We start from the raw sequence: 55,927 nt of genomic DNA, 5'->3' as shown, positions 1-55,927 counted from the left end.
TCTGCCAGTGCGCTGTAGCTCAAATAATTTTTGGGTTCAGCATCGGTTTGATTATCTTTTAAATATCGAATTTGAGAGACACGGGCAAGGTCAAAGTAGTTATCAAATACTTTGCGATAACTGGTATTAAACGAAATATTCTTACTAATCCGTCCTTCTAAACCGACCAAGGCAGAATAACCGTTTTCATCTTTATATTGGCTTGCTGCAATGTCGGCATTAATTACCCCGAAACCAAACAGGTTCTTGGCAAAACCAGTGCCCAGATTTGATAGCCCATCTGTAGAAGCTTCTGCACCACCGCTTAAAGTCAGTGAGTTACTATAACCATATCGAATCGCACCTGAAGCAAAGGTGGCATCGTCGTAATCATTCGAATACAGCCCATAGTTATAACGAGGAACCCCAACATCTACTGAGAATTCATTGATGCCTTTTGCCAAAATTTTAGATGAAAAATAGTAAGCCTGTTTGGTAATGCTCTGCTGACCCGTCGCATCGGTGGTCACAAGTGTGACTTCATTTCCCGAAATAAACGGGAGCTGCTTAATATCAAACGGGCCTGAAGGCACAAGCCCTGAATAAATCTTTTGCTGGTTAACGTATAAATCCAGTGTCGATGGCAGTGCAGCCGAGCCAGAAAATTGTGGTAATGCCGAAGTGACAATATCACCTCGTTGGGTGTAAGCACTCGACCACTGAAAACCGGCAAGACGGACACTACTCCCCCAATCAGAACTATTGGAAATAAAGTCCCCTAAGGTATATATCCTGATCTTTTCAGGGTCTACATACTGCCACTTACTTTCCAATCGTACCCATTTTTCATGGCTATAACTAGTTTCATTACTGCCGTTATATAGCACCCCTGATGAAAAGTTACCGATTGCACTGTTAAAAATCCCCTCTGCCGAACCAGAGAAAACATTCTCGTCATTGGTCACGGTGTGATACAGGCTATAGTTCAAAATGGCCGCATTTAAGGGCTTCATTTTTAGTAAATGAGGACTGGTAATCTGCTGGCCATTTAAGTCAACTGAATAATCCGTCAACATGCTGGACGGAACTTGCAAGTTTAGAGATTGTTCATTCTCTAGATATTTAAACTGGATTCCTTTTAGTTCATTAATACACACCCATTGGCTATCTGGAGTGTGTTCATCCATTTTTACCCTTAAAACTTTTAAGTCACGAGCACGAATATACAGCTTTCCATCTTGATCTTGGCGTACCGAGATTAAATCTGTTGAAATATTCGAGTTAATAGAAATCTTTAAAAAAAGCTGTGTGTAGGCCTTATCAGAACTAAACACCTGATGAGAAGAGTTTGTAACTTCCGGAATACTTGGTAAAGCAATATTGGTGTTATCTTGCAATGATTCAGCAAAAGCATGAATCGGCAAGTACATAACACATAAGGCACTTACGAGATATTTCATATGTGCCTCTTTAAAGAGATGCTTGCTTACCGTTAATATTCAATGAAATATTATATTTATGATCCGCTTGAAATTTAAAATCAGGGCTAATATTAAAATTTCTTGCTTTGCCAGCAAGAATATAACCATTCACCGTATTTACTTTAATGGCATAGCTTTTATTTTCTGTTACATCAACAAGTGTTAAATTATTTAAAAGTGCATGTCGATTGCCAACATTACTAATCATAAGAGAAGAAGTATTTTGCTCTTGTTGAATTGACCAAGTAAGTTTAGTAATTGCATCTTTATTTACGACAAATAGAGGCAATGACGAACGTAGTAGTACGTTAATCCCTTGATCCGCTTTACGGTTATCAATCGGTTTTGGTAGTTCATCAATAATAATACGGTATGTTTGCTCACCAGAAACTGGTGCTGGATTAATTCTAACTACACGTAAATTATAAGAATCATTAGGTTGTAATTTTAAAAACGGTGGACTAACCGCGATCTCATCTGTAGGTATTAATTGATCTTGCCCAGCATTTTGGCGCCATTCAAATACACGTACCTGCAAATCAGTGCTTTCATTTGACTGGTTATATAAACTAATTGAGGACGCAGATTGATCATTTAATATTTCAATACTTACAGGCGAAAGACGAATTGATGCAGCGTTCAGCATACTAGGCAAAAATAACAATAAACTTGTAATAACAAAGATATTTTTTCTCATGATTTGCCCAGAACTACTTTTCTCAAATTAGGCTAGCTCTCTCAATCAAGAGCTAGCAATGACACAATAAAACTTATTAAAAATTAATAAGTCACTGTTACAGTTACAGTGTCCACATAGCTACCTGAGCTTGGCAAAGTTGAGCCAGCAGGGATACGACCATAGACGTTAACTGCTTGTGGCGCACCAGTACCAGTACCGCTATATGCAGTTGTTGCAATACCAATTGCTGTTGCACGGTTAGTGTCAGAGAAAAGGTTGTAAGGAATAAATTCGTTGCTTGTTGCGCCACCAATCATACGACGTTGAGTCGTTTGAGCATTTTTGCCGGCATCAAAAGCCAAAGTCCATGGCACAGTGTTGTTACATAAAACTTTGATGGCCGTACCACCTGTCGTTGTAGTATCTGCATCGACGTTGCTAGCAAGAGAACTTAAAGTACCAAAATCTAAAACTGCATTAGCTGTTGTACCTGTAGCTGAAGTATTCAATACACAGCTATTTGTAATTGTTGCTTTAACAGTCAGGGTGCCTGTTGCTGTTGCAGCATTTGCGGCAGTGATAGACATTAAACCTATAGCAATTGCTGATAAACAAATGAGAGACTTTTTCATGGTTAAAAACCTTTTTTACATTACGCCAATAAAATTAATAGATGTAAAAACTAGCCTTCCCCAACACAATCACTAGCTTTTCTGATTGTTTTTTCAAAGCATTATTTTTTTACTCTACTGACCGCGCATAATACAAAAAAACAACAAAAACACTAACATAAGTTTCATTTTAAATATCAATTAATAGTTCAACTTCTGATGAATTTCTCAATTAGAAAAATTTTTATGGTTTATTACACTTTTTATATGAATTTTCGATACTTTTATTCAGTTTTTATTAGTTTTACTAAAAAAATTATAGCTTTTCATTAGTTAAAATTTACCATCACTTTTAGTAATTTATAATTTTTTAACCTTTGGTCAAAAAAACAAGAACAAAAAGTAAGCTACTGATTGTTCTATATATTTTAAATGAATAAGAAAACAATATTTTATGAATAAGAAATCTAAGTAACTTATAACAGTTCTAGGATTTTTTAAGAATTTTCAGTAATTAAAACAACTTTTCACCTACCAGAAGAAGGTAGCATTAGCTTAACTATTTCTAAAAATTAAATGAAAAAACAGGCCGAGAAATCCACCCACCATAGCAAAACCTAATTGTATATAGGCTTTGCCATACCAAGCCAATTCCCTAAATTGATAGTCTGCACTGCTAGAGTTGAACACAAACATATTCCTAATATCCCAACTATGAAATCCTTTAGGTCTTTCAGCAAAAAAGTCTAGAATAGGCGTAAACCCTAAAACAAATAAAACACCCAGTAAGGGATAAATGATATATCCTGGAAAGATAGGATTATTCTTTCGTTCCATAGAGTCAGATATAATAGCCGCGGCAACTAATAAACTTTGTATTAGAGTTACCTTTTTGAAAGTATCCAGATCAAAACCTAGATAGAACATTAAAGTTAAGAAAAAGACTCCCGTTAGAAGAATAGAGCATATTAATAGTTTCCAATTCATTTCAGTCCTTAAATATTTTTTAGATCTTATATAGTTATAGTAATGTCTATTGAAAATATTATTTCATCTTATCTATATTAGCAAACAACAATTAAATAGCACAGTATTAAGTATTCCAAAACATAAAATAACATTCAAATAATTTTCTTATTTTTAAATAAATCTAAATTTACATTTAGTTTATATATAGTTTTTTAGAAATTGATTTAACAAAATATATTTTTCAGCATAACTAAACATTTAAAAAATCCATTAACTTTATAATTAAAAATTTAGCAACGTATCTTAACTCTAATAGCTTCAGATTAAATATTATTTATAGTCAAAATACTTTCTATTTAAAAATATATTTCTAAACCAAGCGAACCTTTGAATGTACTCTTTTTTGTCCCCTAAAACTAACAATTCCATACTTGTAGTTTTACTTCCTTCTTGGCAAGGTATGTGCCAGTAAAACATTAGGAATTTGTTCCAATATGGCGAGTCCAGCACAAATCATTCGACATAAATTTCTCAATACATTCTTTTCACGCCATTCTCTTTGGTTCTTATGTATTTTTACTGCACTCAGCATTACATGGTTTCGCACCGTATATACACCTCATAGTATCTATTATTTTATTTCAGATACTCTACTTAACGGTTTATGGGTACTCACAGGTGCACTAAGCTTATTAGGCCTTTATGATGTTTTGCAGAATAAACATTCAATTTTAAGAAACTACCCAATTATGGGGCATTTCCGTTTTTTGTTTGAAGATATACGCCCAGAAATTCGTCAATACTTTATTGAAGCGGATCAAGATGCTCTACCTTTTTCTCGTATGCAAAGAAGTCTAGTTTATCAACGCGCTAAAAATGAAAATGCAGATAAACCTTTTGGTTCAATCATTGACGTTTATCAAGAAAACTATCGCTTTATTGTCCACTCAATAAGCCCTTGCCCACCAGCAGATCCAAAGAGTTTCCGTATTCAGGTTGGTAATGCACAATGCCTTCAACCTTATAGTGCATCAATCATGAACATTTCTGCCATGAGCTTTGGTAGTTTAAGTGCAAATGCAATCCGCGCATTAAATAAAGGTGCACAGTTAGGTGGGTTTTATCATGATACTGGCGAAGGTAGTTTAAGCCCTTATCATCTGGAAAATGGCGGTGATATTGTTTGGCAAATTGCCAGTGGTTATTTTGGTTGCCGTACCCTAGACGGAAAATTTGACGAGCAAAAGTTTGCCAAACAATCCCAATTACCACAGATCAAGATGATTGAACTGAAGCTTTCCCAAGGTGCTAAACCAGGCCACGGCGGTATTTTACCTAAACATAAAATTACCGCAGAAATTGCCGAAATCCGCGGCGTTTCTCGCGATCATGATTGTATTTCTCCTGCAAAGCATTCTAGTTTTTCTACCCCAATTGAAATGATGCATTTCTTACAGAAGTTGCGCACATTATCTGGCGGGAAACCAGTTGGTTTTAAACTGTGTATTGGTCAGCCTTGGCAATTTATGAGTATTGTTAAAGCAATGCTTGAAACAAAAATTGTTCCTGACTTTATTGTAGTCGATGGTTCTGAAGGCGGTACAGGTGCAGCACCAATTGAGTTTAGCGATAATATTGGCACACCATTACGTGAAGGCTTGCGCTTTGTCCATAACACGCTTGTCGGTGCAGGGCTAAGAGATCAAGTTAAGATTGGTGCGAGTGGTAAAATCATTAGTGCATTCGATATTGCCAGTACTTTTGCACTAGGTGCAGATTGGGTTAACTCGGCACGTGGTTTCATGTTTGCTGTTGGATGTATTCAGGCACAAAGCTGTCACACTAACCAATGCCCTGTAGGTGTTGCAACCCAAGATAAAGACCGCCAAAAAGCAATTGATGTACCGACCAAATCAGAACGGGTATTTAATTTTCATAAAAATACATTGCATGCATTATCAGAAATGATTGCTGCGGCTGGTTTACGTCATCCTTCAGATATTAAAGCCCACCATTTGGCTCAGCGAGTAAACGACCGTGAAATTAAGAACTATGCTCAATTGCATTTTTTCTTAAAAGAAGGTGAACTTTTACAATCTGAACTTAATAACGACGATGATAATTTTTATTATCGAATGTGGAATATGGCTGATGCCAATCATTTCTAATTTATATTAAGCCTATAATTTGAGCATTACACTCATAGTGTGATGCTCTTCCATATTTAAAAATAATATGTGATTTTTGATTAAATTCCACTCTCTTTTTAATTTGTATTTAATCGATTTTTCACCTAATATAAAAGTATAAATAACGTACACAATTTAATTTTATTTAATAAAAATTTTTTAATGCTTATAACAAGAAGGTATCTCATCATGTTGAAAAAAACATTCATCTCTTCTTTTGTCGCACTAGCAGTAGGTTTAAGTAGCTATGCTGTTGCTTGTACACGTGCCGTATATTTAGGTAATAACCAACATATTATTACTGCTCGTTCGATGGACTGGAAAGTTGATACGGGTACAAATTTGTGGATTATGCCAAGTGGCATTGCTCGTGATGGTAGTGCAGGCTCCAATTCAATAAAATGGACATCTAAATATGGAAGTGTGATTGCTACAGGTTATGAAGTTTCCACAACAGACGGCATGAATGAAGCTGGATTGGTTGCCAATATTTTATGGTTAGTAGAATCTCAATATCCGGATATAAAAAAATCTAATAAACCATTATTAAGTATTGCTGCTTGGGCACAATATGTACTCGATAATTTTGCAACTGTAGATGAGGCTGTTAAAGTCTTAGAAAAAGAACCTTACACCATTGTTACCGACAATGTTCCAGGTGAATCAAGGCTTACCACCCTGCATTTATCTATTTCTGACAAAACAGGTGATAGCGCAATTATTGAATATATTGACGGAAAGCAGATTATTCACCATAGTCGCAGCTATCAAGTCATGACTAACTCACCTACTTTCGATAAGCAACTCGCACTTGCCGAATATTGGAAACAAATTGGTGGAACGATCATGCTCCCTGGTACAAACCGAGCATCTGATCGCTTTGCACGTGCATCATTTTATATTAATGCAATTCCTAAAAATGATGATAGTAAACAGGCTCAAGCCTCTGTATTTAGTGTGATTCGAAATGCGTCTGTTCCCTATGGACTAAATACTCAAGAAGAACCTAATATCTCTTCAACTCGTTGGCGAACTGTAGCTGATCATAAACAGCTGCTCTATTTTTTCGAGTCTGCCCTATCACCAAATGTGTTTTGGGTTGACTTAAAAAAGATTAATTTTAAAGATGGTAAAACGCGTAGACTTGATTTAGGGCCCGATCAAAGCCATATCTATGCAGGTGATGCTACTTCTTCATTTAAAATTGCAAAACCATTTGTATTTTTAAGCCCAACTACACGTTAATTTATGTCAAAATTATTGGCCTTAACATAAATAATATTAAACATACTATCTTGGAATTTATATGATGAAGAAATCTCTACTCTTATTGGGTTCTTGTCTACTTACAACGGCTTGCAGCACCACACAATTTGGTACAGATAAAGCAACAGCTCCTACAGTAGTAAAGACAGCTGGTCAGCTCAACTGTTTACCAACTGAATTATGTCCTAGTTTGCTCGTGAAATGGAACGAGAATCAAAAAGATCAGCTCCGCGTAGATGTTCATTTAAGTAGTAGTTATAACTTTTATGATATTAACGAGTTAATATTTGATATTGATGGGAAGCGATTTACTTATCAGCCCGCTCAAACGACTGAAAAAACGAATGTAAGTCGATTAGTGCCTAAACATTCAACAACTTTCTTTATTATTCCAAGCCAATTCTTAAAAGAGTTTAAAAATGCTCAAAATGTAAACGTTTTGATAAAAACGGATAAAGGAACGATTGAACGCAATATGTATAGTCCACAAAAACAATCTTCAGTTTATAAGAACTTTATGCAGCTTTATCAAAATTCAAAATAAAGCAGATAGATTAAGTCATGCATCTATCCAGAATTATTGGATAGATGCATTATTTTTTAATAATAAAAATGTTTTGGTTTCGCATGTAAAAAGGCTGGAATCAATCCTGTTAAAGCTGCGCGTATATCTGCACGTTCATTAATTAATTGATGTGAACCTTCTTCAAGCATTAATAGTGTTTGAAGCCTAAATTTACGACGAATAAATTCAATGTTGTAACGCCAGTCAACCGTTTGATCGAGAGCACCTTGTGCAAGCCAAACAGGAATACGGCAAGCGGGCCGCTCTTCCATTTCTTGCATCCATTTTGACATTGCCAAAATCCAGTCCATCCCCATCATCCGAGGCTGCAACGGATCTTTTAAGCGAATAAACCGCAAAAATTCAGGATTATGATTATTACGTCTAAAGTGTCTTGGTACTTGACGCTTAATACGGCGAATAATGCCTAACCCGACCGGATTATGCCACCATGCGGTTTTTGCAGGGCGAATCAAAGGAGAAAGTAATAAGACTCTATCTACAATCGGATCTTGGCGTTTTTCAGCATATTCTAATAAATGATGCATCCAAATTGCCCCGCCCGTGCTTTGTCCAATTCCCACCCAAGGTTTAGGCAACTGATCTGCATGTTTCACATATTGATAAACAGCCATCAAAACTTGTTGATAATGATCAAAATTTTGAATACTTGCTGGTGAACCATTGCTCAAACCATGCCCTGGTAAGTCGTAGGTAATAACACTAAAACCTTGTTCAAGAATTTCACGAATGATAGGCTGATAAATACCGCTATGCTCAAGATAGCCATGTAGCAAACAGACGCTACCTTGTATTTTTTCTATTTTAGGTTTGAAAACCTGCACATGTAAGCGAAATAAAGGCATTTGAACATAACCCTGCCAATGGTCACATTCAAGTAAATGCAAACCATACAATTTGCGGTAGGCAAGCAAATCTCGCGATGGTTCCTCTAATGTATTTAAATTGAGTGGACTTAAAACCTGTGGCGTAAGATCACGGTTGGGAACCGGCAAATCTAATTGTTTTAATACGGCAGGATTGAGAAATGGGATATCTGACATTAAGGTACCTCTCGACAATCACTTGAGCCAAACAACATGTCGCGAATTGTCGCAAGTAATTCATAATTCGCACGGCGGCTATGATCGTAATTTTGTACACTTGGTTGCCAGCGTGTAAGTGGTGTTGGCATCGGAGCTACAACAGGAATCGTTTCTATACCATTTAAGGCAAATAGTCGACGTGTACGCGGCATATGATATTCATCAGTAACCAACATAACCGTCGGAGCGCCTCCTTTCTTCTGAAGCAACAGAGAGCTAAATCGTGTATTTTCACAAGTATTCATACTACGTTTTTCTAATAGTTTTGCTTCCACACCGCGCTCTTTTAACCAAGTTTGCATATAAGGCGCTTCAACACCGCTAAGCACAATAGGAAGATGACTTTGATTTTCAATTTCTAAAGTTTTTTCCAAGCGTAAGCGCGTGTAGCCATTAACCACAATATCTTTACCATTTTTATCTAAGGTTAATCCGCCACCCAATACAACAATTGCATAAGGTTCTGATAACTTTTTAGGTTGCACTGGTAATGGATTTTTACGCACATATTCGATTTTCTGTTCAGGTTCACTAACAGCTTTTTGATGCTCGGGTACTACAGGTTTTCTTGCTAAAAACTCTGTATATTGCTCTGTAAGTGCTTTATTTTCCGAACTATTAATAAAGAGAGCTTCATCAATAGGAGCACTTGCTTCATCGGCAGCATCAATTTCTGAGTTTTTAACCACTAAAGGAACCGTTACGGAAGCGGCTGCCTCTGAATCTTGCTCCTTTTCTTCTAAGAGAATAATTTGCTGTAAAGCCTTATAGTTTTCTTGAAGATAGGTCAGATCTGTTGTCTTTTTTTCACGTAAAGCTTTTTCAGTCAGCTTTAAATATGCTTGACGAGCAATCCATAGATTTGAGCCTGGTTCTAAATTGTCATGCTCACTTAATGCAGCCTGTCTCTGGCTTTCAGCAGCGACTTGATTAACATCAACCGGTACAAAATAATTAAGCCCAGCTACAATTAATTTTGAATAAAACGGCGAATATAAAAAAACCACGAAACAGCCCAATAGTAAAAATAGCGCGGTGACTACTTGTACTAAACGTACCATTAAGTGTACTTGTGGCATAAAACTATTCCGTATGATTTTCAATTAAACCTAAACTGTTATAAAGCACAGGCTCTGGTTCTAACATAATATGGAAACGCTGATCAACATCATGTTGTACAGCCTGATAAGTTTTCTTTACATCAGTAAGAGATGCATTGGCATAATTCACCAAAACCAATGCCTGTTTGTGAAACATACCCACCATATCAAGTTGTTTACCTTTCCAACCCACTTGATCAATTAACCATCCTGCTGCAATTTTAACGTTTCCACTCGCTTGAGGATAATGTGGAATTGTTGAGAATTGTGTGACTAAGCGCTCAAATTCTTGAGAATTAACTATTGGATTTTTAAAGAAACTTCCCACATTTGGATATTCTTTTGGATCAGGGAGTTTACTTTGACGAATATGAATGACTTGATTTTGTAAGTTCTCGGCAGTCTGATTATCTCCAACTGCTTGCTTCAAATCACCATAGTTAAGCTTTAAATGGGGATGTTTAAGCAATTTAAAAGTCACATGCGTAATGATGTAACGGTTCGGATCATCTTTAAAAATGCTATGACGATAGGCGAAATGGCAGTCTGCTTCTAAAATTGTCTGAGTTTCTTTTAATTTACGGTCATATACTTGTACCGACTCAATAAACTCACCTACCTCTACTCCATAAGCACCAATATTTTGTACTGGTGAAGCACCGACTAAGCCTGGAATAAGTGCGAGATTTTGCAAGCCAAACCAATTTTGTTGAGTACTGTATAAAACGAAATCATGCCAGACTTGGCCTGCACCGACATTAACTCGAACAAAATCATCATCGTTCGATAAAACTTCGATACCTTGAATATCTAGATGAATAACCAACGCATTGATCTGTTGCGGCAGTAGCATATTGCTACCGCCCGATAGTACAAGTACATTTAAATTATGCTGCTCAGCAAAACCCAAAGCGTCCTCAATATCCTGAATAGTTTGGACTTTGGTGTAGTGAGATACTGTTGCATCTAAACTCAAAGTATTGAATGGCTTAAGCTGTACATGATTTTGAATTTGCATCGTATTGAAAAACCTATTCTTAAACATTCAATTGTTTTTTTAAAATATTTATCCACGCCAAACTACTGGACTCGCATTGATTGAGTACACGTTCAAAGCCATCAGCACCGCCATAATAAGGGTCAGGCAAGGCTTGTTGTGGATATTCAGAATCATGCTCGCTCATTAAAGCTACTTTTGCCCGAATTTGATGAGTGCCAAACTGAGAAACCGCACTTTGTAGCATGTCATGAATATCATCAAAGTTTTGATGATCCATTGCCAAAATCAAGTCAAATTCTAAAAAGTCTTGAGTTGAAAGCTGTCTTGCACGTAAAGAAGATAAATCATAACCTCTTTTTTTAGCGTGCAGCTGACTTCGCTGATCTGGTACTTTGTTTGGATGATAATTACTCGTTCCAGCAGAATCGACAAATATATTGAGTTGATGTGCTTCACAATAATGTCTAAAAACCACTTCAGCCGTGGGAGAACGGCAAATATTTCCTAAACAGACACATAACACCTTATATTGTGTTTCCATTAGAAATTACTTCCAAATATTTGAATTACATAGAAATAAATATGGTGCATGCAAAATCCTAACAAAACTATAAATTATTGTCAGAATTGAATTGACCATTGTGACGTGTTGCATTTTGTCAAAACTCACATGGCTTGAAAAGGAAAATAATGTTTATCAATAGATTAAAAGTTGATAAATCAGTCGACAAACGATCTGATCTTCTAATTTTCAAGAAAATAATAAAGCCCTCATCAGAGGGCTTTCCCACAGAGGAATAACTTTTTTATATTATTTTTTTTTGTTCATTTCACTTTTTATTCAGATGTAAAAAAGCCCAATATTATGGGCTTTTAAGTAAAACTTGGATAAAAATCATTTATTTTTAAAAAGCTTATCTGTCATAGTTCTATCAATTTTACTACGATGTCCATTTTCAAAGTATCGATCAACATGGCATAGTTTTGTTTTGGTATCACAGAACACACCATTTGAAAGTGTGAATGCAGAAGTATCAAAATCACCTTGAGAGAATGCTTTGTTCGCTTTGTTAGTTCCTAAGTATTTGGCTGTAAGTTTTTTAGATACACCTTTCTTGTCAGCGCAGATATATTTATCACAAATTACACCATTTTTAGGTGAATAGATGCTAGAGCTGGTTTTCGCCATTGCTGCTGAGCTAAACATTAAACAAGAACATCCAATAAGACTAAGTACAGTTTTAGAAATTTTCACTTTTGAACCGAATAAAATTATAAATTGTTAGGGCATTATATGAATTAGTAGTCTTCAGGAAAATCTACCAAACAGTATAAATAACAAAAAGCCCACCTTTCCATAAACGTTTAAATACCTTGCGTGATCTCCGCCTACCTTCCCCCTCCTACTATATGAAAGTAGTGCTTATCTCATACAACACTCAACATAATCACTTCAGAACTACTTTATTTTAAAGTGTCTTATGCTAAGTTACTTAAAGATGAATCCTAAAGAACCCTTCTACAATAATGTTCAAAAATAAGGAAATAACGTATATGAGCCATTTTCAATTTCAAACCGTTCCAAATATCATCTCAGGCTTAGGCTCTATACAAGAATTACAGAATGTTTTGTCATCAAAAGCTTACCGTAAGTTATTACTCGTCACCGATGCAGGCATGATCAAAAATCAATTACATCTTCCCATCATTCAAATTTTAGATACGCTTAATATTGAATATGTCATCTATGCCGATGTGCAAGCTGATCCGCCTGAACAAGTGGTATTAGATGCAGCTAATTATGCAAAACAGCAAAATGTAGATGCCATTATTGGTTTTGGCGGTGGTAGTTCTTTAGATGTTGCAAAAGTAATTGCTCTGCTCGCGCACCCCGACCAAACTCAAAATTTGCAAGATATGTATGGCGTAAACCAAGTAACCACTGCTCGCCTTCCGCTTATCTTAATTCCAACGACAGCTGGTACAGGCTCGGAAGTCACTCCAATTTCAATTGTGACCACGGGCGAGACAACAAAAATGGGGATTGTCTCTCCGGTACTGTATGCAGATACCGCTATTTTAGATGCCACGTTTACTGAAAATTTACCAGCTCACATTACTGCTGCAACAGGCATTGATGCGATGGTGCATGCCATTGAGGCATATACCTCTAAACACAAGAAGAATATATACACCGATATTTTAGCTAAGAATGCTTTGAAGTTGTTAAACCATAACTTACCGAAAGTTCTAAAAGATGGTAATGATTTAGAAGCACGTCAAAACATGCTGTTCGCCTCGATGCTTGCAGGTCAAGCATTTGCAAATTCACCCGTTGCTGCTGTACATGCTTTAGCTTACCCACTTGGCGGACATTTTCATTTATCGCATGGTCACACCAATGCCTTAGTGTTGGTTGAAGTATTAAAATTTAATGCACCAAATGCAAAAAAATACTATGCGGAACTGATGCAATGGCTAGATCCATATAGCAATGGCAGCACAGATGGTTTGTGTGATCTGTTTATTGACCATATGCAGAATCATTTAGATCGTAGTGGTTTGGTCTTAAAGCTGAGAGATTTGAATATTGAAGAGTCTAGTCTACCTAAGCTTGCTCAAGATGCCATGCTACAAACTCGCTTGCTACAAAATAACCCTCGTGACATGACAGAAGCTGCCGCTTTGGCAATTTATCAGGCGATTCATTAATGACTAAACCAGTTTTAAAAACCCACGATCAATTTAAGTTCTTTTTAGACATTCAAACGCGCTGGGCAGATAACGATATCTATGGTCATGTGAATAATGTGACTTATTATAGCTATTTTGATACGGCAGCAAATGCCTTACTCATTCAAAAAACAGGTTTTGATATTCATCAATCACAATCAATTGGCTTAGTGGTCGATTCAGCTTGTAGTTTTTTTCAGGAATTATCTTTTCCCGAAATTATTCAGGTAGGTGTTGCGATTGGTAAAATCGGTACCACTTCACTGCACTATGAACTGGCCATCTTTAAACAAGGCCAAGAACAAGCTTCAGCTCAAGGACATTTTGTGCATGTGTTTGTTGACCGTGAAACCCGAAAAACGGTTCCAATTTCTGAGTCTACTCGTAATGTTTTAGAGAAATTTTTATTATAAAAAATGAGGCAAAAGAAAATGAGCTGCTCTTTTTGCCTCTTCATTATTTAGACCATTGCTGGATCACTAAATGAGTCCTCACCTGTTTCAACCCGACCAGCAAAGCGTCGGTAATAAGACACATCACTTTGGCATGTGATCTCAAAATCGTACCAATGCCCTACATCAGCCAAAGCCCAGTGTTGTTTAACGACTTGCCCCGCTTTTACGGTAAGTTGTAACGGTGCGTCTTGTCGATATGCACACGGTTTTACCGTTAATATTGCATCCTTAGCCCCGTCATTCATAAGCTCTACATAGACATCACCATTAGCGATGTCATAACACACTCGAATTTCAGGTTTAATTCCACTATCGACAATACGTTGAGTATCTCCTTTAAAATGACGATGATAACCATTTGGGCCTAACACCCATAAATCATAGCGACCTAAGTTATCTTTTAAAGCATCCCATTCATCATCTAAGGTTTTATTCGGCTCGACAATATAACGCTTTGGAATACGGTCTAGATTGAGCTTGTCATATACATGAAAAACCGCCGCTTGCTGACCTGTATTAGAGAAAATCAATTGTACCTTTCCATCCGCTTTACAACGCGCACTGGTATGCAACTCATAAGGCAATGCTCGTGACAGACGTATACCACTTTGCTGAATCGGCAACTTGCTATCTGTTGGTACTGGAACAGCAGGTAAAGCCTCTTGATTTTCTCTTAATTCATCTGCCTGTAAACGTGTTTGCTTTCCATTGAGCTGCGGTAAAACATCGGCATTTGGAGTTTTAAAATTAAATGCGCTGGTTAAATCACCACACACTGCACGGCGGTATGGACTAATATTCGGCTCTTTTACACCAAATCGTTTTTCTAAAAACATAAGCACGGACGTATGGTCAAAAACTTGAGAGTTGACCCAACCACCACGGCTCCATGGAGAAATCACGTATAATGGAACACGAGGCCCTGGCCCATAAACACGCCCATCAGGTGTAGGCTGAGAATGGCTCCCCTCTGGTGCTGCGTGGTCAAAATACTCATCCTGCATGTCGGCACTGCTTAATGTTGATTTCCCTGCGTATTGACCATTTTTAAGTCGAGATGGCGCAGATGGTGATGGTACGTGGTCAAAATAGCCATCATTTTCATCAAAATTGATAATCAGTGCTGTTTTACTCCAAACCTCTGGCACAGCAGTTAATGCATCAATAATTTCTTGAATAAACCACGCCCCTTGAACTGGGCTTGAAGGGTCTGGATGTTCACAATAAATTGATGGTGCGTTAATCCAAGAGACTTGCGGCAATTTACCTTCACGAATGTCTCGTTTAAAAGCATCGAGATATTCTTCAGGTTTATTGCCAGGTAAAGTATTTGCGATGCCCTTATATAATGGATTTTTGGCATTATCAGTCGCAGCGTCATAAGCTTTATACGGTAATTTTTGACCAGTATCGGCATAGGGTTTGTTCGGTTCACCACCACTTGCAACCGGATAACCAGATGCGATATTTGCCTTTCTAAATGAACGGAATGCACCAAGCATATTATCGCCCCATTCATCTGGCATATTTTGATAACAAATCCAGTTTACTCCTGCTTCTTCCAAACGCTCGGCATAGGTCATCCACGTATAACCACGATCTGCCGTGGCTGGATTACCATCAATCCAGTCCCATTCATTATTTACAAATGAATGCTTGGTTGGTGTTGCCCCATTCGTGCCTGTTAAGTGAAAAGACCGGTTTGCATCTGTTCCAGTGTGCATAGAACAATGGTAGGCATCACAAATCGTAAATGCATTTGCAAGCGCAAACTGATATGGAATTTCTTTTTCTTTAAAATAACCCATGGATATATCAGTTTTATGGGCTGGCCAATTCGCCATACGTCCATTGTCCCATGCTAACTGACTGTCATTCCACGTATGTGGCGTGCCATCTGCTCGCTGTGCATTATTGGCTGTGCCATCTAAGTGAAAAGGCGTTAAAACTTGCCCATTACTTCTGAGTTGCTCCCATACACGGCGGCCACTCGGGAGAGGAATCGTAAAACGATCAGCAAAACCTCGAACACCTTTTAATGTTCCAAAATAATGGTCAAAAGATCGGTTTTCCTGCATTAAAATAATAACGTGTTCGACATCTTGAATTGTGCCTGTTTTATTGTTTGCAGGAATTGCCAAAGCTTTTTGAATACTAGATGGGAAAGCCGCCAATGCCGCAGCACCAAAGCCCATATTTAAAGAGTAATTTAAAAATTTACGACGTGTAATCATGATCAGGTTCTTTTTATTATTTAAGTTTAAGGAGCGCAGCGCATTACAGGCTTTTTACCTGTGTCTGGTGCATTTGAATTATCATTTGATGAGTCGTTACAGCCGCTCAGAAAAAGTGCACTGATCAATAAAAAATATGAATATTTAAAAGAAGTTATTCCTGCGTATTGCCTTTTCATGTCTATGTACAATCCATTTAAAATCTAAAATGGCTAACATAGAAAAGTACAATGACAGTGACGTGACCTGAATGTTTCAATCCCGTGAAAAAGCATGGAATTGTATAATTTCCAAGCTCATCACAGGACTAAAAAGTTAAGGCTTTAATTGAATATTTTGTAATTCGCCATCAAAGGTCTCTAGGAGGCTTTTAATGACTGGCTGTTGTTGTAATAACTCAGCTGCTCGTTGAAAGGCTTTTTCTTTACGCGCACTTTGAATGATATATGGTGTAGCCGTATTTACAGCGCCATATTCAACTGTAAATTGAGTATCAGGCCATTGCTCATTTAATGCATCAATAAGACCTTGTTGTAATTGAGTCAACATATTTTCATATTCTTGAGGAATATGGAAAACTGTATTGCCACCAATTTGACCTGTCATCACGCCATGCTGAGCAAGCTCTTGAACGGCTGGAGAGAGTTGACTAGTTCTAAACCAATATTCCCATTTTGCTAGTGTCCACTCGCCTTCTAAGGTTTGCGTAGTTAGCTTCAAAATGTCTTGAGGCATAAGCTGCCCGTTATCAGTTGCACTAACTTCTTTTACAACTTCAATCTTCTCAATCACCTCTGGGGTTTCCACCAGTAACGGTTGCTCGACAACAGCTTCTAAGGCTAAATCATTAGTAACGGGCGTATCTTGGGCAAGTGAAAAATCAGTGCTAGGTGCTTCAAATAAACCTATAGGCTCAGCAGTAAAAGCTGGTTCAGGTTCAATATTTTTGGCTTGGGTTTCAGCCTGAACTTGTACTGACTTTTGTTCTGGTACCGGAATAAAATCTTCCTCCAAAACATTACTTGTTTCTTGAACAGATGCTGACTCAAATCCGATTAACTCATGATGATTTGGGTCAAATACCATTAAATCCTGATTAGACTGAGGTTCAGGTTCAGGTTCAGGTTCAGGTTCAGGTTCAGGTTCAGGTTCAGGTTCAGGTTCAGGTTCAGGTTCAGGTTCAACCATAGCGGGTTGACTAATAACTTCAACTGGCTGCACAGCACTTACAGGAGCAATATCTTGAGCTGTTTGCTGAACTTGGGGATTCATCACAACTTGCTGATTTTGTTGAACAGGCTCTGACACTACAATTTCATTTGGCGCTAAAGGACGGAATGCCAATAAGTGTAAAATGCACATTTCAAAACCTTGTTCTTGCGTCACGGCAAGTTGTAGGTCAGATCGCCCTTTACATGCAATTTGATAATACAGTTGTAAATCTTGAGCAGAAATTAGCTTGGACAGTTGCATAATTTTGCGATTGATTTCATCGCTATATTTCAAACTCAAATCAGGCAGATATTGCAAAATTGCCAATTCATGCAATGTCGAAATCAACTGATCAAGTACAAGTGAAACATCAAGCGCTTGATGTCTAAATTGCAATAAAAGCTGACTCACTTTTTCACGTTGGTTCTGGTGAATCGCTAAAATCAAATCATAAATAATGGTGCGGTCAATTAGACCGAGCATTTCTTTAACATCTTGATGCTGTACAGCACCCTGACCATACGCAATTGCTTGGTCAGTTAAAGATAATGCATCACGCAATGAACCTTGAGCAGATTCGGCAATTTGCCAAATTGCATCTTGGTCAGAAACAATCTGTTCTTTTTCAAGAATTGCGCCAAGATGCTTTGTAATTTCATCAACAGCTAAAGGGCGCAATGTAAATTGCAAACAACGTGAAATAACCGTAATTGGTAGCTTTTGCGGATCAGTCGTTGCAAATAAAAATTTAACGTGTTCCGGTGGTTCTTCTAATGTTTTTAATAACGCATTAAAGGAATGCGTAGATAACATATGTACTTCGTCAATCAGGTAAACTTTAAAACGACCTTGCGTTGGCGCATATGGAACGTTGTCTAAAAGTTCACGCGTATCCTCTACTTTTGTTCTTGAAGCAGCATCAATTTCAATCAGATCAATAAAACGGCCTTCGTTTACCGCTTTACAAGTTGCACAGACTTCACATGGTGTAGAGGTTACACCTGTTTCACAGTTTAAACACTTGGCTAAAATACGTGCAATTGTGGTCTTCCCCACACCACGCGTTCCTGTAAATAAATAAGCATGGTGTAGACGACCGCGTTCCAATGCACTGCTTAATGCACGAGAAACATGGTTTTGCCCCACTAACTCATTGAAATTACGTGGACGGTATTTTCTAGCAAGTACTTGATACATGTATGCTCCTTGTTACAGGCATAAGCATACTTTGTTTTTAAAAGAGAGTGAACGCATAAAGCTCATATCCGTACAGATAAACTGCGAACTATACTCTTTTCTCATCTGAACCATTTATTTGACTAAGGGTGATCATGATGTAACTCGTGATCAGTGACTCCATCATCCATCGTTTGTACCAGCCCAACCCCATCTTTAATTTCAGCCGAATAATTTCCTTTCTCGGTAAAAATTTGCATGATCGTATAGTGGTCTTTTTGACTTTGAGTAATGGTAAAGAAATTCTGATTTGGATCTCCCTGATCAAATTTCCCTGTCCACCGAACAATATCTTGATCAACAGGTTCAATCTCTACAATTTTTCCTGTGCGGTTAATTCCATATTCCAACATTTGAAACTCAACAGTATCACCTACTTTTTTGAGTTCAATCACGTTTGGATCATACTTAATCACCATACCTTGTCTATTTTTAATCAGTGGAAAATTAACATTAGAAGGCAACTGATCTTTTTCTATCTCATTAAAAACAATTTGTTGCTTAGATAACCTTTCTTTCTCTGATGGGTTCAGATTCATTGTATTTTGACGAGCAAGACCATTCTGACCTTCAACTCGCTTTAAGCTAACTTCACTTTTCTGGCTATCTGTAGATGACGTTAAAGCAGAAGAACTTTGCTGTGAAAATGCAAGCCAGATGAGAACTGCTAGCGCTAAACAAGCGATAGCAGTTCCTATTAACAATTTATTTTTTTTCATTAGTTATGGCTAAGAATAGAGATTAGTTATATAGAGAAATTTTCTGTGCATTTAGGTTAATAACACTCACCGCATCAATTTTTCCTTCTACGCCCAAACGGACACCATATTTAGGGTTATATAAGTATGGGCTAGAGTAAAAATTAATATTATTACCTCCCATCGCAGTACTTCCTAAAGGATGGGCAAACCCTGAACCAATATTGGTTGAACCATTATGGTATAGACCAAGATTATGTCCCACCTCATGGCGCATCGCAGCAAAAGAACAACCCGCAATATCATTTGCACCAATCATGTTATATGAAGATGCATTAATCCATGCCCAGCCACAACCACCATCGCCTGGTTCATTGCCTTGATAATAGACGCCATCAGCCAATACGCGTTTACGCTCATTTTGTACGGTCGTGTCATCGCGTCCAAAAGAAATCGCTTCTTTTAAAGTTGCAGCAGGTATTTTATAAGTTAAATAGCCCACATCTCTTAAGTAAAAACGAGCATTTGAATTTTCAGCAGTTAAATTCGTTAAATTTACGCCTTCAATCATTCTAAGTTTTGCAGCGCTCTCTCCTAAAATTGAATTTACTTCTGGACTAGAAACCAACAACATATCAATTGTATAGCTATCTACTGACCAGCCTTGAGCAGTGTAAATAAAACGGCGATTTTCACCATTTTTAATGGTCGCAGACAAACCATTGGCAGCATTAATATAGGTATCAGCCGATGCATTTGACGCAATAACCACCTTATCCCCGACTTGAGCTTTAACTGGTAGTTGCAAGGTTGGCTGCCAATTTGAGGTAGAAAGTTTTACCTTTAAAGCGGGTTGAGTCATATTCGGTAAAATTGCAGGAATTGTTGCCGATGAATCAATCACCTTCGTTGGTGAAGAGATCAGCTGCCAATATCCTTTATCACTGACATACATAAACTCATATTGATCGCCTGTTTTTAGCGTTAAAGTCGCTTGGCTATTAATATTGGTATTATTAATTTTTGCAGACCAAGTCGCCGTAGATTTAATAACAATTCTATCCCGATCATTTGCAGTCGCTGGTAGAGTGAAATTGGATACCCAGTTCCCATCCCCAAATGAAACTTCTGTAAGTGGACTATTTACAACTGCTAAAGAGGTTCCAATTTGCTGAACATTTAACTTCTGCGGTTTAATATATTCTGGCACCCATTTTCCTAAAGCAGAATAATATTTAAACCAATATTCAGATCCATTTTTTAATGAAAAACTGCTCGGGAATAGTAAATTTGTTTTATCAATATCCGAGCTTGCACTTGCTGTAGAAACAACTTGTACAGTTGTTCCATCACGTACATCACTCGGTAATGCAATGGTTTGTGCCCATTTGTCATTTTGAATGAGTACTTTTTGTATGGATGCAGTCGTTAACGGTACAACCTCATAGTTAGCACCATTCGTAGGACTCACTGTCGCCAACTGAGCAATCCATTTCTTTTGAGCGGTATTAAAGATGAATTGGTAAACATCCCCGCTATTTATCTTCAACACTTCTAACGGAATATTCGTATTAGAAGTATCTAAATAACTACTATAAGCCGCACTAGAGCGAATTGTAATTTTGTCTAAATTATTAGCACTTGCTGGTAAAGAGAGATTTTTGACCCAATTCCCATTTGCTAAAGAAAATTCTAAATCTGAATAACCAGATGGAATTGATCCACTATTATTATTCTGATTGGGTGAAAGTACAGTTGCGGCATATACAAGTGAAGATGCAACAATTGCTCCGATAATGAATGATGTTTTTAATTTTAAATTCACAGCAGCCTCTTTTATTTGTTTTTAGATTTTTCGAGTAGCAGATTAACAAACCATTTTTTTATAGTCAATTTTTGATCAATTAATTTTTTATTAAATTTCAATTACATGATCACTGAATCATTTTGAAATAAAAATATGAAACTTATTAAATAATAATTTTTTTATGAGAACTAAATAACTAATAATATTCTGAGATGAAGAAAGCTTTATCAATTTATGTGTATTTAAAAATTATATTTATAACAAGAAAAAGAGAGAAATTTTTCTCTCTTTTTCCATGACTGTTAAGCTTGTTTAGATCATTAACTCACTTTCTTTGGAAAACTAAACCAGACAAATACAGTTAAAAGGAAGAAACAAATGGCTGAGATTGTAAGTACCCAACTATGTGCATAGCTAAAAGCTTGCTGAGCAACTGCAACTAATTGTCCTCCCAAAGGACTTTCAATGTTAGAAGCCAATTGCATGGTTTCACCAATCGAAATACTCGCTTTTTCAATTAAGTTCGTCGGAAGCTCTTCTGGCAAAATAATTGAGCGACTATAAAACCAAGACAACATTAGACCAAAAATAGCGACACCTAAACCAGCACCCAACTCATAGGCCATCCCTTCAATCGCACCTGCTGCACTTGCTTTGTTTGGTGGTACAGAAGACATAATCGCAGCAGTAGAAGCCAGTAAAGCAATCTCAATACTAAAACCTAAAAAGACCATACACGTCCATGCTAAAAAGTGATCGGTCGAAAAGTTAAGCTGGGCAAGCCCCCATAGACTAAAGCCACTTATTAAAATCCCAACAGTAGATACAAGTCTAAGTCCCCATTTATTTAAACAGATTCCTGCCAATGGACCACCTAAACTAATTGCAATCATAAATGGAATAATAAACATGGCTGCTTGTAATGGAGAAAAACCATGCACAAACTGCAATTCTTGAGACAAGAGTAATTCAAAGCCGACCAAAGCAATCATTGAAACAACGGCCATAACAATACTGGTAGAAATGACTGGATGTTTAAACAACTCCAAATCAATCATTGGAGTCGCACTTCTTTTTTGGCTACGAATAAAGTGAATTAAAGCACTTGTTCCAACTACAAACATCACGACTGTAAGTACTGAGAAGTTGTACATGGCCGATTTGATTGAATAGATCAGACTTAAAATCGCCACAACCAACACTAAAGCTTGGCCTAAATTAATTGGCTGGTCGGTTTTCTCTTCCTGCTTAGGAATGATCATGACAATCATGACCAGAACAACCAAAATAATTGGGATGTTGATGAGGAATACTGCTCCCCAATGGAAATGCTCTAGTAAAAAACCACCCACTAATGGACCAAAAGCGGCACCACCGCCCCCTACTGTCGACCAAAGGCCAAGTGCAAAATTCCTTTGCTTTTCTTCGGTAAAAGCATTTCGAATTCCCGATAAAGTTGCTGGAATAAGCATGGCTGCCCCTAGCCCTAAAAGAGCACGGGAAGCAATTAAGGCATAGGCTGTTGGTGAAAAAGCAGCTGCCAGTGAACCGACTCCAAAAATTGCAGTTCCAATAAATAATAATTTTTTAAAGCCAATACGGTCACCGAGTGCACCCATCGGCAAAATCAAACCTGCCATAATCAGTGAATAAATATCAATGATCCATAAAAGCTGATTGGCAGTTAAATTCAATGCTGCACTTAAAGATGGTGTTGCAACATGCATCACTGTTGCATCAATTGTAACCGGCAAATAAATAAGGACGATGATTGTCAGAATTAACCATTTCTTTTGCATAACGCTCTTCGATATCCAAAACTTGGACATGTGTTCAAATTACGGTTATTATATACGCAATTGGACACTTGTCCAACTTTAAATTTTAATGTAGTTTGTCTCGAATTCAGTCAGGTGAAATAAACATGGCCTATCTTAATCGTGATCAACGCAGAGAAATGATTCTGCAAGCTGCCATGCAAGTTGCTTTGGCTGAAGGTTTTACAGCCATGACGGTACGTAGAATCGCAAGTGAAGCCCAAACCTCTACTGGACAAGTTCATCATCACTTTTCGTCGGCATCTCATTTAAAAGCTGAAGCTTTTTTAAAGCTTATGGAACAGCTGGATGAAATTGAACAAACCCTACAAACCACTAGCCAATTTCAAAGGCTCTTTATCTTGTTAGGTGCGGAAAACATAGACAGACTTCAACCTTACTTACGATTATGGAATGAAGCTGAACTCTTGATTGAACAAGATATAGAAATACAAAAAGCTTATAACTTGGCCATGCAAAGCTGGCATCAAACGATTGTTCAAGCCATTGAACGCGGCAAAAAAGACGGTGAGTTTAAAACTCTATCTAACTCAACAGACATTGCTTGGCGTTTGATTGCTTTTGTATGCGGTCTAGAAGGTATTTATAAACTTGGATTACAAGGTTTAGCTGAAGAAGATTTTAAACGTCATACCGAAGCGATTATTCGCTTAGAATTGTTATAAGCGTAGAGCTGGCATTTATTCAAATACCAGCATTTTTGAAAGTACAGAATTTAGAACCAGCCTTTTCGGCCTTTTAAAATTTGGTCGGTGCAACGTAAAGCTTCTTGAGTAAGCCCCCACAAACGATAGTCACCCGTTATTGACCCAATCTGAAAGTTATGGGTATAAGCAAAGCTAAGATCACGTTCAGGGTCACACCATGCACCTGAGCCATTATAGCCAATATGCCCAAAACCATTTTTAGCACGCTTACCCATGGTAATAATACGGTGATAACCTAAACGCCAATTCATTGGAATTGGCATAACACGATCACGTGCATAACTTTGGATGGTGCTCAATTCTTTAAATACTTCTGGGCGAATCAGTTGTTGTCCATCCCATTCGCCGTGATTTGCCAGCATCGCATAAATTTTGGCAAGGCTACTTGCAGTAAATGTCCCATTTGCTGCCGGAATAACAGCTTGCAACCCTTCATCACTAAAGAAACTAAAGTGCTTCATTCCTTTTGGAATCATAGCATCCTGAAAATCTTGCGGGTCTTGTCCAGTCCACGTAATCATTTTTTCAGAGAGTGAACTTTTGCGCGGCTGCGGCTTTTTTACTTTTTCAACTTGAGTGGATGCTGGTTTTTCTGGCTTTGGTTGAATAATTAGACGTGCTACACGATCTAACTCACTTGCAGGCGTTCCAAAATATGCACCATCTAACTGCAACGGTTCGACCAGATATTTTTGCATGAGCTGATATAAAGATTGATCAGTTGCTTTTTCAAGCACGCCGCCCACAAGCCAACCAAATGTTAAAGCTTGATACGCATTGCCCTCTCCCGCGACAAATCTTGGTTTAACAGCCGCGACCACATCTAACATGTGTGACCAGTCCAGCATTTCTCTCGCACTTTCGATAGTATTTCGAATATCAAACATACCGCTTTGATGGCTTAGCACATGACGCAATGTCATTTGCTCTTTACCATTTTGTGCAAATTCAGGCCAATAAGTCGAAATCGGTTTGTCGTATTCTAAAAAACCCTCACTTACTACAATGTGAGCTAAAGTTGCTAGTACACCCTTACCTGTAGAGTAGCAAACAGCCAAAGTGTCAGGTTGCCATGCTTCATTTTGTGATTTTAGACCGGTGTAGATATCTACAACTTTCTGGCCTCTAAAATAAACCGCTAATGCAGCTCCACCTTGTCCTGTTCTAGCATCTTGAAGACGGCTAAATTGGTGGGCTAAATCAATAAAACGTTCATCTAAAATACCGTGATAGTTATGGGTATCGGCCAGTAAAATCTCTTTAATCACATGAAGTTCCTTGCATTTTTTGTTATTTTGCTCAAAAGCAGCCCAAACACCTGTTCAGGCTGCTGATATTTTTATAATGCTTTTACAGTTCCTGCAACATGAGGTTTTTGTGATTTCGTATTACGAATCAAGAAATCAGTCTTTTTGTCTGCATTGGCAGTTAAAAACTCAACTTTTGAAGGTAAGAACATTGGCAGCTTAAACCACACATCTGCTTCATAAGCATTTGGTAATTCAAGATTCGCTAGTGCTTTAGCTTTGCTCCACATGCCATGTGCAATTGCTTGCTTAAAGCCAAATGCTTTTGCAGTAATGGCATGAATATGAATTAAGTTGAAATCACCTGACACTTTCGCATAACGGCGGCCTGTGTTTTCTAAAATATCCCACTGGGCCTTTGGCACATAAGCTGGGGCCTGCTCTTCTTTAGCTTTCTCGCCGACTCTTTTCTCAACTTTTTGGCGAGATAAATAAGTCGTTAAGCCTTCCATAACTACTTCGTTGCCAACTTTTGCCGTGGTAATAAAGTCAAACTGAACACCTTTATCATGCGGTTTTAGTTCCCCAAATTTACATGACAGGGTTAATTTTTCAGTTACACCAATCGGTCTGGTTTGTTTAATCTGGTTACGAATATGGACTAAACCTAAAATCGGAAATGGAAAAGCTTCTGCCGTCATCATGTGCATTTGCAAACTTTGAGAAAGCACAGCCAAATAAATCGCAGGTACAAAGCCATTATTTTTAAAGCCACATACTTCGTTGTAAGCTTTTAAATGTTGTTGATCAATCTCGAGGCTATCAACAACATATTCAACTTGCGGCAAGATTTTTGGCCCTTTAGGCTTTTTAAAGATTAAACCTTGCACAACTTTTGGATAAGCCAATGCCGCTTTTGGTAGCTGGCTAAAATGACGAGTATTCATACCTAACCTTTTATAATTTATAGATTCTTTAATGAAAAAGGGATGCCCAAGCACCCCCTATTTTTTAGCTAAGAGTGCTTAAGCGCCTAACAAGCTTTGACCACACACACGTACCACGTTGCCATTTACGCCTGTAGATGCAGTTGATGCAAACCATGCAATCGTTTCTGCTACATCAACAGGTAAACCGCCTTGTTGCATAGAGTTCATACGACGACCAGCTTCACGAATTGCAAATGGAATCGCAGCAGTCATTTGTGTCTCAATAAAACCAGGAGCTACTGCGTTAATGGTAATCCCATTTTTTAGAATAGGTGCAGTAAATTTAACTAAACCAATCACACCTGCTTTAGATGCAGCATAGTTCGTTTGACCAAGGTTACCTGCAATACCACTAATTGATGATACGCAAACAATACGGCCATTTGCATTTAGACCATCGTTTTCTAACAAGTAGTCATTTACACGTTCAGCAGCAGACAAGTTAATGTTAATTACCAAGTCCCAAAGCTCAGGCTTCATATTTGCCAAAGTCTTGTCACGAGTAATACCCGCATTATGGACGATAATATCTAAACCGCCTTGTTTTGCAGCAGCAGTTTTAATTTTTTCGCCAGCATCGGCAGCTGTAATGTCAATTGCCAATGTAGAACCGCCAATGTCAGCTGCTACACGGTCAAGATCAGCTTGCTGCTGAGGTACATCTAGACAAATGACATGAGCACCATCACGCGCCAATACATGTGCAATTGCCTCACCAATACCACGGCTTGCACCGGTTACTAATGCAGTTTTACCAGCAAGTGGTTTTGCCCAATCAGCATCAACGACGTCTGCTTTAGAAACACGAACAACTTGACCAGATACATAAGCCGAACGCGGAGAAAGTAAGAAGCGTAAAGTTGATTCAAGGTTCGCAGCAGCACCTTCATCTACATATACAACTTGAGCAGTAATACCCTTTTTAAATTCTTTACCTACAGACTTGATAAAACCTTCAAGAGCACGCTGAGCAATCGCCTGTTTTACAGTTTTTGCAGTTTCAGGTGTTGTACCAATCACAATAACACGCCCAGAAGTCGCAACTTGACGTGCAATCGGGTTAAAGAATTTATAAAGCTCATTTAACTGTTCTGAGTTTTGAATACCAGAAGCATCAAATACTACTGCTTTGAATTTTGATTCTTTGTCGCCTGCATTGAATGGGCGTAAATTTAAACCAACTTTTGCAGCGTCTTGTTGTAGTGCAACATTATTGCCAACATAACTATCTGCATGAATATTGCTAAGTACTTGTGCAATCGCGCCAGACAATACACTTGACGGCGCCGCGCCAACCAATACTGCACCATTCACTACTGGCTGAGCACTTTCAAAACGCTCTAATGCAACTGGTGATGGTAAACCCAGATTTTTAACAACAAATTTACCAATAGGAGATTGTGTAAATGCTTGGTATTGATCAGTCATGATTATTATCTCTCAAAGAAATGAATTTTCTACGACAGGCTTCATTATGTTAGGAAATGCGGAGAAACAGTATGAAAGCAGTCGTTCATTAGAGTCATCCCAAATCATACTTGAGTTGATCTTTTGATGTCTTGACCTGAATGCTATCTACAATGTCATTCTAGTCAATACAGGTCTATTTGAATTGTGTTAAGGTAGCGTATAAGAATATCGTTAATATGCTTGGAAAAGCCTTATGAGCAAAACAACTCAAGAAAATCCAGCAGTCGAGAATTCTGCTCAGGAAAAAGTGTCAAATACATCAAAGTCGGCTTCTAACACGGCTAAGCGTAACAGCACTACTCCTAAAGCAGCAACTAATACACAAAAAACGACACGTACTCGTTCAACGACTGCACCTGCACGAAGCCCTCGTAATAAGAGCGCTGCTTCTGCACCCCCTTCTACATCTTCTAATGTAGCTGCAGCACCAAAAGCAACAAAAACCAAAACTTCTGTTCAACAGGATAAAACCATGAGCCAAAACACTGTTCGCCGCGTTGCAATTATTGGTGGCAACCGCATTCCATTTGCACGTTCAAATACTGCTTATTTTAAAGCATCGAATTCTGACATGCTGACAGCAGCACTGAATGGTTTGGTTGAGCGCTTTAACTTACAAGGTAAGCGTATTGGTGAAGTCGTTGCTGGTGCTGTTTTAAAACACAGCCGTGACTTTAATATGACTCGTGAAGTTGTATTGAGCACTGATCTTGCTCCTGAAACTCCAGCTTACGACATTCAGATTGCTTGTGGTACAGGTTTACAAGCTGCTTTTGTTGTTGCTAACAAAATTGCGCTTGGTCAAATTGATGTAGGTATTGCAGGCGGTGTAGACACCACTTCTGATGCCCCAATCGCTGTTGGTGATGGCTTACGTAAAGTTTTACTTGAGCTCAATGTTGCTAAAACTGGTAAAGACCGTCTTAAAGCATTAACAAAAATTGATTTTAAAAAGCTTCTTGATGCGCCAAGCAATGGTGAACCACGTACTGGCCTTTCAATGGGTGAACACCAAGCAATTACTGCATTAGAATGGGGTATTACTCGCGAAGCTCAAGACGAACTCGCTGCAAGCAGCCATCAAAAACTTGCTGCTGCTTATGAGCGCGGTTTCTTTGATGACTTAATCACTCCATTCTTAGGTCTTAACCGTGACAACAACTTACGTGCAGACAGCACAGTTGAAAAACTTGCTAAATTAAAGCCTGTTTTCGGTAAAGGCGAAACTGCAACAATGACAGCTGGTAACTCAACTCCGTTGACTGATGGTGCATCTGTTGTGTTACTTGCTTCTGAAGAATGGGCAAAAGAAAACGGTCATGAAGTTTTAGCTTACCTTTCTTTCTCTGAAACCGCTGCTGTGGACTTCATTGGTAAAAATGGTCCTAAAGAAGGCTTATTGATGGCTCCTGCTTATGCAGTACCTCGTATGCTTAAGCGCGCTAATCTTAAACTTCAAGATTTTGATTTCTACGAAATCCATGAAGCGTTCGCATCTCAAGTATTGTCTACCCTTAAAGCATGGGAAGACGAAAAATTCTGTAAAGAACGTCTTGGTTTAGATGCACCTTTAGGTTCAATTGACCGCTCTAAACTTAACGTAAATGGCTCATCTTTAGGTGCGGGCCATCCATTTGCTGCAACTGGTGGCCGTATCTTGGCAACTGCTGCTAAATTGATTAATCAAAAAGGTTCAGGCCGCGCATTAATCTCTATCTGTACTGCTGGCGGTGAAGGTGTAGTTGCAATTGTAGAGAAATAATTTCTACATCTAACTACAAAAAATAAGCACCCATTTGGGTGCTTATTTGATTTTAGGATTTATAAATTTAGTGCAGTGAGGCAGCTTTTGCTTCAGGGAAAAACTTATCTTCGATATGGTCATAACACCATTGGAAAATGAAGGTATAGACCAAAATACATAAGGTTAAACCAATATCTAAAATAAGCGCATCAATGACATTCATTTGTAGCATATAAGCAATCATCGGCACTGTTGCAATCAGCAAACCGCCTTCAAAACCAACCGCATGCAAAATCCTTACAGGGATTGTTCGTTCCCAATTATATTTATGCTCTACTTTCTCAAAGTAGTGGTTAAAAATCATATTCCAAAAAACAGAAACCACTGCCATAAACACACCGAGTGTTCCGGTTACGTCCATAGGCATATCAAAAATAAAACTTAATGCAATCGCAATGATGACCAATAAAATTCCTTCATAACTGATTGCATGAATGATCCTTCTCTTGGAAATCAACATTTTTAAATACTCAATAATACTTGGATAATGTGCATTTTATTTTTATAATATTGATTAATCCAATCAGGTTCTTTCAGTTTTTTTGACAGATGAATATTAATCAAGAACAATTACTCATGTTTCAGGCCGTTATAGAAACTGGTTCGTTTTCAGCAGCAGCACGTAAACTTGGAAAAGTTCCTTCGGCTGTAAGCATGTCTATTGCCAACTTAGAAATTGATTTGGACTTAACCTTATTTGATCGTAAAGGTCGTGAGCCCGTCCCTACTGACGAAGCACGGGTGTTATATGAAAAGACTTCTCAGCTTTTGATTGAGATGAATCAATGGAAACAACATGCCCATGCGTTAAGCACAGGATTAGAAGCTAACTTAACCATTGTGATTGTTTCCGAATTACTACACACCAACTGGACCGATTATATTTGCCTTTTAGAGGGTCGTTTCCCTGACCTACAAATTAATATTGTTTCTGCCCCTCAAGAAGATGCCCTTCAAATGTTGTTAGATGGTTCTGCCCAACTTGCACTCATGTTTGAACGTGAGCATCTAGATAACAGAGAACAGTTTGTAGAGCTCAAACCTGAGGCTTTAATTCCAGTTATTTCAAATAGTCATCCACTCGCAAGCCAAAATCAGGTTTCTTATGAACAGATCCTCACAACACGACAAATTGTTGTGGCAAGTCGAGATGAGACATTAAAACCCGAATTACTTTTTTCGAAACATTACTGGCGTACAGATAACCACCACTCTGCTTGCTTAATGATTTTACGTGATCTGGGCTGGGGTGTTCTTCCTCAAGAAATGTTTAAAGAAAATCCTGAACTTAAAAACAAGCTTAAAATATTGAATTTATTAGATTTCACTCCAAGATTTGAATATTACGTAGATTTGGTATGGAGTCGTGAAAGTGAGCTCGGTGCCGCTGCCAGATTCCTTATTGAACATATCCGTAAGCAACGAATGCAACAGATCCCTTAAAATTATTTCAATTTAGATGTAGAACCTAAACGTTTTTCTTTGAAATATAACAATTGATATATCGACAGTATGAATAGACTTTGTGCTATAAAGAAAATATAAGATTTATTACTGAAGATGTTGAATATCAATGACTCATACAGCACTTGACCAATTAAAAACACTAACGACCGTTGTTGCCGACAGTAGCGACCTTGATGCAATTCGTAAATTTCGTCCATTAGACGCGACGACTAATCCTTCATTGATTACGGCAGCAGCAGAACAACCAGAAAGTAAAGAACTCATTGAAGATGCTTATTATCAAGCCAAAGAAGAAGGCTATAGCAACGATGAGTTGATTGAAAGAACCATTGATATTTTAACCGTAAAATTTGGTGTAGAAATTTTAAAACTGATTGAAGGTCGCGTTTCGACTGAAGTTGATGCTGCACTTTCATATAACACGGAAGCGACCATTCAAAAAGCTCATGAATTATGTGAACTTTACAAAGGTTATGGTATTGATCAGTCACGTATTCTTATTAAAATTGCGTCGACTTGGGAAGGTATTCAAGCCGCGAAAGTACTCGAAGCTGAAGGGATTGCTTGTAATCTCACTCTGCTTTTCGGATTACATCAAGCTCAAGCATGCGCAGATGCAAAAGTAACTTTAATTTCACCATTTGTAGGTCGTATTCTAGACTGGTACAAAAAAGCTGAAGGTGTAGATTCTTACCCAATCGAAAAAGACCCAGGTGTCGTTTCAGTTAAAAAAATCTACACCTATTACAAACAGCAAAATATCCCGACTCAAGTGATGGGTGCGAGCTTCCGTAGTATCGATCAAGTTCTTGGACTTGCTGGTTGTGATTTGCTAACGATCTCTCCAGGCTTACTTACCCAGCTCGAGCAAGATACACGTACAGTTGATGCAGCTCTTGATGCAACTAAATCAAAGCAAGCAGATGCTATTGTTAGACCAGCTCAAGATGAGCAAAGTTTTAAAGATGAACTTAACCATGACTTAATGGCATTCCAACTTTTACAAGGTGGTGTTGATGGCTTTATTAAAGCTCGTGACCAATTAAGTTTTTTATTGCGTCAGTCTTTTGGAATTGATGCGGAAATTAAACCTTAAAAAACTTCACTTTTCATACAAAATCACCGATTTTTGTTATCATGGCAAAAATCGGTTTTTTATTGGGTTTATCGTGTTCGGCATAACAGATTTAACAACATATATTATTGGTACATTCCTAATTGTGTTATTGCCGGGGCCCAATTCTCTCTATGTGATGTCAATTGCTTCACGTTATGGCATTAAAACTGGATATATGGGTGCATTAGGTATTTTTACCGGTGATCTTATTTTAATGCTTTGTACCGTACTGGGTGCAGCCTCTTTATTAAAAGCATTCCCATGGGTATTTGTTATTCTTAAATTAACAGGTGCACTTTATCTGTCTTATTTAGGCTTTAAGCTCTTACAAGGCAGTATTCAACGCTGGAAACAACGTAATCAACCACAACCTGAAATGGCTGATTTACCAGCTTTAGATAAAATTCATCCTTATAAAACAGCATTAAGTATCAGTTTACTCAACCCGAAAGCGATTTTATTTTTCTTATCTTTCTTTGTTCAATTTGTTGAACCTGACTATGCCTATCCCGCACTAAGCTTTTTAATTTTAGCGATTATTTTACAGGTGATTAGCTTTAGTTATTTAACTGCATTAATCTTCTCTGGAATTAAACTTTCAGCATTTTTTAAACAGAACCATAAAATTGCAGCAAGTAGTATTTTTTTAGTAGGGATTCTATTTTTCGGATTCGGTTTAAAACTGGCAACCTCAACAATCTAATAATCTTTATCCTAGTTTTTGCATTATAAAGTTAAAACATAATGAACTGCTAAAATGCCAGCATGCCATCTGTTTTAACTTCATTGAGCACAAAAAATGTTCTAACTTGTCTTACCCCCGGTAAAGCAATAATTTTTTCACTATGAAATCGGTTAAAAGCAGCTAAATCTTTAACACGAATTTTTAAAAAATAATCGACTTCTCCAGCAACCAGATAGCATTCTAGAACATTCTCCAAATCACCCGCCGCTTGTTCAAATGCTCGAAAGCTATCAGGCGTTGAACGGTCCAAAACCACACCGACTAGCACCACCGTATCACGCTGCACCATACTCGGATTAATCCGAGCGCGTACATCTAGAATTGCCCCAATCTTAAAAAGACGCTGTGTGTGATTCCAACAAGAAGAAGTACTTATACCTACAAGTTTGGCCAGTTCAGCATTACTTAAGCGCCCATTTTCTTGTAAAGCACGCATAATTTTAAGTTCAAGCACTGTCAAATTTTCAGTCTGTTCTTCCATAAAAGAATATCCCCAATTTAGTATTATTTAAGAAAGGAATAATAGCATTATTCAATATTTTGAAAATATTATTTCTATTTTAAGTTAAAAATAGAAAGCACCTTCTTTAAAAAAATTGTTAGATTTACCTAGCTGAAAGCAAAGACAGAAACATATTAATTTTTCAGGGATTTAGAACATTTAGCTATGCAAAAGATTCTTCGAGATTTTTCAATTCCGGCCGTATTTGCTGGCTTTATCACTTTTTTAATAGGTATAAGTGTTTCGGCCATTTTAGTGATTCAGGCGGCTCAAGCTTTAGGAGCTTCACCCGAGCAAATCACCTCATGGTTTTGGGCTTTAGGCTTAGGTATTGGTTTATCAGGATTCATACTTTCCTGGAAATTTAAATATCCTGTAGCGACAGCATGGTCAACCGCAGGCCTTGCTTTAATTATGGCAACCGGCAGTGGCTATAGTATAAATGAAGCGATTGGTGCTTTTTTAGTTGGTGGTTTACTGACTGCTATTTTAGGCTTTTCAGGTATATTTCAAAAAGCACTTTCATATATTCCTCAAAGCTTAACCAGTGCCATGCTTGCAGGTGTTTTACTCAAATTTGGTATTTCCCTGTTCGCCAGTTTGCAAAATGATTGGGAATTCGTTTTATCTTTACTGGTCATTTATATCATTACAAAAAGATTATGGCCCCGCTATAGCATTGTATTCACAGCACTTGCGGGTATTGCCCTGTGCCCTGTCTTTTTAGAATTTCATATGCCTACACTTCAGTGGTCTTTGGCTAAACCTGTTTGGATTAGTCCAGAATTTAGCTGGTCAGCACTTTTGGGCTTAGCTCTACCACTTTTTGTGATTAGCATGGCTTCGCAATATTTACCCGGAATTGCCATGATCAAGAGTTATGGCTATAAACCGCATGTTAATCAACTGATTGGCTGGACAGGTTTAACCCAAGTTGTGCTTGCACCTTTTGGTTGTTATAGCGTAAATATTGCTGCGATTAGTGCTGCTGTAAGCTTAGATGATCAAGTCCACCCTGACCCAAGTAAACGATATATTGCAGGCATGAGCTGTGGTTTTTTCTACATTTTAATGGGCTTGTTTGCTGCGACACTAACAAGCTTACTCATGTCTTTTCCACATATCTTTATTGTAGCTTTAGCTGGCATTGCATTATTTGGTACGATCAGCCACAACATTGCAATCGCATTTGCTCAGGTTGAAGATCGTGAAGCTGCATTATTTACCTTTTTATGTAGTGCTTCGGGCATTCAATTTTTCGGTATCGGATCGGCCTTTTGGGGACTTATTGTAGGTGTTGTTGTATATTTTATTTTAAAACTTAAAGTCAAAAAAAGTTAATAAAAAAGCGTTCATAGTCCCTATTTTCAATGCTATGAACGCTTTTTCATCTTATTTCTTATAGCTCTCTCACTACAACTGACTTCGCCATTTTGTCATGCCAACCTTGTTTTTTAGCATCAAATGCGACCCAAAAAAGACCAATACCAAATACTAAAATTGATGGAATGTAGCCAATGTATCGAATAATACTCTGCATGACTGTTAGCTTATTGCCTGTTTTTTCATCTAAAACTTTTAATCGCATCAATCGTTTACCTGGAGTACCTGCAAAATACAGCCAACATAAAATTGAATACAATAAAGGAAATACATAGTTCACGATTAAATCAAACCCATAATTTTGTGGTTTCGCACTTAAGCCTGTGGCAAAGACTAAGTCATAATCCCCCTGATAAAAAATCCATGCCGCAGGAATAATTGCCAAAAAAAGAATAAGAGTATCAATAATCATTGCACCAAATCTTAACCAGAACCCTGCATACTCATACTTATAAGTCATGCTCACCTCGCTTTGTTATTGTTTAATAGCTACAAACGCTTTTACAATTTTACTTTTATCCTAAATGAAACTTTTTTATTTTTAAATACTTAAATAAATTTAAAATTTTCTACTTTTATATTTTATATTTTATATTTTATATTTTATATTTTATTGTAATAATTTCGATCAAAAAAACGTTATTACATCAATATTCACCATAAAAACTAATTTAATCTTTTTTAGAACTGAAATTTTTCGTTTCAGCTCTATTGAAACAGTTTTATAGACAATTAAAAATATAAATACATATTATATTTATCTCCAGAACAAAATATCTAATTTAAATTCTGTTTTTAATAATAATGCTGCAAACAATAGAGCTAATCCAATAAAAATTAAAAAAACAATTAAACTGACTAATCCATAAACAATAGCTACACTACCTAATATAGTTAAAACATAAAATATAATTACACTGAGTGTTGGCATCTCGATTTATTCCACTACTTAAAAATAAAAGCAATTTATTCTATCGAGTTTATAAACGATTGCTGTTTTCAAATGTTGGTTACACTATTAATTTGTTTCATCATACAATAATCATGTTATTAAACTTATTTAGTGTTACTTTACTTTAATAAACAGTGATGCATTTCACATAAATTTTATTTTATTTCAAAGTAATGCTTTTCAGTCACAAGTTTAATTTTTAAATTTTTATATAACCGCTCTTTTGAATCTTCTAATGAAGGGACAACTTTTTCTGCAAATTTATCTTCGGTCATCAGTCTGGCATACGTTTTATAACCAACGACTAATTTTTCGGGTTCTTTACCTGTTTGACGAAACTCTTCAATGAGTTTATTGATTTTCTTTGCTGTTAAATCAGCCATCTTCATCACTCTCCCCTTAGTTCACTATTTTGTTATACGTTTTCTATATGACAGAAATATGAACGGTAATTTTTTGTAATTTTCATGTAAATATTATCAATTATTCAGCAATAGCTCTTAAACTCCATCACAATCAATATAAGAATAAACACAACCAATTGATTTAAAGTAATTTTATTTAATTTTTCTTTCCTTTAGTCGAATAGATGTTTACCGAGAATGAAATATGTTAATCTTTAATTAATAAATGCTTCATACATATAACAACTGTAAATAAGAGGAATAACATTATGAATTACCAACATATTATTGTACCTGTCGATGGTTCTGAAATTTCTTTAGCAGCAGCAAGACAAGCAGCTCATATTGCAAAGGCATTTGGGAGTAAATTGACCGCTATTAGCTTAGTTGCGGTAGATCCTTTTAGCGGCGTAGATTTTTATTACATCTCACCTGTTGTAAAAGATTATTTTGTTGAAGCACGTGCCAATGCAGAAAAAACTCTCGCAAAAGTAAAAGCTTTATGCGCCGAAGAAGGTATTGATGCCGAAACTCAGATTATCCAAGGTGAAATTTCTTCAGATGGTATCTTAAAAGCTGTAGAAGGCTTAGGTTCCGATTTGATTGTAATTGGTTCTCATGGTCGCAAAGGCTTCCAAAAACTTATTTTGGGTAGTTTTGCTCAAGATGTTTTAAACAGTACCAAAATTCAGGTATTGGTTGTAAAAGAATAAACTTTTTTTAGATGCAAAAAACCCAATCCAATGATTGGGTTTTTAACAAAGTAGATTGCATAAATTTTACAATAGCCAAAAACCCAGATAGAATAGTTTCTTATTCTTTCAATTTCGTGAGTCACGCCAATGAAGTAAGTCTTTTTTCTCATCATTTTTTCTTTTTTTGATGTGCAAAATAGACTATTTTTTGTGATTTAACGTCTCTGCTTAAAACTGCTTTTTCCTATTTTGTACATCCTGTATTTATGAGGTTTTTATGACTCAGCAGGCATGTGTAATATCACAGCTGACTTTAGAATTTTCATCTAAAGTCATGTTTAAACAACTAAATTTTAGCCTTGAATCGAATCAGGTGTCTGCCTTAATTGGCCGTAATGGTCAAGGTAAATCTTTGCTTATGCAAATGTTAAATCAGACGCTTAAAGCAGATTCAATTCTTACATCTGGACAAATATCTTGGCATGTAAAACATGCTTATTTACCTCAACTGCATCGGTTAACGGGACTGACCATAGCTAAAGCATTAGATATCTTAGACATTTATCAAGCTTTTAAAAGAGTTGAGCAAGGTGTTGCCAGTTTCAATGATTATGATTTACTGGAAGGCAAATGGGATTTACCTACCTTATGGAATACCGTCTTAGAATCCGCTCATTTGCCCACTGATTTAGACTTTCCAGTTAAAAACTTAAGTGAAGGTCAAAAAACCAAGTTGGCCTTAAGCTGTTTATTTTTAAAATCAGATCACTACTTACTTCTTGATGAACCTAGCAATCATTTAGATCAAGACTCTAGAAAATGGTTAATTGACCATTTAAGAAGACACCCAGCAGGTGCACTTATCATTAGTCATGACCGCACTTTGTTAAATGAGGTAGACCATATCTATCACTTAAATGAACATGGTTTACATCACACAACCGGAAACTATGAGAAATTTGACGAGCAATATCAAACTCATGTTGCAGCTTTAGAGCAAGCTTTTCAACAAAGCCAACGTGATGTTAAACATATGAAGCAAAAGCAACATGATGTATTAATGAACGCTCAAAAACGTGAACGTGCTGGCAATAAATTAAGAGAATCAAACTCTCAAGCCAAAATTTTGCTCGACTTTAAAAAGGAACAAGCGGGCCAAAGTATTGCGGCTATACAGTCACAGCATCAACGACAAATTTCAAATAGTCAAAACGAGTTAAAAGACAAAAAAATGCGTCTTGAAACCGTCAAACCACAACAGTTTGTCTTCCCCACTTTTCATAAAAAATCTGGAGAGATTCTTCGAATTAAGAAACTCAAACTGAACTATGGGACTCAACAACCTATAGATTTAGCTGCACATGCAGCCGAAAAAATTCACATAACGGGTCAAAATGGTATTGGAAAGTCAACGCTGCTTAAAGCAATCAATGCACAGAAGAATCAGTCCTGTGACAGCATTCAATTATTTGTAGAGTGCTTTTATCTCGATCAAAACTTTAGCTTTTTATGTGATGAAATGTCTGTTATTGAGAATTTAACCCACATGAATAATGAGCTTTCAGAATTGGAATGGAGAAATTTATTAGGCCAACTCCGAATTCGCGGTGATAAAAGTACTTATCTCTTGTCGCAACTAAGTGGGGGTGAAAAACTAAAAGTAGCTTTATTGGCCCTTAGCCAGATAGAACCTACACCTGAACTCCTGTTATTAGATGAACCCGAAAATCATTTAGATATTGAATCGAGAGAATTATTAGCTAGTGCCATTCAGAGTTATGAAGGTGCTGTATTACTAGTTTCACATGATCAAATGTTTGTTGAAAGTTGTGGCATTTACGAGTCATTTTCTTTAACCGAATAGTGACTATCTCTATCATTTTCAAATTTACTAGCTCTCATATGAAAGCTAGTAAATTTTATAAAATATTATTTTTTTACTTTATTTAATAATTCGACATCGAGACTATATTTCACAGTTTTATTTTTACGAGCACTATTACGCATTTGATAAACTTGAATAATATAATCGCCATCAACTGGCAAAGTAAGTTCTCCTTTCGATCCTATAGTTGAGCCAATTAATAATGCATTATCTTTACCTGGTTTTTTACCTGGTGCAAAAATATTGGCATAGGCTAGATTACCAAGACTATTAATATTAAATTTTAATACTTGTCCATTCTTTGCATAAACCCTGTACCTTACATCATCATAGCCCTGAAATTTTCCAGTTAATGTGGTATGTGTTGAACCTTGTAAAAAATTAACTTTTTGCTCAATATTTTTAGCTAAAACAGTGAAGGATGTAGTTGAAATCAGTGTAGATAATAATAAAGTTTTAATGATTTTTTTCAATTTTTAATCCTCAAATTATTTTTAAATTATTATATTAAAAATAATTTTTATAAAATTTTACTTTATGTATGATTTTGATGAGTAGTAGTTGTTTTTTATAACCAATAACAAATAAAGTATCTTAGAAATCTAAATTACAGTTTTACTTATTTAAAAAATTAAAGCATATGATTGGTCAATAAATAAGGAAGAATTTTAATGAATATTACGATTCGTGATGAACGAAATGAGGATGTTGAAGCAATAGAAAAACTAACAAAAGCAGCATTTGAAAATGCTGAGCACACCAGTCATACAGAACATTTTATTGTGAGTAGTTTAAGAAACCACGGACAATTGACCATCTCTCTAGTCGCGATTGAAGATAGCGCTGTTATAGGACATGTTGCTATTTCTCCTGTTCAAATGAGTTCAGGGGAAATGGGTTGGTATGGTTTAGGCCCTATTTCTGTTCATCCAAATAAACAAGGGGTTGGTATTGGCTCGCTTCTGATGAATAAATCACTAGATAAATTAAAAAAACTAGGTGCAAAAGGATGTGTTTTACTGGGCGATCCCAACTATTACAGCCGATTTGGTTTTAAAACCTATCCTGAGCTAATTTTGCCCGATGTACCAAGTGAATATTTCCAAGCCTTAAGTTTTTCAGGCAAGATTGCTAAAGGATATGTAAGCTATCATGAGGCATTTAATGCAACACAATAATAAAAATTACCGTCGTTAAAAAGAAAACTCCTATTTGCAGGAGTTCTCTTTTTAATGTTTTCGATATATCTAAGTAGTATTAACCTAAATTTTCAGATTTTATTTAACTTTTTCAATCTTAAAAACTTCAATATCAGTTGGCTTAACTCTATGTGTATCCACCTCTCCCACAACACGGACTTTATCTCCGGCTTTTAGTTGTAAAGGTTTCCATAAGTCATCATCTATATCAATTACAATTGACCCAGTTGCATCTTTAAACTCAAAATGATCACCAGCAATATGCTTTACAATGGTGCCTGTTAACGTAACACCAGACTCATCAGCCAAGGTTTTTGCTTTAGACACAGTGACTACATTTTTTGTCGCTTCTTTCAATAAGGCAGCATCTGGTTTAGCCAATACCGCATTGCTACCCAATAAAGCCAACCCAGTGAGTGTGGCTAAGAATATTTTTTTCATTACGATGACCTACTTTTAATGTTCTTAGTTATATAAACAAATTCTTTTAAACTTATAGATTTAGCTTTTGTGGTTTTTTGTATCTTATTAAAGTCTTTGTTTAATGAGGATAAATAGAAACACCAAATAATCTGTTTAAGTTTTCTCTTTCAACAATCATTTTGAGCATTTAGTTTTTTCGTTAATTTACTTAAGAAAACGTTTTTCTTAAGTAAATTGAACTCAGCATTAAAAATATCAATTAATGGTTAAACAACAAGTTGCCCTAAATCCAATAAAACATTCATGGCTTCCGTCTCGTCTGTTGTTTGCATCACAATCATTCGGTCATATGAAATTCCACCAATCTCAATATAGATTTTCGGATGTGGAAGCTGAGGAATATAGACTTTTAAAGGTTGATAAAGAGCAAGAAGATAACCAAATGAATCATAAGGATAATGATCATTTTTTAATGTCTTCTTTACCACAACATAAGTATTCAATATGTCTAGAATAAAGCCATATTCATTTTCAGAATGAAACTTAGCGTCCATACCCACCTCCTTGATTAATTAATATTTTTATAATCAAATTTAAAGGTTAAATTTCTGATCTGATGGCATTTGAACCAATTTACTTTAAATATAGAGTTATATTTAAAATGATTGGTGTTGGATTTAAATATATTTAAAACCTAGCATATTAGTCAACATATTTTGAACAGCACCATTAAAAATAAATATTGTGAGTTACAAATCACACTTTAGAGTAAAAATAAAAAGATATAAAAAAACCCATCTTACGATGGGCCTAAGCATTCATATAGATCATGAATCTTTGTCTATTGAATGAGGTGTTGTCGTTTTATCTTGCTGTTTTGTATCATTTTCACCTTGGCAAGCGCTCACACTTAAAGAAATAATCGCAGCCAAACCTAAGGTAGCCATAATTTTTGTCATACTTCGCCTCATGAATTGTTCAGATAGTGAGTTAATAAATACTTTTTATTCGTTTTACGATCAGCATACGTTTCTAGGCTTTTTTGTAGATTTAGCGCAAAAATGTAAAGCTCTTTAGTTTTACATTTAAATATCAACTTAAGATTTGACCATTAAACGTTAACTGAGTGTCTGAGCGTTTTAATGAGTAATTCATATAAGTGATCTACAGCCTTCGACTCTAACGATGACCTACTCCGATAAACCGCAGCTTCCATCGGCTCTAAAGGTCCGAGGCCATGATCTGCACCTAATATAGTTAAATGCTCAGGCGCGCTACATTGCGTAAACACAGCGATTGCTAAACCGCTTTCAACTGCTGCAATTTGGCCCGCTAAACTTGAACTGTTGTAGACCACACGATAACGGCGCCCTTGTAATGCTAAAGAATGAATAGCGCTCTTTTTGGCTTGGCTCGTACTTTCGTAAACTGCAATTGGAAGTGGGTCTTCTCGCCAAAGTTCAAACTGTGGAGACCCTACCCACACCATCGGTTCATGGAATAAAAGTGTTCCTTGACGAGTGTTGTCTCTCGATATTAATGCCAAATCTATATCACCACTTTCTACCCGCGGAATTAAAGATGTAGATTGCTCACAGATCAACTCAATTTCAACCCCTCCATAACGCGGTGCAAAACGCTTGAGTACGGGTGTTAAATATTTAGCAGCATAATCATCGGGTACTCCAAGGCGTATACGGCCCTTCAACTCATCTCCATGAAATGCCATTTGTGCTTCTGCATGTAAATCGAGAATACGGCGCGCATAACCTAAAAGTAGTTGTCCTTGAGAGGTTAATTCAATTTGTCGGTGCGTTCGTATTAAAAGTTGGCAATGTAGAGCTTCTTCTAGTTTTTTCAATTGCATACTAACAGCAGATTGTGAACGATAAAGCTCAGGTGCTGCATTTGACAATGAGCCAGTATCTACTACTGTGACAAAACACTTCAGCCAATCAATTTGTAGGTTTTTTAAAGTCATTACAATTTATCTATTCGATTTTCAAATAGTATATAAAAGAATTATGCGCTTTTCTTTACATATTCTCTCTCCCATACTGAAATCATAATAAGTTCAAAGCGATTTATTTGTCCTATCCACAATTTTAACCAAGATCAGTACATGATTAATGACTGAACAACACATTAATAACTGCATTTACTAACAATTTTATCACTTCGTATTTCTTAGGTATTACACACTAGGAGGAGGTTTTATGCGCCTAAATAAACAGATGCTTGCATCACAAAGTGCAACATCCGCTTTTGTTTTACTCTGGGGTAGTGCCGCAATTTTTACTCGATGGGGGTTAGATAATGCCTCGCCCATAGCATTATTAATTCTGCGTTTTTCAACTGCTTTGATTGTTCTGTTTGTACTTGCTCTTTTTAGAAAAAGACTTTTACCCAAACATGGAACTCGAAAACAAGTTTTGCTCACTGGGCTACTTATTATTGCAGGTTATTCAATTTGCTATTTTAAAGCCATGGCCCATGGAGTCACTCCTGGCTTAATGGCAACAATTATGGGAATACAGCCTATACTCACGCTTTGCCTTATGGAAAAGAATTGGCAAAAAGAAAGACTGTTAGGATTATGCATCTCTTTAGCGGGGCTCATACTTTTAGTCTGGAAAAGCCTGACAATGTCTTTTATTGCTCCTATTGGTGTGCTGTTTGCCTTGGCTGCCCTAATCTGTATAACTTTTGGGGCCATCATGCAAAAGAACATTCAACAAGCCCCTACAGATGTCTTACCGCTACAATATGTCATCAGTCTTATCGTCTGCTTATTTATAGTACCTTTTGAACATTTTGAAATAACATGGAATTCACAACTGATTATTTCAGTCTTATTTCTTGGAATTTTAATTTCTGTAGTTGCTCAGCTTTTACTTTACCGACTTCTAAGTCAGGGTAATATTGTAAATGTGACAAGCCTGTTCTATCTGGTTCCTATCGTGACTGCACTTTTAGATTTTCTAATTTTAAAAAATAAGTTACCACTAGCAGGTGTAATTGGCATGATTGCAATTTTGCTAGGCATAATGCTCGTATTTAAAAAGAAATAATTCTTAAAGATTTTAGGGGGCAACCCTCGGTTGAGGGTTTTATTTTTGAATACCAACTTAAACCAATTTTTTCCAGTCAGTGCCGATTTGAGCTAATGCGGGTAATTCATCACTGTTAAAAACATTAAAATTTTGGTCAATCGCAAATCGGTAGATAGGTATAGAATCAGCTTCAGTTTTCTTAAAGAAACTGAAGTTTTCAGTAAGATGATAATTGCCAGCTTCTGTAGATTTTATTGCTGTTCCTGACGGTATATGAATATAACTTTCACACACTACTTCAACGTTCTTTCCATCAAGATCCTGATATGAAAATTTCATGCTTCAATCCTTTTTAAATTTTTATGATTGAGAAAAACTTAACATGCTATTTGATGAGATTATGGAAACTTTTTTCAACTAATTGTTTAAGTGTGTATATTTGGTTAAAACTAGAATACTTTTTTAAAGATAAAAATTAGCTAATCAAATATTAAGCACCTTTCAAACACTTTAGTTAAGCCTATTAAAAGACTATATGAATAATTAAGAAGTTTTAAATAACTATTCGTAATGTTTTCTTCTTTGTTGCTTCAATTTCAGATATACTGCACTTAGTATGAGATGAGCCTTATATAGTTCATTGCTAGATCAATGAACGACTAAGCCCTTCGCTTTCGAGCAAGGGCTTTTTTAATGCCTATAATTTGAGAAAATTATGCCTATATGAACTGTTCGGTCGACCATTGGTTTGCCTTTATAGAGCAGGTCTGTTAGATTGGTCTTGTTCATCAACTCCTATTGTCGATGAATACTGAAGCCTGATTCGTAGCATCAGGCTTTTTTACGCCTAAAACTTGTATAAATGATCCAGTCAAAATGATGACAATACGATCTCGGCGTGAGCTGAAACAAAGTAAATAAAACTATAAAATAAACTGCACTATCTTACTTTTAGCCAAGAGCCAACTTCTTTTAGCATCTCAACTAAACCATTTAATTTCCTACCATCTTCAGTCAATGAGTACTCAACTTTAACAGGAACTTCCGCAAAAACTTCTCTGTTAATAAAACCTTCTTCTTCAAGAAAACGTAACTCTAAAGTTAACATTCTTTGAGAAATATTAGGAATTGCCCGTCTTAACTCATTAAAACGCATAGGTCTTTCGATGAGAAATGAAATAATTAACATTCTCCAACGACCACCCAATACTGTCATTGCCTCTTCTACAGAACAGCCAGAAATATTATCTTTCATTGTTTAATTAGGTATAAAAAATATACCTATATAACAAAATAGTGCCTAATTTACAATCGATACCTAGTGATGAATAATAGTTTTTTATTACGAAAAAACTGGTCTATATGATGGAATATAAAGAAGTTGCTAAAAAAACGATTAATCATTTGTACTCAGCACATGCATCTATACGAACCTCTGGCATTGATCCTCAAATAGTTGCTTTAGCTGAGTTGTATGTGTCACAAATCAACGGCTGTGCTTACTGCTGCGCTTTTCATGCTCAAGAATTAAGAGATATGGGAGTAAGCCAAGAAGTCATTGATAAAATTCCAGGCTATAAACACTCGAATGTCTTTTCAAAGAAGCAGCTTCTTGCTCTTGAACTTGCAGAGGCAGTCACTTTTCTATCTGAAAAAATTGAAACTGTAAAAGCTCATTTAGCCGAGCATTTTAATGAACGAGAGATTGTAGAGTTGACCACCAGCATTTCACTTATGGGAGCATTAAACAGACTCAGAATCACCTTAGGGGATAAGAGTTAATCGATTCAATTTCCATATGAAAAAGCCCTGAGCACTCGAGGCTTTTTCATGATTTTTTAACCAAGTTTAATAAAAAATTGAGACAACTACTTTGATGATAAAAACAATTTCTTTTCCATTGCACGGCGATTAACCAGCCCCTGCAAACGCTTACCGCCTGCATTTACCCATACATCAAACTGGTTTGCTGCTTCTGTGTAATCACCTGAATTTAACTTTTTGAGTAAGGTCGAATGTTTAAAGGCGCCTACCCCAATGTTATAAGCTAGAGAGACTAATGCATCGAATTGATTCTGTTTTAAAGGCACTTTTACAGAACTATTTACTGCACGCTCAAATATCTTTAAATCATGCTGCATATAAGCTTTAGCCTGCTCAAGAGTGCATCGGTCTCCTTCACTTACACGCTTACCATTAGGGTATCGCGTCGTGCCATATCCAATAGTCCAGACGCCAGTACCGTCATCATAAGCACTAAGTTTCAACCCTTCAAAATTACAGATTTGGTTTACACCTTCCACATTAAGAGACATCTCATCAACCGCGATACCAATCAATTCATCGCCATAATCAGTTGCCGTAGCAATGAGGTGATCCTCTGTTGCATCTTGCTGAGGCTTGGCAGTAAAAATTTTGCGGAGATAATCCAATATTTTTTGCATTTAATGCCCTGTTATTTACTTTTCTCTGTAACCCAAAGCGTAATATATCCTTGAACTACAGGCTGCCCATCCGCTCTATAAGCATTAACTTTTATTTGCATATCTCCCACCTTCCACTCCTCATCAATTGTTGCCACTAACTTAATATCAGAATCTGCCTTGGCGACATAATTTACACTCATGCCTTTAGGTAGCCATCTTAAATGTTGAGGCACAGATGCTTCAGCTAACACACCCATGACAAATTCCAGCCCATTACATATCGCAATAACGTGTACCGTTCCGATATGATTTTCGATTGATTTATTTTTTTTGATCGAGGCTTCACACACGTCTACCTCTAATTTTTGGATAATTGGATTTACAGTCTGAAAATATGGAGCAACTCGACTAACGACTTTTGACAATAGCGTTAATCCGCCCGGTACGGTCTTCAAAGTCCAAAAAGCGATCAAAACATCATTGACAGGTGGAACTGCTTTATTTTTGATTTTGTTGGTAATTGTAGAAATATAATTACTCATAGTTTTACTTCAATTCGAGAATAAATCATTCAATAAATATATATGTACACATCTCTACACTCATTGCTTAGGTATCAATTTTTTGAGTCATTAATGATAATGATTGAATAACCTCTAGCATATCGTACTGTTCAGATAAAAAAATCAAACCTATTAAAAATGCCCAATATTGAATTGGGCTTTGAGTTATTGTTCGATTTCGATGGGATCGCCATCTTCAGGGCGAACGTGTCGCTCACCATCATCTGCGGGATCTACGCTTGAGCCATCTTTTGTAATGCTGTTATATAACTCATCCTCTTTTTTATCATCGATAAATTCTTCATCGGCAAAATCGAGAGGCTCTTCATCATCGTCAAAATTTAAGGGCTTTTCTTCATCTATCATGAGATTCATCCTTTACTTAACTTGTGTCACTCCATGCTTAAATAATTAACGGATACATTCAACACCAAACAATCATCATTTGTGTAACTGACACTTTAAGATACATTTATCCCGCTAAAAAGCGGTTAATAAGCTCTTACGAATTAGTTTTTATTATTTTCAAGATGGTTCAAAATACTACTAATTTTTAAAAGTAAGTAACCGAACAGTAGTCCATTAAATATAATGAAGAGACCCACTGTAATCATTTCTTTAGACCAGATTTGAATAATATCTAGATTATCATTTCTTGTTTCAACTTGCCCATATGACAAAATAAAGGCAATTCCTGCAACAATTCCAAATAAAATTACGCCCCATGCTACAACTGAAGTTGCCTTACTTTCTTTAAAAGATTTCTTTGCTTCATTCATACTTTTTCTTTGAACATATTTATGGATTTACATATTTTTTATAATAATTTAACAACCTTTTAAAGTTTTGTTTATGTTACGTTTTGATAGTAATGTAACTAATTTTTATATTTTGTTTACCAATAAATAAAATGTCTTATTTGTTCTCTAGAATAAAATATTGCCTTTTTTATTTTAAAGAAAATCTTTATAGCAATTAAAATAACTATTTTCGATATTTCATGAAACTAGAGAGCAAATTTAATATACCTTAACAGTTTTAAATTCGCCCCTATGATTAAGAAGAACTCATTTATTTCGCCTGAAATTTCATATTGAATTTTCTTGCTTGTTTTCTTACTTCTGGGTTGGAAGGCAAAGCAAATGGACTTGCACGCCAGATCGCTTTTTCAATACTTGTTTTAAATTTTTGTTCTTCTTTATCTAAAAAGATGATTTGCTCAATTTCCCCACTATCACTTAAAAATACTTTAACGCTTGCACTCATCCCTGTAGAAGACTCTGGAACATCCCATATTTTATAAATTTTCTTTTGATATTGTTTTTTATATTTATCAGCCTCAGAAGTGATTTTATTATCAGTCACTTGAACAGGAGTGGCTTGTTTATGACCAGTAGTACACCCAATCAATAAAAATAAGGAAGCAATAATAGTGAAGTTTTTCATTTTAAATACCTTTTTCAATAACTAAAATTTAACAGTTTAAAATTTAAAAAACCACCCGAAGGCGATATTAATCATTAATTATTCCTCGTCAGCAAAGGTGGTAAGTTCCCCTTATTCCACCTTTGTTTAAATTAATGCTTTATTTTTCTTTAAAAAGGAACTTCATAACGGATATTCATGTTTGAATTTTCTGGAATATTATAGATATCTTGATCGGTAAAAATTCCGTGTTCAGGTGTTTTAAAACTATTAAAGGCTTTATTTTCTGGAACAATTGGAGATTTATTTAAGTAATTTTCTTGAGAATTATACGTAGATGAAGCACAGCCAATCAGCCCAAAACCCAATAAAGATATAACTAAAAACGTCTTCATAAATTTCGCCCACTGTTATAAAAACCACGCAATTTAACAAATTGAATCACCATTGTCACACCAACACTGTTTAGTTTAACTTAATAACAAATTTATAAAGAAGTATTTAAAAAACTAGAATCTGTTACGGGGCAAATTTTAAAATTAGATAATGGACAAACACTCTAAAGTTAAGAATTTTAGATTTTATTTTATATAAAATTCTTTGTGTGAAGCTTTCAATAGAACTTCACACATATCTGTCGATTCACCCTATTATTGACCAGATGATCAAATCCACTCAAAATTTAATCTTCAAAAAACTAACTTTAATGTTACAATACAGTGATTTACTCAATTTCAATTGGACTTCAAAAGAAATGAATAGATTGTTATTAACTTTTTTATTTTTAAATATTAGTCTTTTTTCTCCCGTAGCTTTTTCTGAAACAAACACGTTTCAAATGAAACAAGAATATACCACCCCTAACTTTAATCAGCATAAGAGCATGCTTGCGGTAAACGCGAGTTCTCAAGACCATAAATTTAATGGGCAACCAAAAGACTTTTCTAATGCTGCCGCTCATCATCAAAATGTAGATTTTTTTGAAATTGCGAAACAGTATCAAGAAAATGAAGCTAAGCCATCCTACTCTACTGATGAAACAGTCAATATGAGTGATCATGAGCGTAGTCTTTACTACATTAGAAATCATGATAATGTGAATATTCAAAGAGAAATTCATGGTCAGCAGTTTAAATCGCTCAAACAACAGCGAGATAAAGGCGTCATTTCCAACGATGTATATAAAGAAAAGGTCTACAAAATCTTAAGCCAACCTTCTTTTAAATAGATTTGAAGCCCTCTTCGGAGGGCTGTTCTGTGAAAATAATTAGAGAAAAGCTGTGTTTAATTTTTCTAAAAAAATTAAACAACATTTATAAAATTTTGTTACTTTTTCACTATAATGATTATAATTATCGTTTAGGATTTCGATACATAAACATGGAACGCTCATCTACTCTTTCACTTCCAAATTTTAAGTTCAAAGTTTCTACACTCAGCTATGCAATCGGAATTGCTTGTACTTATCTCGCACTTCCTGCACATGCCGAAGATACAGCTACTAGTGCTTTACCGACTATTACCATTAAGGCACAAGGTAACTGGCTAGAAGAAGCAAATGCTGAAACTGTTCACAAACATGCTGGTGCCCGAACTATTATTGACCGCAAGCGTCTAGATGAAACAGCTGCAACTTCAATTCGGGAAGCTCTAAAGCAAATTCCTGGAGTTCAAGCACAAGATAGTAGTGGAACGGGTGGTAGTGATGTTTCACTCAATATTGGTGTCCGTGGTCTAGCATCTCGCCTATCACCTCGTTCAACAGTTTTAGTAGATGGTGTTCCTCTTTCATTTGCACCGTATGGTCAGCCACAATTATCTTTAGCGCCTGTTTCAATTGGTAATATTGAATCTGTTGACGTAGTACGTGGTGCTGGGTCAGTTCGTTTTGGGCCTCAAAATGTAGGCGGAATTATTAACTTTGCTACTCGATCAATTCCTCAAGATTTTAGCGGAACTGTTAGCCTAACTTCAGAATATGCTTCTGGTACTGACCAAGTAAAACTGAGCCCTAATTTATTTGTGGGGGGAACTTTAGACAATGGATTAGGCCTTGCCCTCTTATATTCAGGGACTAAAGGAAACGGTTATCGAGAAGCAAATAACAAGATTGATATCGATGATGTAATGCTAAAGTCTGCTTATCAATTTAATGATAAAGACTCAGTTGCTTTAAATTTGCATCATTATGAAGGTCGAGGCGAAATGCCAGAGGGTTTAACTCAGGCGCAATATGCTGAAAACCCTTATCAATCTTCTGGTGAAAAAAACTATTTTGCAGGACGACGTACAGATGTCTCTTTACGTTATAACCATAAAGATGAAAAAAATAACTTCGAAGTTTTGAGTTACTACATCGACTCTTTCCGTACCAGTAATCTTGAAACTACTTTAGCAAGTGGTGACAAGCGCCTCGACTCTGCTCCACGTGATTATAAAGTCTATGCAATTGAACCGCGTTACTCACGTATTTATGAGCTTGGTAATACTCAAAATGAAGTAACGGTTGGTTATCGCTATTTAAAAGAAGAAAGTTCTGAATTTGCGGGACGTACTGCGTCTTATGCAGCAGGTTCATCAGTGCCAGATTTTGCTCCGCGTAGTAGCAGCGAAGGCGGTACTAAAGCACATGCGGTATATATCGACAACCGTATGGAACTCGGCCGTTGGACCATCACACCGGGTGTCCGTTTCGAATCAATTGAAACCCATAATAACTTCACAGGTTATAACAAAGGACAAGCTAATACTGTTTATCCAAAAATTGATTCAGACGAATTTTTACCAAGTTTGTCTGTGATGTACTCAGCAAATGAAAACTGGAATATATTTGCAAACGCAGGCGTATCTTTCGGTCCACAGCAATACAGTCAATTAGCTCGTCTTGAAGGAACAACCGCAACGGCTACAACCGAAGGCTTACATCCTGAAAAGTCGAACAACTATGAAATTGGAACCAAATATTTGGGCAATGGTTTAAATGCCGAATTTACCGTGTTCTATTTAGACTTTGATAAAGAGCTTTCATTGGTTCGCGATGCTGGTAATAACGGGATTTGGACAGACTTAGGGGCAACCAGTCACAAAGGTGTCGAAACAGGTATTAGCTACGATTTCGGTCAATTATCCGATGCACTGGAGGGCTTAAAAGTATATGGCAACTATACTTTCACCAAAGCAGTCGCTGAAGCAGGTCAATTTAAAGATAAAGACCTACCGTTTTACTCACGTCATGTCGGTAATGTTGGGTTAGGTTACACAGTAGATAAATGGTCTTTAAATGCGGATATGTTTGCTCAATCTAAGCAGCATTCACCAGATCTTCCTGATAGTAATGTCTATCAAACAGAAGAAACTGCTGATGGTAAATATGGAGATATTCCGGGTTATACCACTTTTGCGATCCGTACCTCTTATGACTTAAGTTCACAAGTTAAAGGTTTAAAAATCGCTGGCGGAATAAAGAATGTCTTTGATAAGCAATATTTTACCCGCTCAACTGACTCTACAGGTGGTAAATATGTAGGGCAACCACGTACTTTCTATCTACAAACATCTTTTGACTTTTAAAGCTAAATCAAATTGAACAAAAAGCCCTCTTCGGAGGGCTTTTCTAAAGGCATTAAAAACTAGAGTATTAATCAACCTAAACAAGCATCGACATAAAATATTCTAATAACTTATCTCTTTCATCGATCTTATTTGCACTTAAAAGTTGAACCATTGCTCCATCAATCACAAATAAAAACATGTAAGCATCTTCAAGTGTGGCTGTAACTTTTACGGTTAAAAGTAGCTTATAAATTTCGTTAATGAACCAATTTCGGTAGTCAATGACGAGTTTATAGGCTGCTGGATAAAGCTTTTCAATTTCAAAAATGGCTTTAAATGGCAAACGATAAAAGCCGTTTAAGTTTGCATGTAAGAAGTAGATTTTCTTTAACTTATCGAAAACCATAAGTTCTTGGTACGAATGAATAATAGAAAACACCTCATGTTTTAATGCGTCCTTTTGAAAAGTCAGAGACATCTCAACCAGTTTTTCTTTAGAGTGAAAGTAATTATAAAAGGTGGCTTTTGGAATTTTGGCTTCACTAATAATTCGGTCGATACCGACGTGAAACCCATGTTGATTAAATAAATCTTTTGCTGCGTGGAGCACTTGTAGTGCTCTAAATGAAGATTCTAAATTTGGCATAGATATACCGTTTAAAATAATTTTTTGTTGTATATAAAAGAGATAGAAATGCCGTCGCTCTTAAAATGAGCGCTAAAAACAGGCATGTGAAAACGACACAAAAGTGGTGTGTTCGCCTATCTCAGGTTTTATTGTTGCTATGATTTTTTAGTCGTAATGATCTAAAGGTGTAGAAAACCTAGAGTCGATTAAACCGTTTTAAAAACTGTTTAAATGGTATGAGTAGAGAGAATTTGGCAAAGGCCAAGAAATAAGAAGAATTAGTACGCATAGCGGACTCCTAGATGAAATAGAAGTTCTGCCAAATCACTGCTAAATGATTATGGTGGCAGAACGAAGAAGGGTTAGCAGACCAGTCATCTAGGAACCGGCACGCCCGAGGGCGTCCCTCCTCCGTCCTACCGCTACGAAGGGAGACGAACGAGTTCGACACCAAAAAATTGCTCTTTTGATGATCTAGATGAAAACGGTCTGCTAAAACCGACTGGCAATGTGGCCAGCAGGCAAAGGATAATCGTAGAGGTTTTGAGTGTCAATGTTCAAAAAGAAAGAATCAAAACATTAGATATAAAAAAAGCTCTTTAAATAACAAGAGCTTTAAATATTGAAACTTACTTAGTCTCTTTTACATGAAATGACTGTATAAGCCGAGTTAAATTATTTTCTATATTCTGCCAATCAGCTAAATGCATATCACTGTAATGTGCGGTAATACTCATCGGCAGTCCCTTCACATTAAAAGTATGACTACAATAGTATTGCTGATTTGGTTTAGCATAGTCCTCTAGAATAGCCTGTTCAGGATCTGGTTTACTTAATAAATAAGTTCGAGCAAAAGTACTACAACTAATATAAGAGACTATATTTCCATCAGCGTCTTTTTTAAAGTAAATCTTATAATGATTATAATCCTCTGTTACATCATCAGGATATTTCTTTCGCCAATCCTTATAAACAAGAACTTTATAGAACCCGCCTGGTAAATTAGGATCTAGTGATACCACTTCTGTTAAGCCTAATTCTAGAGCTGGTTTAGTTTGTATATATTTAATTAATTTTGGCGTTTCAAAATACTCTTTCGGATGAAACACTGAACTTAAATTTATACCCATTTTAATTTCTGCGGCACTAGCATTTATGTTCTTATATATCCAGCTATTTAGGGAAAACCAAATTACATACTTATGAAACTCTTGCCAGTCCTTAGGTATTTCATACTCAGCTCTTATTGATCCAGGATTAAAAATATGTAAATTCTCTAATGTTTTACCTTTGTAATCAGGTAAAAGAACTTGAAAAAGTTCAGTACATTGGAATTTATCACATAAGGCTTTGCCGCTCTCATACCTTTGCTTTTCTCTGAATTCCAGATCTTTCTTTCGTGAAGATTCAGAAATAGCAGTTGCATCCATAAGATAGTTTGCTGGAATATCTAATATGACTCCATTAGAGTCAAATTCAGATGGCCAAATCTCTGTATACAATGGTGGATGTAAATAATATTCTCTAAATAAAATCTTTTCTTTGTAATTGTGATATTTGCCATAACTAAAGATTGCAACTAACAAAAGTATCAGTAAATACCTCTTCTTAAGAAGAAAAGATATTGAGGAAGCTTTTTTCATAAAACCTCTCCTGATAACAAATTCAATGCTTTAATTATCTTAAATAAATTCAGTCTTTTAACTTAATTTTATTTAGTGTCATACATAAGGCTTTTTTGTCGGCCTCTTTAAGTTGAGGATGCTGAACAGACCACATGTAGCCACAGCTATGAGGTGCTTTGTTATTATTTTTCTTAAATTCATAGGCAATATTTTTTAGAAGCTCCGTGTTTAGTGTACTAATTTTTAAACGTACTTCTGCTAAATCTTGGGGCTTCCAATTGGTTTCCGGACTCGATAACCAGTCTGCTCGATATCGGTACTGAATTGCCTTAGCAACATTCATTTGAGTCACAATAAATGGCTTCACTGTTTCGCTATTTAAACCAAAAGATTCAGCTTCGGAAACAGATTGATCGAGAACTTTCTTTTCTTGAGTTAAATCTTCAATCGGCAAGTGCTGCTCTGCTTTATAACCCGCTACATCCTTCATATAAGATAAGCGCTCGTTAATTAAACGGGCAGTCTGATCATATTGATATGCTTGTGTTAATGAAGAAAAGCACATGAAAACTGCCAATGTACAAACCGTTTTAACAGCTTGCTGAACACGCTTAATTTTTGCCATGCAAATACCTATCGAAATTATTGTTTTGTCATCACTCCAGATCAGTACTGTATTTTAACAACATGCAAAAGTAAAATTTCAAGATAGGCTAAGTTCTTGGCTCCATGCCGAATCAGGTTGTTGATAGATGTGTTGACATACTTGCTTAAGAGATGAGGTAAAGTGCTGGTTTTGTCCATCCCATTTCTCAACCATACAATAGGTGATATGAATGCCTTTAGGTTGAAACTCTCTTGCCAATGACTGCGCTAAAGCGCGAACGCCCGCAAACATGCTTTGGCTTAATACATCATAATGAGTCGAGTTGCTAAATGGCGCTCCAAGAAAAATAACTGTGCCCCGTTGCTGTTTTAGCATAGGCTTAATCACAGCTTGCGCTACACACACTGCACTTAAACCTGTGGTCTGCCAATGGTGTTCAATCTCTTCTAAAGATAAAGCCTCAATATTTGGCGAAGATGAAAAGTTGGGCTGAAACACACACAGTTCAATTGTATGTCTGTGACTGGAAATATAACTCAACAAGCTTTTTAAATGATCAGCATTTACCAAGTTCAAATGAACTGCCGTCACGCCATCATTTATAGAATGGGCTTGCATATTCTGCACGGCTGAATCATGCACAACTTGATAAAGATGTAATGGAAATTGGGCATTTCTATCTAGAATTACAAAATCACGCTCGATCAAGTGTAAGTCGTGACCAGCAACGACAACACAGCCCTGCTTTTTTTGAAATCTCTGACATATTTTTTTTAGCATTTTAGTCTCTCAAAATTTTTCTTGATAAGGGCGTAAATCCAACTCATGTGTCCAAAGCTCAGGCATTTGTTGGTAAAGCATCCAATAGTTTTCTGCAATTGCATCAATATTGAGCCCACCCGTTCCACGCGTAAGACGGGCTAAACGCCCTAGGCCAAATAATGCTTTATTCACTCTATCGCCATCGACCATTCCATCAATAATCACATGAGCAATATGTATGCCTTGTGATTTATAGATTTGAGCTAGATTGAGTGCATAAGCTCGCAAGGCAGATTTCCCCATTGTAAAAGCTGCAAAAAAAGGTTTTCCGCGTAAAGAAGCACTCGCCCCAGTAAAAATAAGCGTACCGTAGTTTTGATCTTTAAAGATTTTTAGACAGCTTTGAGAAACTAAATACGCCGATAGAAAAGTGGATTGCCACATTTGAGTAAAAAACGATAGCGGGCTGCGTAAAAAAATTGAGGGAATATTCCCTCCTACATTGTGAATTACAGCAGTAATGCGCTCATTTTGACTAGTAATTGTGTCAAACAAGGCTTGTACTTGCTTCACATCTTCTGCATCTAAACGAAATGCAACAGCGTCACCGCCTTTCGAATGGATTTCGGCAGCCACTGCTTCAATTTTTTGGAAAGTACGCCCAGCGACATAAACTTTTAAGCCTTCTTTTGCAAAACGATGGCTCACTGCTGCACCAATACCTTGTGATGCCCCAACGCCAATAACAACTACACAATCTAATTTTTTATCTGGTGTTGCTAATGTCATAGTCATTTCACCCTGTTTGTTTTTTATACCATAATGCAATAGACGGACGATCCAAAATTTCTTTACGAAACTTTTTGCTTGTGCGAATCACTTCACCAAGTTGAGCAACAACAGCAATGTCTGCAATTGTTTGTGAGTCTCCAACCAACCACTCACTTTGTGATAAAACTTGTTCGATACGGCCTAAGTGTCTTCTGAACTCTTCCTCAACATGCTCAGCTTTCATTCGGCCAAGGCCCTGAAAGAAAAGCTGTGTTTTTAACTCGGCTAAAATAAATCCTTTTACCATTGGTCTTTCATACGCTGGGCGACCAATACTGCTAATACGAATTGCTTCATCTAGGGCTTCT

General features: G+C 36.6%; 59 protein-coding genes and 1 pseudogene (1 of these 60 cut by a window edge). 18 read left to right on the top strand and 42 right to left on the bottom strand.

Going from position 1 to position 55,927, the window contains the following annotated elements; translation table 11 throughout:
* The 4 genes from MKL38_RS05125 to MKL38_RS05110 all read right to left on the bottom strand — a co-directional run.
* The coding region (locus MKL38_RS05125) for a fimbria/pilus outer membrane usher protein (RefSeq protein ID WP_333725384.1) at positions 1-1,409 on the bottom strand (1,409 nt) is incomplete at its 3' end.
* 40 nt (positions 1,410-1,449) lie between these two features.
* Entirely contained in the window at positions 1,450-2,157 is a 708-nt protein-coding gene (locus MKL38_RS05120; RefSeq protein ID WP_270902717.1) for a fimbrial biogenesis chaperone, read from the bottom strand.
* Between the two features lie 83 nt (positions 2,158-2,240).
* The gene (locus tag MKL38_RS05115) at positions 2,241-2,771 is read right to left on the bottom strand and encodes a Csu type fimbrial protein (protein WP_270902716.1); all 531 of its coding nucleotides are present in this window, start codon (positions 2,769-2,771) and stop codon (positions 2,241-2,243) included.
* Positions 2,772-3,305: 534 nt separating this feature from the next.
* On the bottom strand, positions 3,306-3,737 hold the full coding sequence (locus tag MKL38_RS05110; protein WP_270902715.1) for a hypothetical protein: 432 nt from the start codon (positions 3,735-3,737) through the stop codon (positions 3,306-3,308).
* Positions 3,738-4,213: 476 nt separating this feature from the next.
* Here MKL38_RS05110 and MKL38_RS05105 point away from each other — a divergent pair, with 476 nt between their 5' ends.
* The 3 genes from MKL38_RS05105 (at position 4,214) to MKL38_RS05095 (ending at position 7,718) form a co-directional block, all read left to right on the top strand.
* Positions 4,214-5,887 carry an FMN-binding glutamate synthase family protein gene (locus tag MKL38_RS05105; protein ID WP_056480816.1) on the top strand — a complete coding sequence of 558 codons (1,674 nt, stop codon included), beginning with the start codon at positions 4,214-4,216 and terminating at the stop codon, positions 5,885-5,887.
* A 210-nt stretch (positions 5,888-6,097) separates the two neighbouring features.
* On the top strand, positions 6,098-7,153 hold the full coding sequence (locus MKL38_RS05100; protein ID WP_270902714.1) for a linear amide C-N hydrolase: 1,056 nt from the start codon (positions 6,098-6,100) through the stop codon (positions 7,151-7,153).
* Between the two features lie 61 nt (positions 7,154-7,214).
* Positions 7,215-7,718, top strand: a complete 504-nt coding sequence (locus MKL38_RS05095) for a hypothetical protein (protein ID WP_209831007.1) — start codon at positions 7,215-7,217, stop codon at positions 7,716-7,718.
* Positions 7,719-7,774: 56 nt separating this feature from the next.
* Here MKL38_RS05095 and MKL38_RS05090 read toward each other — a convergent pair whose 3' ends face one another.
* The 5 genes from MKL38_RS05090 to MKL38_RS05070 all read right to left on the bottom strand — a co-directional run bounded on the left by MKL38_RS05090 (position 7,775) and on the right by MKL38_RS05070 (position 12,200).
* Positions 7,775-8,803 (bottom strand): alpha/beta hydrolase, encoded by a 1,029-nt coding sequence (locus MKL38_RS05090; RefSeq protein WP_270902713.1) that lies wholly within the window; start codon positions 8,801-8,803, stop codon positions 7,775-7,777.
* Positions 8,803-9,924, bottom strand: a complete 1,122-nt coding sequence (locus MKL38_RS05085; protein WP_270902712.1) for a YdcF family protein — start codon at positions 9,922-9,924, stop codon at positions 8,803-8,805. Before MKL38_RS05085 ends, MKL38_RS05090 begins: the two co-directional genes overlap by 1 nt.
* A gap of 4 nt (positions 9,925-9,928) precedes the next feature.
* On the bottom strand, positions 9,929-10,963 hold the full coding sequence (gene murB, locus MKL38_RS05080) for a UDP-N-acetylmuramate dehydrogenase (RefSeq protein WP_270902711.1): 1,035 nt from the start codon (positions 10,961-10,963) through the stop codon (positions 9,929-9,931).
* A 19-nt stretch (positions 10,964-10,982) separates the two neighbouring features.
* Entirely contained in the window at positions 10,983-11,486 is a 504-nt protein-coding gene (locus MKL38_RS05075; protein ID WP_270902710.1) for a low molecular weight protein-tyrosine-phosphatase, read from the bottom strand.
* 354 nt (positions 11,487-11,840) lie between these two features.
* Positions 11,841-12,200, bottom strand: a complete 360-nt coding sequence (locus tag MKL38_RS05070) for a YcgJ family protein (RefSeq protein ID WP_442866685.1) — start codon at positions 12,198-12,200, stop codon at positions 11,841-11,843.
* A gap of 299 nt (positions 12,201-12,499) precedes the next feature.
* On the opposite strand from MKL38_RS05070, the gene MKL38_RS05065 reads away from it, so the two are divergent.
* Together MKL38_RS05065 and MKL38_RS05060 are read left to right on the top strand one after the other, a co-directional pair.
* Positions 12,500-13,657: an iron-containing alcohol dehydrogenase gene (locus MKL38_RS05065; protein ID WP_270902708.1), complete on the top strand. Its 1,158-nt coding sequence runs from the start codon at positions 12,500-12,502 to the stop codon at positions 13,655-13,657.
* Complete coding sequence (locus MKL38_RS05060) at positions 13,657-14,091, top strand: acyl-CoA thioesterase (RefSeq protein WP_270902707.1); 435 nt, start codon at positions 13,657-13,659, stop codon at positions 14,089-14,091. The genes MKL38_RS05065 and MKL38_RS05060 overlap by 1 nt, the downstream gene beginning before the upstream one ends.
* A 47-nt stretch (positions 14,092-14,138) precedes the next feature.
* Here MKL38_RS05060 and MKL38_RS05055 read toward each other — a convergent pair whose 3' ends face one another.
* The 5 genes from MKL38_RS05055 to amvA all read right to left on the bottom strand — a co-directional run bounded on the left by MKL38_RS05055 (position 14,139) and on the right by amvA (position 23,119).
* A complete protein-coding gene (locus tag MKL38_RS05055; RefSeq protein WP_270902706.1) occupies positions 14,139-16,367 on the bottom strand; it encodes a phosphocholine-specific phospholipase C in 2,229 nt (742 codons plus the stop codon).
* A gap of 315 nt (positions 16,368-16,682) precedes the next feature.
* The gene (locus MKL38_RS05050; protein WP_270902705.1) at positions 16,683-18,776 is read right to left on the bottom strand and encodes a DNA polymerase III subunit gamma/tau; all 2,094 of its coding nucleotides are present in this window, start codon (positions 18,774-18,776) and stop codon (positions 16,683-16,685) included.
* Positions 18,777-18,898: 122 nt separating this feature from the next.
* Positions 18,899-19,534: a metalloprotease secretion chaperone CpaB gene (cpaB, locus tag MKL38_RS05045; RefSeq protein ID WP_270902704.1), complete on the bottom strand. Its 636-nt coding sequence runs from the start codon at positions 19,532-19,534 to the stop codon at positions 18,899-18,901.
* A gap of 22 nt (positions 19,535-19,556) precedes the next feature.
* Positions 19,557-21,338: a metalloendopeptidase CpaA gene (cpaA, locus tag MKL38_RS05040; protein ID WP_270902703.1), complete on the bottom strand. Its 1,782-nt coding sequence runs from the start codon at positions 21,336-21,338 to the stop codon at positions 19,557-19,559.
* Between the two features lie 302 nt (positions 21,339-21,640).
* Entirely contained in the window at positions 21,641-23,119 is a 1,479-nt protein-coding gene (amvA, locus tag MKL38_RS05035) for a multidrug efflux MFS transporter AmvA (RefSeq protein WP_270902702.1), read from the bottom strand.
* 125 nt (positions 23,120-23,244) lie between these two features.
* Here amvA and MKL38_RS05030 point away from each other — a divergent pair, with 125 nt between their 5' ends.
* Positions 23,245-23,823, top strand: a complete 579-nt coding sequence (locus tag MKL38_RS05030) for a TetR family transcriptional regulator (RefSeq protein WP_270902701.1) — start codon at positions 23,245-23,247, stop codon at positions 23,821-23,823.
* A 50-nt stretch (positions 23,824-23,873) separates the two neighbouring features.
* Here the strand turns inward: MKL38_RS05030 and MKL38_RS05025 are convergent, their stop codons facing one another.
* The 3 genes from MKL38_RS05025 to MKL38_RS05015 all read right to left on the bottom strand — a co-directional run bounded on the left by MKL38_RS05025 (position 23,874) and on the right by MKL38_RS05015 (position 27,529).
* Positions 23,874-25,133: a serine hydrolase domain-containing protein gene (locus tag MKL38_RS05025; protein WP_270902700.1), complete on the bottom strand. Its 1,260-nt coding sequence runs from the start codon at positions 25,131-25,133 to the stop codon at positions 23,874-23,876.
* A gap of 71 nt (positions 25,134-25,204) precedes the next feature.
* The gene (locus MKL38_RS05020) at positions 25,205-26,059 is read right to left on the bottom strand and encodes a MaoC family dehydratase (RefSeq protein WP_270902699.1); all 855 of its coding nucleotides are present in this window, start codon (positions 26,057-26,059) and stop codon (positions 25,205-25,207) included.
* A gap of 78 nt (positions 26,060-26,137) precedes the next feature.
* Positions 26,138-27,529, bottom strand: coding sequence for a 3-oxoacyl-ACP reductase (locus tag MKL38_RS05015; RefSeq protein ID WP_270902698.1), 1,392 nt, complete (start codon positions 27,527-27,529; stop codon positions 26,138-26,140).
* Positions 27,530-27,764: 235 nt separating this feature from the next.
* Between MKL38_RS05015 and MKL38_RS05010 the strand changes: the two genes are divergently transcribed.
* Positions 27,765-29,333 (top strand): acetyl-CoA C-acetyltransferase, encoded by a 1,569-nt coding sequence (locus MKL38_RS05010; protein ID WP_209831023.1) that lies wholly within the window; start codon positions 27,765-27,767, stop codon positions 29,331-29,333.
* Between the two features lie 67 nt (positions 29,334-29,400).
* Here the strand turns inward: MKL38_RS05010 and aceI are convergent, their stop codons facing one another.
* Positions 29,401-29,835 (bottom strand): chlorhexidine efflux PACE transporter AceI, encoded by a 435-nt coding sequence (gene aceI, locus MKL38_RS05005; RefSeq protein ID WP_004643197.1) that lies wholly within the window; start codon positions 29,833-29,835, stop codon positions 29,401-29,403.
* 89 nt (positions 29,836-29,924) lie between these two features.
* Between aceI and MKL38_RS05000 the strand changes: the two genes are divergently transcribed.
* From MKL38_RS05000 to leuE, 3 genes are all read left to right on the top strand, one after another.
* Positions 29,925-30,818 carry a LysR family transcriptional regulator gene (locus tag MKL38_RS05000; protein WP_209831024.1) on the top strand — a complete coding sequence of 298 codons (894 nt, stop codon included), beginning with the start codon at positions 29,925-29,927 and terminating at the stop codon, positions 30,816-30,818.
* A 130-nt stretch (positions 30,819-30,948) separates the two neighbouring features.
* On the top strand, positions 30,949-31,938 hold the full coding sequence (gene tal, locus MKL38_RS04995) for a transaldolase (protein ID WP_092706928.1): 990 nt from the start codon (positions 30,949-30,951) through the stop codon (positions 31,936-31,938).
* Between the two features lie 73 nt (positions 31,939-32,011).
* On the top strand, positions 32,012-32,662 hold the full coding sequence (gene leuE / locus MKL38_RS04990; RefSeq protein WP_003652317.1) for a leucine efflux protein LeuE: 651 nt from the start codon (positions 32,012-32,014) through the stop codon (positions 32,660-32,662).
* Between the two features lie 49 nt (positions 32,663-32,711).
* Here the strand turns inward: leuE and MKL38_RS04985 are convergent, their stop codons facing one another.
* Positions 32,712-33,185, bottom strand: a complete 474-nt coding sequence (locus tag MKL38_RS04985; protein ID WP_209831025.1) for an Lrp/AsnC family transcriptional regulator — start codon at positions 33,183-33,185, stop codon at positions 32,712-32,714.
* Positions 33,186-33,371: 186 nt separating this feature from the next.
* On the opposite strand from MKL38_RS04985, the gene MKL38_RS04980 reads away from it, so the two are divergent.
* Positions 33,372-34,547: a benzoate/H(+) symporter BenE family transporter gene (locus tag MKL38_RS04980; protein WP_270902697.1), complete on the top strand. Its 1,176-nt coding sequence runs from the start codon at positions 33,372-33,374 to the stop codon at positions 34,545-34,547.
* 58 nt (positions 34,548-34,605) lie between these two features.
* On the opposite strand, the gene MKL38_RS04975 is transcribed toward MKL38_RS04980, so the two are convergent.
* The 3 genes from MKL38_RS04975 to MKL38_RS04965 form a co-directional block, all read right to left on the bottom strand.
* Positions 34,606-35,049 carry an RDD family protein gene (locus MKL38_RS04975; RefSeq protein ID WP_092706924.1) on the bottom strand — a complete coding sequence of 148 codons (444 nt, stop codon included), beginning with the start codon at positions 35,047-35,049 and terminating at the stop codon, positions 34,606-34,608.
* Positions 35,050-35,346: 297 nt separating this feature from the next.
* Positions 35,347-35,520, bottom strand: a complete 174-nt coding sequence (locus MKL38_RS04970) for a hypothetical protein (protein WP_045430822.1) — start codon at positions 35,518-35,520, stop codon at positions 35,347-35,349.
* 176 nt (positions 35,521-35,696) lie between these two features.
* Entirely contained in the window at positions 35,697-35,924 is a 228-nt protein-coding gene (locus MKL38_RS04965; RefSeq protein WP_092707156.1) for a hypothetical protein, read from the bottom strand.
* A gap of 290 nt (positions 35,925-36,214) precedes the next feature.
* On the opposite strand from MKL38_RS04965, the gene MKL38_RS04960 reads away from it, so the two are divergent.
* Entirely contained in the window at positions 36,215-36,658 is a 444-nt protein-coding gene (locus tag MKL38_RS04960; protein WP_004643207.1) for a universal stress protein, read from the top strand.
* A 259-nt stretch (positions 36,659-36,917) separates the two neighbouring features.
* Positions 36,918-38,504 (top strand): ATP-binding cassette domain-containing protein, encoded by a 1,587-nt coding sequence (locus MKL38_RS04955; protein WP_270902696.1) that lies wholly within the window; start codon positions 36,918-36,920, stop codon positions 38,502-38,504.
* A gap of 65 nt (positions 38,505-38,569) precedes the next feature.
* On the opposite strand, the gene MKL38_RS04950 is transcribed toward MKL38_RS04955, so the two are convergent.
* Both MKL38_RS04950 and MKL38_RS04945 read right to left on the bottom strand, forming a co-directional pair.
* Positions 38,570-38,998: a DNA breaking-rejoining protein gene (locus tag MKL38_RS04950; protein WP_270902695.1), complete on the bottom strand. Its 429-nt coding sequence runs from the start codon at positions 38,996-38,998 to the stop codon at positions 38,570-38,572.
* 34 nt (positions 38,999-39,032) lie between these two features.
* Positions 39,033-39,119 (bottom strand): annotated as a pseudogene (locus tag MKL38_RS04945) (hypothetical protein); the annotation flags it as partial.
* Between the two features lie 77 nt (positions 39,120-39,196).
* Between MKL38_RS04945 and MKL38_RS04940 the strand changes: the two are divergent.
* Positions 39,197-39,703, top strand: coding sequence for a GNAT family N-acetyltransferase (locus tag MKL38_RS04940; RefSeq protein ID WP_270902694.1), 507 nt, complete (start codon positions 39,197-39,199; stop codon positions 39,701-39,703).
* 99 nt (positions 39,704-39,802) lie between these two features.
* On the opposite strand, the gene MKL38_RS04935 is transcribed toward MKL38_RS04940, so the two are convergent.
* The 4 genes from MKL38_RS04935 to MKL38_RS04920 form a co-directional block, all read right to left on the bottom strand.
* Complete coding sequence (locus MKL38_RS04935) at positions 39,803-40,165, bottom strand: NirD/YgiW/YdeI family stress tolerance protein (protein WP_005046479.1); 363 nt, start codon at positions 40,163-40,165, stop codon at positions 39,803-39,805.
* A gap of 248 nt (positions 40,166-40,413) precedes the next feature.
* Positions 40,414-40,701, bottom strand: a complete 288-nt coding sequence (locus MKL38_RS04930) for a hypothetical protein (RefSeq protein WP_005039828.1) — start codon at positions 40,699-40,701, stop codon at positions 40,414-40,416.
* 273 nt (positions 40,702-40,974) lie between these two features.
* The gene (locus MKL38_RS04925) at positions 40,975-41,106 is read right to left on the bottom strand and encodes a hypothetical protein (RefSeq protein WP_209831030.1); all 132 of its coding nucleotides are present in this window, start codon (positions 41,104-41,106) and stop codon (positions 40,975-40,977) included.
* Between the two features lie 152 nt (positions 41,107-41,258).
* A complete protein-coding gene (locus MKL38_RS04920) occupies positions 41,259-42,128 on the bottom strand; it encodes a LysR family transcriptional regulator (protein ID WP_017388154.1) in 870 nt (289 codons plus the stop codon).
* Between the two features lie 235 nt (positions 42,129-42,363).
* Here MKL38_RS04920 and MKL38_RS04915 point away from each other — a divergent pair, with 235 nt between their 5' ends.
* Positions 42,364-43,218, top strand: a complete 855-nt coding sequence (locus MKL38_RS04915) for a DMT family transporter (protein ID WP_270902693.1) — start codon at positions 42,364-42,366, stop codon at positions 43,216-43,218.
* Between the two features lie 57 nt (positions 43,219-43,275).
* Here the strand turns inward: MKL38_RS04915 and MKL38_RS04910 are convergent, their stop codons facing one another.
* Positions 43,276-43,539 carry a hypothetical protein gene (locus MKL38_RS04910; protein WP_005046475.1) on the bottom strand — a complete coding sequence of 88 codons (264 nt, stop codon included), beginning with the start codon at positions 43,537-43,539 and terminating at the stop codon, positions 43,276-43,278.
* 601 nt (positions 43,540-44,140) lie between these two features.
* Complete coding sequence (locus MKL38_RS04905) at positions 44,141-44,455, bottom strand: winged helix-turn-helix transcriptional regulator (RefSeq protein WP_270902692.1); 315 nt, start codon at positions 44,453-44,455, stop codon at positions 44,141-44,143.
* 110 nt (positions 44,456-44,565) lie between these two features.
* Here MKL38_RS04905 and MKL38_RS04900 point away from each other — a divergent pair, with 110 nt between their 5' ends.
* Positions 44,566-44,982: a carboxymuconolactone decarboxylase family protein gene (locus tag MKL38_RS04900; protein ID WP_270902722.1), complete on the top strand. Its 417-nt coding sequence runs from the start codon at positions 44,566-44,568 to the stop codon at positions 44,980-44,982.
* An 86-nt stretch (positions 44,983-45,068) separates the two neighbouring features.
* Here MKL38_RS04900 and MKL38_RS04895 read toward each other — a convergent pair whose 3' ends face one another.
* The 6 genes from MKL38_RS04895 to MKL38_RS04870 all read right to left on the bottom strand — a co-directional run bounded on the left by MKL38_RS04895 (position 45,069) and on the right by MKL38_RS04870 (position 48,009).
* Entirely contained in the window at positions 45,069-45,644 is a 576-nt protein-coding gene (locus tag MKL38_RS04895) for a lysozyme (RefSeq protein ID WP_270902691.1), read from the bottom strand.
* A gap of 11 nt (positions 45,645-45,655) precedes the next feature.
* Positions 45,656-46,168 carry a hotdog fold domain-containing protein gene (locus tag MKL38_RS04890; RefSeq protein WP_270902690.1) on the bottom strand — a complete coding sequence of 171 codons (513 nt, stop codon included), beginning with the start codon at positions 46,166-46,168 and terminating at the stop codon, positions 45,656-45,658.
* A 186-nt stretch (positions 46,169-46,354) separates the two neighbouring features.
* Complete coding sequence (locus MKL38_RS04885; protein WP_198079938.1) at positions 46,355-46,555, bottom strand: hypothetical protein; 201 nt, start codon at positions 46,553-46,555, stop codon at positions 46,355-46,357.
* 143 nt (positions 46,556-46,698) lie between these two features.
* A complete protein-coding gene (locus MKL38_RS04880) occupies positions 46,699-46,968 on the bottom strand; it encodes a hypothetical protein (protein WP_270902689.1) in 270 nt (89 codons plus the stop codon).
* Between the two features lie 292 nt (positions 46,969-47,260).
* Entirely contained in the window at positions 47,261-47,635 is a 375-nt protein-coding gene (locus tag MKL38_RS04875; RefSeq protein ID WP_231763051.1) for a TonB C-terminal domain-containing protein, read from the bottom strand.
* A 149-nt stretch (positions 47,636-47,784) separates the two neighbouring features.
* Positions 47,785-48,009 (bottom strand): hypothetical protein, encoded by a 225-nt coding sequence (locus MKL38_RS04870; RefSeq protein ID WP_017392143.1) that lies wholly within the window; start codon positions 48,007-48,009, stop codon positions 47,785-47,787.
* 311 nt (positions 48,010-48,320) lie between these two features.
* Between MKL38_RS04870 and MKL38_RS04865 the strand changes: the two genes are divergently transcribed.
* Entirely contained in the window at positions 48,321-48,842 is a 522-nt protein-coding gene (locus MKL38_RS04865; RefSeq protein WP_270902721.1) for a hypothetical protein, read from the top strand.
* A gap of 152 nt (positions 48,843-48,994) precedes the next feature.
* Positions 48,995-51,184, top strand: coding sequence for a TonB-dependent receptor family protein (locus tag MKL38_RS04860; RefSeq protein WP_270902688.1), 2,190 nt, complete (start codon positions 48,995-48,997; stop codon positions 51,182-51,184).
* Positions 51,185-51,260: 76 nt separating this feature from the next.
* Here the strand turns inward: MKL38_RS04860 and MKL38_RS04855 are convergent, their stop codons facing one another.
* From MKL38_RS04855 to MKL38_RS04830, 6 genes are all read right to left on the bottom strand, one after another.
* Positions 51,261-51,812 (bottom strand): TetR/AcrR family transcriptional regulator, encoded by a 552-nt coding sequence (locus MKL38_RS04855; protein WP_270902687.1) that lies wholly within the window; start codon positions 51,810-51,812, stop codon positions 51,261-51,263.
* A 611-nt stretch (positions 51,813-52,423) separates the two neighbouring features.
* Positions 52,424-53,437 carry a hypothetical protein gene (locus MKL38_RS04850; protein ID WP_270902686.1) on the bottom strand — a complete coding sequence of 338 codons (1,014 nt, stop codon included), beginning with the start codon at positions 53,435-53,437 and terminating at the stop codon, positions 52,424-52,426.
* Between the two features lie 49 nt (positions 53,438-53,486).
* Complete coding sequence (locus tag MKL38_RS04845) at positions 53,487-54,044, bottom strand: chorismate mutase (protein ID WP_270902685.1); 558 nt, start codon at positions 54,042-54,044, stop codon at positions 53,487-53,489.
* 78 nt (positions 54,045-54,122) lie between these two features.
* A complete protein-coding gene (locus tag MKL38_RS04840) occupies positions 54,123-54,806 on the bottom strand; it encodes an SDR family NAD(P)-dependent oxidoreductase (protein WP_270902684.1) in 684 nt (227 codons plus the stop codon).
* A gap of 9 nt (positions 54,807-54,815) precedes the next feature.
* The gene (locus MKL38_RS04835; RefSeq protein ID WP_270902683.1) at positions 54,816-55,577 is read right to left on the bottom strand and encodes an SDR family NAD(P)-dependent oxidoreductase; all 762 of its coding nucleotides are present in this window, start codon (positions 55,575-55,577) and stop codon (positions 54,816-54,818) included.
* 7 nt (positions 55,578-55,584) lie between these two features.
* A protein-coding gene (locus MKL38_RS04830; protein WP_270902682.1) for a glutathione S-transferase family protein crosses the window boundary here: on the bottom strand, positions 55,585-55,927 show its final stretch. 344 nt of this gene lie beyond the right edge of the window; the window shows 343 of its 687 coding nt (coding positions 345-687); its start codon lies beyond the right edge, outside the window; it ends in the stop codon at positions 55,585-55,587.

Origin of the sequence: Acinetobacter sp. AOR14_HL (assembly GCF_027855175.1) — a bacterium.
GTDB lineage: Bacteria > Pseudomonadota > Gammaproteobacteria > Pseudomonadales > Moraxellaceae > Acinetobacter > Acinetobacter calcoaceticus.
The sequence above is the reverse complement of the archived record's forward strand: the minus strand, read 5'-3'. Positions and strand labels throughout refer to the sequence as shown.

What these genes read in the sequence shown, in the direction of transcription:
- MKL38_RS04840 (WP_270902684.1), bottom strand. Translation starts at nt 54,806, where the DNA reads ATGCTAAAAAAAATATGTCAGAGATTTCAAAAAAAGCAGGGCTGTGTT.
- MKL38_RS04845 (WP_270902685.1), bottom strand. Translation starts at nt 54,044, where the DNA reads ATGGCAAAAATTAAGCGTGTTCAGCAAGCTGTTAAAACGGTTTGTACA.
- MKL38_RS05110 (WP_270902715.1), bottom strand. Translation starts at nt 3,737, where the DNA reads ATGAATTGGAAACTATTAATATGCTCTATTCTTCTAACGGGAGTCTTT.
- MKL38_RS04925 (WP_209831030.1), bottom strand. Translation starts at nt 41,106, where the DNA reads ATGACAAAAATTATGGCTACCTTAGGTTTGGCTGCGATTATTTCTTTA.
- MKL38_RS04970 (WP_045430822.1), bottom strand. Translation starts at nt 35,520, where the DNA reads ATGCCAACACTCAGTGTAATTATATTTTATGTTTTAACTATATTAGGT.
- MKL38_RS04935 (WP_005046479.1), bottom strand. Translation starts at nt 40,165, where the DNA reads ATGAAAAAAATATTCTTAGCCACACTCACTGGGTTGGCTTTATTGGGT.
- MKL38_RS04850 (WP_270902686.1), bottom strand. Translation starts at nt 53,437, where the DNA reads ATGAAAAAAGCTTCCTCAATATCTTTTCTTCTTAAGAAGAGGTATTTA.
- MKL38_RS04910 (WP_005046475.1), bottom strand. Translation starts at nt 43,539, where the DNA reads ATGAAATTTTCATATCAGGATCTTGATGGAAAGAACGTTGAAGTAGTG.
- MKL38_RS05050 (WP_270902705.1), bottom strand. Translation starts at nt 18,776, where the DNA reads ATGTATCAAGTACTTGCTAGAAAATACCGTCCACGTAATTTCAATGAG.
- MKL38_RS04895 (WP_270902691.1), bottom strand. Translation starts at nt 45,644, where the DNA reads ATGCAAAAAATATTGGATTATCTCCGCAAAATTTTTACTGCCAAGCCT.
- murB (WP_270902711.1), bottom strand. Translation starts at nt 10,963, where the DNA reads ATGCAAATTCAAAATCATGTACAGCTTAAGCCATTCAATACTTTGAGT.
- MKL38_RS04980 (WP_270902697.1), top strand. Translation starts at nt 33,372, where the DNA reads ATGCAAAAGATTCTTCGAGATTTTTCAATTCCGGCCGTATTTGCTGGC.
- MKL38_RS05020 (WP_270902699.1), bottom strand. Translation starts at nt 26,059, where the DNA reads ATGAATACTCGTCATTTTAGCCAGCTACCAAAAGCGGCATTGGCTTAT.
- aceI (WP_004643197.1), bottom strand. Translation starts at nt 29,835, where the DNA reads ATGTTGATTTCCAAGAGAAGGATCATTCATGCAATCAGTTATGAAGGA.
- MKL38_RS05095 (WP_209831007.1), top strand. Translation starts at nt 7,215, where the DNA reads ATGATGAAGAAATCTCTACTCTTATTGGGTTCTTGTCTACTTACAACG.
- MKL38_RS04865 (WP_270902721.1), top strand. Translation starts at nt 48,321, where the DNA reads ATGTTACAATACAGTGATTTACTCAATTTCAATTGGACTTCAAAAGAA.
- amvA (WP_270902702.1), bottom strand. Translation starts at nt 23,119, where the DNA reads ATGCAAAAGAAATGGTTAATTCTGACAATCATCGTCCTTATTTATTTG.
- MKL38_RS05115 (WP_270902716.1), bottom strand. Translation starts at nt 2,771, where the DNA reads ATGAAAAAGTCTCTCATTTGTTTATCAGCAATTGCTATAGGTTTAATG.
- MKL38_RS05100 (WP_270902714.1), top strand. Translation starts at nt 6,098, where the DNA reads ATGTTGAAAAAAACATTCATCTCTTCTTTTGTCGCACTAGCAGTAGGT.
- MKL38_RS05010 (WP_209831023.1), top strand. Translation starts at nt 27,765, where the DNA reads ATGAGCAAAACAACTCAAGAAAATCCAGCAGTCGAGAATTCTGCTCAG.
- MKL38_RS04885 (WP_198079938.1), bottom strand. Translation starts at nt 46,555, where the DNA reads ATGATAGATGAAGAAAAGCCCTTAAATTTTGACGATGATGAAGAGCCT.
- MKL38_RS04985 (WP_209831025.1), bottom strand. Translation starts at nt 33,185, where the DNA reads ATGGAAGAACAGACTGAAAATTTGACAGTGCTTGAACTTAAAATTATG.
- MKL38_RS05030 (WP_270902701.1), top strand. Translation starts at nt 23,245, where the DNA reads ATGGCCTATCTTAATCGTGATCAACGCAGAGAAATGATTCTGCAAGCT.
- MKL38_RS04930 (WP_005039828.1), bottom strand. Translation starts at nt 40,701, where the DNA reads ATGGACGCTAAGTTTCATTCTGAAAATGAATATGGCTTTATTCTAGAC.
- MKL38_RS04900 (WP_270902722.1), top strand. Translation starts at nt 44,566, where the DNA reads ATGGAATATAAAGAAGTTGCTAAAAAAACGATTAATCATTTGTACTCA.
- MKL38_RS05000 (WP_209831024.1), top strand. Translation starts at nt 29,925, where the DNA reads ATGAATATTAATCAAGAACAATTACTCATGTTTCAGGCCGTTATAGAA.
- MKL38_RS04940 (WP_270902694.1), top strand. Translation starts at nt 39,197, where the DNA reads ATGAATATTACGATTCGTGATGAACGAAATGAGGATGTTGAAGCAATA.
- MKL38_RS04975 (WP_092706924.1), bottom strand. Translation starts at nt 35,049, where the DNA reads ATGACTTATAAGTATGAGTATGCAGGGTTCTGGTTAAGATTTGGTGCA.
- MKL38_RS04890 (WP_270902690.1), bottom strand. Translation starts at nt 46,168, where the DNA reads ATGAGTAATTATATTTCTACAATTACCAACAAAATCAAAAATAAAGCA.
- MKL38_RS04965 (WP_092707156.1), bottom strand. Translation starts at nt 35,924, where the DNA reads ATGGCTGATTTAACAGCAAAGAAAATCAATAAACTCATTGAAGAGTTT.
- MKL38_RS05105 (WP_056480816.1), top strand. Translation starts at nt 4,214, where the DNA reads ATGGCGAGTCCAGCACAAATCATTCGACATAAATTTCTCAATACATTC.
- MKL38_RS04880 (WP_270902689.1), bottom strand. Translation starts at nt 46,968, where the DNA reads ATGAATGAAGCAAAGAAATCTTTTAAAGAAAGTAAGGCAACTTCAGTT.
- MKL38_RS04915 (WP_270902693.1), top strand. Translation starts at nt 42,364, where the DNA reads ATGCGCCTAAATAAACAGATGCTTGCATCACAAAGTGCAACATCCGCT.
- MKL38_RS04860 (WP_270902688.1), top strand. Translation starts at nt 48,995, where the DNA reads ATGGAACGCTCATCTACTCTTTCACTTCCAAATTTTAAGTTCAAAGTT.
- tal (WP_092706928.1), top strand. Translation starts at nt 30,949, where the DNA reads ATGACTCATACAGCACTTGACCAATTAAAAACACTAACGACCGTTGTT.
- MKL38_RS05065 (WP_270902708.1), top strand. Translation starts at nt 12,500, where the DNA reads ATGAGCCATTTTCAATTTCAAACCGTTCCAAATATCATCTCAGGCTTA.
- MKL38_RS05055 (WP_270902706.1), bottom strand. Translation starts at nt 16,367, where the DNA reads ATGATTACACGTCGTAAATTTTTAAATTACTCTTTAAATATGGGCTTT.
- cpaB (WP_270902704.1), bottom strand. Translation starts at nt 19,534, where the DNA reads ATGAAAAAAAATAAATTGTTAATAGGAACTGCTATCGCTTGTTTAGCG.
- MKL38_RS05015 (WP_270902698.1), bottom strand. Translation starts at nt 27,529, where the DNA reads ATGACTGATCAATACCAAGCATTTACACAATCTCCTATTGGTAAATTT.
- MKL38_RS04905 (WP_270902692.1), bottom strand. Translation starts at nt 44,455, where the DNA reads ATGAAAGATAATATTTCTGGCTGTTCTGTAGAAGAGGCAATGACAGTA.
- MKL38_RS04835 (WP_270902683.1), bottom strand. Translation starts at nt 55,577, where the DNA reads ATGACATTAGCAACACCAGATAAAAAATTAGATTGTGTAGTTGTTATT.
- MKL38_RS05075 (WP_270902710.1), bottom strand. Translation starts at nt 11,486, where the DNA reads ATGGAAACACAATATAAGGTGTTATGTGTCTGTTTAGGAAATATTTGC.
- MKL38_RS04960 (WP_004643207.1), top strand. Translation starts at nt 36,215, where the DNA reads ATGAATTACCAACATATTATTGTACCTGTCGATGGTTCTGAAATTTCT.
- MKL38_RS05060 (WP_270902707.1), top strand. Translation starts at nt 13,657, where the DNA reads ATGACTAAACCAGTTTTAAAAACCCACGATCAATTTAAGTTCTTTTTA.
- MKL38_RS05090 (WP_270902713.1), bottom strand. Translation starts at nt 8,803, where the DNA reads ATGTCAGATATCCCATTTCTCAATCCTGCCGTATTAAAACAATTAGAT.
- MKL38_RS04955 (WP_270902696.1), top strand. Translation starts at nt 36,918, where the DNA reads ATGACTCAGCAGGCATGTGTAATATCACAGCTGACTTTAGAATTTTCA.
- MKL38_RS04870 (WP_017392143.1), bottom strand. Translation starts at nt 48,009, where the DNA reads ATGAAGACGTTTTTAGTTATATCTTTATTGGGTTTTGGGCTGATTGGC.
- MKL38_RS04855 (WP_270902687.1), bottom strand. Translation starts at nt 51,812, where the DNA reads ATGCCAAATTTAGAATCTTCATTTAGAGCACTACAAGTGCTCCACGCA.
- MKL38_RS04875 (WP_231763051.1), bottom strand. Translation starts at nt 47,635, where the DNA reads ATGAAAAACTTCACTATTATTGCTTCCTTATTTTTATTGATTGGGTGT.
- MKL38_RS04920 (WP_017388154.1), bottom strand. Translation starts at nt 42,128, where the DNA reads ATGACTTTAAAAAACCTACAAATTGATTGGCTGAAGTGTTTTGTCACA.
- MKL38_RS05120 (WP_270902717.1), bottom strand. Translation starts at nt 2,157, where the DNA reads ATGAGAAAAAATATCTTTGTTATTACAAGTTTATTGTTATTTTTGCCT.
- MKL38_RS05085 (WP_270902712.1), bottom strand. Translation starts at nt 9,924, where the DNA reads ATGCCACAAGTACACTTAATGGTACGTTTAGTACAAGTAGTCACCGCG.